Genomic DNA, 55,539 nt, shown 5'->3' on the forward strand with positions numbered 1-55,539 from the left:
CGCGACCGGAGAGGCGAAGAACTTCAAGCCGATCGACTATCCGAAGCCCGATGGCAAGATCAGCTTCGACCGTCTGACCAACGTGGCGTTTTCCTTCACCAACCACGAAGAGCAGCAGCCCTGCCACCTGCAACTCAAGGACGCCTCGGTTCCGATCTCGGTCAACCTGCCGAAATATGCCGAGCCCGCGCAGCGTTACTGCCCGGCGGGCGTCTATGAGGTGCTCGAGGACGAGTCCGGCAACCCGCGCTTCCAGATCAACTTCCAGAACTGCGTCCACTGCAAGACCTGCGACATCAAGGACCCGTCGCAGAACATCAACTGGACCACGCCGCAGGGCGGCGAGGGGCCGAACTATCCGAATATGTGATCTGGTCGGGCCAGCCGTTTTGCTGGCGCAAAACCAGCGCAAAGCTGGCTGAAAACCAGATTTCACTAAGACGTGTTGCGGGGGTGCTTTCGGGCGCCCCCGCATTGCGTTGGGCGGGTGGGGCGGCTACCTTCGCAACAGACGCCATCGAAAGGACTTTCCCTTGCCGCGTATTCGCTCCGGACTTCTCCGCTCCGCCCTTGTCGCAGCCCTTCTGGCGGGGTCTGCCCTGAGCCCGGTTCAGGCCGAGGATGCGGGCGCCTATCTCGCCGCGCGGACCGCTGCGGGAGCCAAGGATTACGCCGCTGCGACCGGGTTTTACCGTCGCTTGCTCGATGCGGGGGAGGCCCCTGCCGAAGCGTTCGAGGCGGGTCTGATTTCTGAACTGGGCGCGGGCTATATGGACGCCGCGCGGGCTCTGGCTGAGCGTATGGGCCTGCCCGAGAACCACTCCCAGATCGCCGCCCTCACGCTTCTTGCTGCGGATGTGCGGGACGGTAACTTCAACGCGGGCTTGAAAAAATTGGCGGCGGGCGCGCAGCCGGGGCCGCTTGTCGGCGGGCTTTACAAAGCATGGGCGCAGGCCGGTGTCGGGCAGATGTCCGAAGCGATGAAAAGCTTTGACGAGATGGTCAAGGAGCCGGGTCTGGAGGGGTTCGCCTCTTATCACAAGGCGCTCGCGCTGGCGGTTGTGGGCGACTATGAGGGCGCGGATGCGATCTTCGGCTCCGAGGCGGGGCAGGTGCTTCATGGCTCGCGGCGCGGGGCGCTCGCCCATGTCGAGATCCTCTCCCAACTGGAGCGCAACACCGATGCCATCGCGCTTCTCGACGAGGCGTTCGGGAGCGGGGCCGATCCCGAGATTCAGGGGCTGCGCGACCGGCTGGAGGCGGGCGAAATGCTGCCCTTCACGCTCATCAATTCTCCCGCCGATGGCGTGGCCGAGGTCTATTTCACCGTCGCCTCCGCCCTCGCCGGCGACGTCCCCGACGGCTACACGCTGATCCATTCGCGCCTCGCCACATGGCTGCGCCCAGACCATACCGATGCGATCCTGCTCTCCGCTTCTTTGCTCGAGGAGCAAGAGCAATATGACCTCGCTATTGCGACCTATGCGCAGATCGCTCCTGACTCCCCCGCCTTTCAAGCTGCAGAGGTCGGGCGCGCGGATGCTCTGCTGCGCGCGGAGAAGGTCGATGCGGCCATTGAGGTTCTTGAAAACCTGACACGTGCCAATGCCGATGTGCCTGGTGTCTGGATTGCGCTCGGCGATACGTTGCGGCGCGAAGAGCGCTATGCCGAAGCTGCGCAAGCCTATGATAAAGCGGTGAATTTGATGGGAGACCCGCAGCCTGCCGACTGGTTCGTCTGGTATGCCCGCGCCATCGCGCAGGAGCGGTCCGACAATTGGGCAGAAGCCGAGGCTGGGTTCCGCAAGGCCCTTGAACTCAGCCCCGACCAACCCTCGGTGCTCAACTATCTTGGCTATTCCTATGTCGAGAAGCACCAGAATCTCGACGAGGCGCTGGACATGATTTCGCGCGCGGTCGCGATGCGTCCTGATGCTGGCTATATTGTCGATAGTCTTGGCTGGGCGTTGTTCAAGCTGGGCCGCTATGACGAGGCGGTGGTTCAGATGGAGCGCGCGGTCGAACTGGAGGCGATCGACCCGGTGGTCAATGACCATCTGGGCGATGTCTACTGGGCGGTCGGGCGCGTCCGTGAGGCCGAATTCCAGTGGAAACGCGCGCTCAGCTTCGAGGCGAGCGAGGATCTCGACAAGGATCGTGTCCGCCTCAAGCTCGAGATCGGCCTCGATCAGGTGCTCGAACGCGAGGGCGCCGAGCCCCTGAAGGCGTCAGAAGATGCAGGTAATTGAGGGGCTTGCCCCTGCCAAGGTCAACCTCTCCCTCTTTGTGACCGGCCTGCGCGCGGACGACTATCACTTGCTCGAAAGTGCGGTCGTCTTTGCGGGGGTGGGTGACAGGCTGCGGGTCGAACGCGCCGATGCGCTGCGCCTGACGGTGAGCGGCCCGCGCGCGGCTGGCGTCCCGACGGATGGCCGCAACCTTGTCCTCAAGGCTGCGGAGCGGCTGCGGTCCCTTCGCAAAATCGAAGCTGGCGCGCATATCTCGCTTGAAAAACACCTGCCGCATGGCGGTGGCATCGGGGGGGGCTCCTCGGATGCCGCAACAGCGATCAAGCTCCTCGCTCAGCTTTGGAATGTCGCACCCCTGAGCGCTGAAGAGGCCTTGCCCCTCGGTGCAGATATCCCGGTCTGTCTTGCCGCGCCCCAACCCAGCCTGATGCGTGGCATAGGCGAAACCGTGGAACCCCTGCCGCCGCTGCCGCCCGCGTGGCTTGTGCTGGTCAATCCCGGCGTCGAAATGCCAACGCCTCGGGTTTTCAAGGCGTTCGACGCGCTCTATGACCCCACGCCGCTTCGCCACGAACCGCTCCGCGACAAAGCGGATTTCGAAGACCTGCTGGTCTGGTCTCTGGGTCAATTCAATGATCTGACAAAGGTCCTCACCGATTCCCATGCGCCCGTCTATGCGCCACAGATCGAAGCAATCCTGACGCAGTTGCGCGCGTCCGCAGGATGCGCGGATGCTGACATGTCGGGTTCGGGCAGCACATGCTGGGGCCTCTATGAGAGTGCGGCCGACGCCCAAAATGCGGCGACGAAGCTTGCCTCCGCCCATCCCGAGTGGTGGGTCGCAGCGGCACCAATCCTTGGCCCGCAAGACGCCGCCGCCTGAAATTCCAATCGCTGAAAATATCCCGGGGGTGAATGCGCGTCAGCGCAGAGGGGGCAGCGCCCCCAGCACGCTTACCGCACCCGGGCCACCACGTAATCCGCCAGATCGTCCAGCATTTCACGCAACGGATGGTTGGGCAGGGCGCTCAGCGCCGTGCGGGCTTTCGCGGCCCAGGCGAGGGCTTCGTCGCGGGTGGCGTTCAGCGTGCCGTGTTTTGCCATAAGGGCCAGAGCTTGCTCCAGATCGCCGTCCTTCTGGTCGCCCTTTTCAATCACGCGACGCCAGAAATCGCGCTCCTCTGCATCTGCTTTGGCGACTGCCTTGATGACCGGCAGGGTCAGTTTGCGTTCGCGGAAATCGTCGCCGACATTTTTGCCGATCGAATCCGCCGCACCGCTGTAATCAAGCAGATCGTCCACCATCTGGAATGCGATTCCAAGCGCATCGCCATAGTCGAAGAGGGCGCGGACCTGCGCCTCAGGAGCACCGGCGATGACGCCGCCCACCTCGGTCGCCGCCGAGAACAGCGCTGCCGTCTTGCCGCGGATGACCTTGAGATAAATCTCTTCCGAGGTGCGCAGATCCTGCGCCGCCGTCAGTTGCAGCACCTCGCCCTCGGCAATCACCGCCGAGGCGTTCGACAGGATCGACAGCACCCGCATGTTGTTGGTTTCGGTCATCAGCTGGAAGCTACGCGCGAATAGGTAATCGCCGACCAGAACGCTGGATTTATTGTCCCACAAGAGGTTAGCGGTGGGCCGTCCACGGCGCTGCGCACTCTCATCGACGACGTCGTCATGCAAGAGCGTCGCCGTGTGAATGAACTCGACCGTCGCGGCCAGATGCACGTGATACGGGCCGTCATAACCGCACAGGCGCGCGGCAGCGAGGGTCAGCATCGGGCGCAGGCGTTTACCGCCTGCTTCGACAAGGTGCGCGGTCACTTCGGGGATGCGCGGCGCATGCTCAGAGGCCATCCGGTCCCGGATCAGACCGTTCACGGCATCCATGTCAGCGGCCAGCGCTTCGGAGAGCCGGTCGTGCGGTTTGGTCGCCTTGTCGTCGAGGCTCATCATCTTTCCTTCCCGATCTCCCTCTTCTCGACAGGCGCGATACTTGCCCGTAAGTGAGGGACTATGAAAGAGCTAATCCGCAGCACCGACCCGGTCAAACTCTCCCTCGCGGCGGCCCTTCTTGAGGGCGAGGGTATAGACGTGTTTCAGATGGACGTCCATATGAGCGTCCTCGAAGGCAGCATTGGCATATTGCCGCGCAGGCTCATGGTGCTCGACCGGGATCTGTTCATGGCGCGGGCGATTCTGACCGACAACGGGATCAGGTCTGACTGATGTTCGCGCCCGAGGATCTGACGCTCGACAAGTTTCTCGATGGCCGGGTGATGATCGCCCAGCCCCGCACTGGCTATCGCGCGGCGATGGACCCTGTGTTGCTGGCGGCGGCGTGCCCGGCGCGGGCGGGTCAATCGGTTCTGGAGCTTGGCTGCGGGGCCGGGGTTGCAAGCTTGTGTCTTGCGTGGCGGGTGCCGGGGTTGCGTCAGGCAGGTCTGGAGTTGCAGCCGGCCTATGCGCAGTTGGCCCGCGACAATGCCGCGCGCAACGCGGCGGCGTTGGAGGTGACCGAGGGTGATCTGACCCGGATGCCTGCTGCGCTTCGGGCGCAGAGCTTCGATCACGTGATTGCTAATCCGCCCTATTTCGCGGCCTCGGACGGGACGGCCGCCCGCGATCCGGGGCGGGAGCGCGCGCAACGCGAAGAGACGCCTTTGGTCGATTGGGTCCGGCACGGGTTTCGGCGCCTGCATCCGGGTGGCTGGCTGACGCTGATCCAGAATGCGGACCGGCTTGCCGATATTCTGACCGCCATCGGGACGCATGGTGGGAGCACGGTCATCCTGCCCATTGCGCCTCGTGTCGGACGTGATGCCGGGCGCGTCATTGTCCAGACCCGCAAGGGCGGGCGCGGGCGGTTGCGGTTGATGGCGCCGCTGATTTTGCACGCGGCGCCGCAGCATGCCGGTGATGCCGAAGATTTGACGGATATTGCGCAATCGGTGCTGCGCGGGGGGGCTGCATTGCCGCTCGCGCATTAAGGCTTTCGCAACATTTCGCTGACCAAGCTGAGTCATGTTTCGGGATCACGACAAACCCGTGACACGACTCAAAGAATGTGCTGCAATCAACTTACACATAACAGGAGAGGAGACTGCCCATGTCGCTGAGTTCGCATATTACCGAACTTCGCAAGAAACATCAGGCTTTGTCTGCGGAGGTAGAGCGCGCGACCCGGAGTCCGGGGATCAGCGACCTCGACATCGCGCAGATGAAGAAGCAGAAACTTCGACTGAAGGAAGAGATCCAGCGCCTCGAACAAGCGTAACAGCATCAAGGCCGGGCCAACTGCCCGGCCTTTTTCTGTGCGCCTTTGCCGGCAAGGGCTGCAAGGGCTGCGCCGGTTGCAATCATGGCGGCGGCGATCAACAGGCGCGGGCTTGCCTCGGCGAATCCGGCAAGGATAAGCGCAAGCGTTGAAAGCAGCGGGGCCGCGTAAGAAGCTGTGCCAAGAAGCTGGATATCCCCGCGCTTGACGCCGATGTCCCAGGTGAAGAACGCCAGCCCGACGGGTCCCAGTCCCAAGGCCAGAACGGAGGCCCAGCCAAGCGTCGAGCTGGGCCAGACCGTCTCTTCCAGTGTGAGATGGGCGATGGTCGACAGAGCTGCACTGGCAAGGCAATAGATCGCCACGGCTCCGGTCGGCACCGTGCCCAGGCGGCGTGAAATCAGCGAATAGCCCGACCATGTCAGCGCGCAGAGAAATGCCAGCCCATATCCGGGCAGAGATGCGCCGGAGAGCGCAAGGCCTGACTGCCCGACGATGAGGGCGGCTCCGCCAAAGGCCACCAATGCCCCGAGAATATGGCCCGGCCGTAGCTTTTCGCCGGGTAGCAGCCCCGAGAACAATACGATCAGCAGGGGCCAGAGATAGGCGATCAGCCCCGCCTCGGCGGGAGGGGCGAGACGCAGGGCCGAGAAATAGAGCAGGTGATAGCCGAACAGTCCCGCCGTGCCGAAAGCATAGACCTTCAGCGGCACGCGACTGAGTTGCGAGAACTCTCCCGTCGCGCCGAGCCAGATCAATCCGATCGCTCCGCCAATGGCAAAACAGATCGCGTTGAGTTGTAGCGGGGGCACCGGTGCGGAGCCAACGGTGAAAAGTGCTAGCAACGCCCAAAGGATGACTGCCGAAAAGCCGATCAGGGTCGCCCGCGCCTTACCAGTCGCTTCTGAAATCACGCCCCGCCTCCTGTGCGCTGATCCGGGCCGCCTCGGCCATGAGCCAATCCAGAAAAGCCCGAACGGGGGCGCGTGCCTCGGCCCCCGGCGCGCAAAGAAATCGGTAGCTTTCTTCCGGCACAAGGGAAAGAGAAAAGGGCGCGACGAGCCGCCCCGCCTCCAGTGCGTCCTGCGCCAATGTTGCGCGCCCGAGCACCACGCCGGCCCCGCTGATCGCGGCGTCCAGCGCATGATCCGCCTGCGAGAATTGCGCGCCACCGGAAGGGGGCGGGCCCAGCCCGGCGGCCCGGAACCATCCGGCCCAGTCCGCCGGGCGCCGCATGAACGCGCGCTCGTCATGGTGCAATAAGGGGGCCTCACGCAACGACTCGGGCGATGTGAATCGCGCGGCGAGCGCAGGGGTCATCATCGGGGTTAACCATTCGCGCAGCAATTGCCCGCTCGACAACCCCTCATGGCGATCGGGGCCAAACCGCAAGGCGAGGTCGACGTCATCGCGGCGCAGATCGAGCAGACGCAGCGTCGCGGTAAACCGCAACTCGATCTCGGGGTGCTCGGCGGCGAACAGAAAGAGCCTCGGGGCCAGCCATTTCGAGGTGAAGGCCGGCCCGGCGGTGATATTCACGATGCGATCAGTGCAATGTCTGTGCGCCGCGCGCCAGGCCGCTCGCAGGCTGTCCATGCCTTCGCGGACACCGGGTAGCAGTCGCAATCCCGCCTCGTTGAGGTGGACCGCGCGATGGCTGCGTTCGAAGAGGGCTTGACCCAGAGCCTCTTCCAGTTGCCGGATCTGGAAGGACAGCGCGGCAGGCGTCACGCCCAGCTCTGCGGCGGCATTCTGAAACGACAGATGACGTGCGGCGGCCTCAAAGGCCCGCAGGGCCGTCAGGGGTAAGTGATCGGATCTTTCTGACATAAGATAATCTTTTGTGAGTCGAGAATAATACTCGTTTGTCAGGTCAATAATGCTTTGCGATGTTCCTTGTGTAAAGATCAACTGATGTGAGGATGTAATGCTCCAGATTCCGACATCCGAGGCTCAGGCGCGCGCGGCGCGCTATGCAATGGCCCTGCGGCGTGCGGCGTTCGCGCAGCTTTGGCGGCGCGTGGCGCGAGCTTTGCCCCATAGAAAAAGGGCTGCCCCTGTAAAGGGGCAGCCCCGTCCCTGCTAAGTGCAGGATCAGACGAAATACTGACCGCCGTTGGCGGTGATCGTCGAGCCGGTGATGAAACCCGCATCATCGGAGGCGAGGAAGACGACGCAACGCGCGATCTCGCCCGGTTCGCCAAGGCGCCCGACCGGGATCTGACCAATAATCGACTCGCGGACCTTTTCCGGGACAGCCATCACCATTTCGGTGGCGATGTAGCCGGGGCAGATCGCGTTCACGGTGATGCCGGCGCGCGCGCCTTCCTGGGCCAATGCCTTGGTGAAGCCGAGATCGCCCGCTTTTGCCGCCGAGTAGTTGGCTTGACCGAATTGACCCTTCTGACCGTTGATCGACGAGATGTTGACGATCCGGCCGAACTTGCGCTCGCGCATGCCGTTCCAGAGCGGGTGGGTCATGTTGAACACGCCCGAGAGGTTGGTGTCCATGACCTGCTGCCACTGCTCACGGGTCATCTTGTGGAAGGGGGCGTCGCGGGTGATCCCTGCATTGTTCACGAGCACGTCGATCGGGCCGAGCTCTGCCTCGACCTTGGCAATGCCTTCGGCGCAAGCGTCATAATCGGCAACCGACCATTTGTAGGTCTTGATGCCGGTCTCTTCCGTGAATTTCGCCGCCGCCTCGTCGTTGCCGGCATAGTTGGCCGCAACGGTGTAGCCTGCGGCTTGCAGGGCCTTCGAGATTTCCGCGCCAATGCCGCGCGAACCGCCGGTGACAAGTGCAACTCGGGACATGATTCCTCCTCCGGGTTAATGCCTTTGAAATCCTGTTACCGAAATTAATAAGGGCGCGCAATAAAGTTGCGCGCCCGATTTTGCATTTGCAGCAAAAAAGTTTGGGTTTTCGGCTCAGAGGCCTTCGATGCACATCGCAACGCCCATGCCGCCGCCGATGCAGAGCGTGGCAAGACCCTTCTTGGCGCCCGAACGTTTCATTTCGAAGACAAGGGTATTGAGGATGCGGCACCCCGAGGCGCCGATCGGATGGCCGATTGCGATCGCGCCGCCGTTCACGTTGACCTTCGAGGTATCCCAGCCCATGTCCTTGTTTACAGCGCAGGCTTGCGCGGCGAAGGCCTCGTTGGCCTCGACCAGATCGAGATCGGCGGCTTTCCAGCCAGCTTTCTCAAGAGCCTTGCGCGACGAGGGGATCGGACCGCAGCCCATGATCGACGGGTCGAGACCGGCAGTCGCGTAAGACGCGATCCGGGCCATTGGGGTCAGACCACGCTTGGCGGCTTCTTCTTCGGTCATCAGCAGCACCACGGCCGCACCGTCATTGATGCCGCTTGCATTGCCGGCGGTCACCGAGCCGTCCTTGGTGAAGGCGGGGCGCAGCTTTTGCATCGACTCGATCGTGGCGCCGTGACGAATATATTCGTCACTATCAACGACGATGTCGCCCTTGCGTGTCTTGACGGTGAAAGCGGCGATCTCATCGGCGAACTTGCCAGCCTTTTGCGCGGCTTCGGCCTTGTTCTGCGATGCGAGCGCGAACTCGTCCTGCATCTCGCGCGAGATTTGCCACTGGTTGGCGACGTTCTCGGCGGTCTGGCCCATGTGGTAGCCGTTGAACGCATCCCACAGGCCATCCTTGATCATCGAGTCGATCATCTTCATGTCGCCCATCTTCTGACCTGCGCGCAGATGCGCGACATGAGGGCTCAGCGACATGTTTTCCTGACCGCCGGCGATGACGATATTCGCGTCACCGAGCATGATGTGTTGTGCGCCAAGGGCGACCGTGCGCAGACCCGAGCCGCACACCTGGTTGATCGACCATGCGGCGGATTCGATCGGTAGACCCGCATTGATATGGGCTTGGCGGGCCGGGTTCTGGCCCTGGCCGGCGGTCAGAACCTGACCCAGGATCGTCTCCGAGACTTCCGCCTTGTCGATCCCCGCGCGGGCGACAACCGCCTCGATCACGCAAGCGCCCAAGTCATGGGCCGGGGTATTGGCGAACGAGCCGTTGAAACTGCCCACAGCTGTCCGAGCTGCAGAAACGATAACGACGTTGGTCATGGGTCCTCTCCTCACAGGTTCTGGCGCCCGCATGGGCGGCGCCCCTAATGCCGCTGCGCAGCATGCCTTATGAGGCCGTTAGGTCAAGCACATTCGCATCGCCGGGGGTGTTTGATGCGCAATTTTATTGCGCGCGCGATCTTCGCGGTTGGGCGCGAGAAGGTGTTTGCGCTCTCAGGCGCGCATCGCGGCCTTCTGCGGCGTTTTCCATGGCGGCATGATCGTTGGCGCGCCGAAATAATAGCCCTGAAGGCAGTCCACACCCAGACTTGTCAGATAGGCGGCATCCTCCGCTGTTTCGACCGACTCGGCGACCGTGAACATGTCGAAATGGCGGGCGACCGAGAGCAATGCCTCTGCCAGAACCTGATTGTCCGGGTTCGAAGCGATCCCACGGATAAACTGTCCGTCGATTTTGAGAATGTCGAAGTAGAATTCGCGCAGGTAGCGAAACGAGGTGTAGCCCGCCCCGAAATCGTCGAGTGCAAAGCTGATGCCGCGGGCCTGCTGATCTTGCATGAAGACGGTCACGAGTTCTGGCATCTGCATGGCCGAGGTTTCGGTGATTTCGAGGATCAACCGCTCGGCCACCGTATCGTCGCGCGCCAGCCCGCGGTTGAGCGTCTTCATCCAGGCTGGGTATCCGATGGAGCGGGCGGACATGTTGACCGACAGACGCAGGGCGTGATCCTCCGAAAGCGCCTGAAGCCCCATTTCCAAGGCGAGACAGTCAATCTGACGTCCGAGTTCGGTTGCCTCGAGGGCGGGAATGAAATCCTTGGCGGGGATCACGCGACCCGTCTGATCGAGCACCCGGATCAATCCTTCATAAAAGGCAGGGCGTTCCGGCCGGGCCGCCTGAACCACGGGTTGAAACGCCATGACCACATCGCGGCATTCCACCGCCCGCCGCACCATGTTGACGGTTTCCCGGTCTCGCTGCACGACCGCGAAGTTGAGCGGGCTCTCCATGCCCTGTTCGATCGGTTCGATTGCGTCGCGGCTGTGATCGGACATGCTAAACTCCATTTCGGACTCAGCGCAGATTCGCGACAATCCTCTAAGAACAGGTAAAACAACGATTTTTAACGAAATGCTGGTTAACCCTGCATTGAGGCTATCCAGCGCGAAAGCCGAACTTGCGTAAGGGGGATTTTAACGAAGCGGTTCTAGTGTCGATGGCGCACGTTCCCATGCGAGGCCAGATGACCATTCATACAGAGATTGCCAAACCGCGAAGCGGAGAGGTTCCTTTCGGCTTCGAGGAGCTGTTCTATTCTCGCACAGATAAGCGCGGGGTGATTCAGGCCGGGAACGATATCTTTCAGCGGATCGCAGGGTTCGATTGGTCCGAAATGCTGGGTGCGCCGCATAAAATCGTCCGTCACCCCGACACGCCGCGTGCGGTGTTCCGGATCTTGTGGGATGCGCTTGCCAAGGGTTACCCGATGGGAGCCTATGTGAAGAACCGCACAAAAAGTGGTGATTTTTACTGGGTATTCGCGGTCGTCATGCCGATTGAGGAAGGGTTTCTTTCGCTGCGGATGAAGCCATCCAGCCCCACTTTCGACGTTGTCCGTGAGTTTTATGAACAATTCAGCGCGATGGAGCGCGAAAAACGACTCGATCCGGAGGACGGTGCCGGCATGTTGCGCGCTATGGCGCGGGACAAAGGGTTTTCGAGCTATAGCAGCTTCATGGCCTTTGCGCTTGGGCAGGAGTTGATGGCGCGCGACAGGAAATTGCTGCGCAGCACCGACCGTCAGACCAATGTGCTGATCGAGATGAACAGCGTTCTGGAGCGGTCGACACAAGAGCAGCGCCGTTTGTTGCGCAGCTTTGAAGCCCTGCAATCCATTCCCAACAACATGCGCATCGTGGCATCTCGGCTGGAGCCATCGGGTGGTCCGATTTCGTCGATTTCGGAGAATTACAAGGCGTCCTCGGCAGGGATTTCCGAACGGCTGCGCAGTTTTGTGGCTGGCGACCAGAATATGTGTGACCGGATGTCACGCGACGTGGCCAAGGCGCTGTTCTTGCTTGGGTGCAGCCGGGTTATCTCGGAGCTGACACAAAACCTCGATGCGGGCGAGCCAGTCGAGGGAATCGACGCACTGGTTGAACTTGCCCTGCTCGAGCGTTTGATGGGGCGCAGCATCGCGGATGCCCGCGAGGCGATGGTCAATGCGGCAGATCTTGCGCGGATGCTGACACGTGCGAGCCGCGACATTCGTCGGCAAATGCTTGGCCTCGATACGATCCGGGTGCTGGGTCGGGTCGAGTGCGGACGTATGCGTGGCAATGGCAGTGCGCTTTCGTCGACAATTGATCAGCTCGACACGTTTCACGCCGATATCAAGGAGCGGCTCGAATCTATCATGCATCTGTCTGAGGTGATCGAGCAGTCGATCTCGGCCTATCTCAGGTCGCAACCGGGATGAGTTAGCCAAGATGGGCTGACGGCAGGTATCACTCCGCAATCAATGCGGCGATTAGCGCCTTGGCGTCAGGACTGTCCCACTCTGCCTCGCCGATCAGGCGAGCGACCTCTTGGCCGTTCTTGTCGATCAGCACCGTGACTGGCAGGCCGACGACGCCCATTGCGCGCGCCAGCTGCTGTTTGGGGTCGCGGAATTTCGGCAGCCGGGCCACACCGGCCTCCTCGAAGAAGCGGTCGATTTTGGGCGGAGGATTGCGCCCGGTAGCAACGGTGACGACCTCGAAGCCATTGCCGCCCAGTTGCGCCTGAAGACGATCCAGCGAGGGCATTTCGGCCCGGCACGGTGCGCACCAGGTCGCCCAGAAGTTCACCAGAACCACCTGTCCACGGTAGGCGGCGAGGCTTGTGGTGCCGCCCATGCCATCCTCAAATGCAAGGTCGGGCACCGGGAGTGGGGCCTCATAGACGACCAGCTTGTTCATCTCGCCCGTCTTCAGCGCCGAGAGATCCGCCGCCGCAGCAGCATTTGCACCGAGCGCGAGGGCCGTATAAAGGACGAGGGACCGCAGCATATTGCCTCCGATGAAGGGCCTGACCATGACCGACACCGCCAAGGATAGCAAAGCCTCCAACGCCATGTGGGGCGGGCGTTTCGCCGCAGGACCGGACGCGATCATGGAGGCGATCAACGCCTCGATCTCGTTCGACCAACGGCTCTACGCGCAAGATATCCGTGGCAGCCGGGCCCATGCCGCGATGCTCGCCGCACAGGGTATCATCAGCAATAAAGACGCAGAGACGATCCGGGAAGGCCTGCTCACGGTCTTGTCAGAGATCGAGGGCGGAAACTTCCCGTTTTCTGCGGCGCTTGAGGACATCCATATGAATGTCGAGGCGCGGCTCAAGGAGATCATTGGCGAACCGGCGGGGCGCCTGCACACGGCGCGCTCGCGCAATGACCAGGTTGCGACCGATTTCCGGCTTTGGGTGCGTGATCAATGCGATGCCGCGATCAAGGGGCTCGATGCGCTGATCCGGGCGCTGCTCGGGCAGGCCGAGGCGGGCGCGGATTGGGTGATGCCGGGCTTTACCCATTTGCAGACGGCGCAGCCGGTCACATGGGGCCACCATATGATGGCCTATGTCGAGATGTTCGCCCGTGACCTGTCGCGTTTTTCGGATGCGCGTAAACGTATGAATGAAAGCCCGCTGGGTGCCGCGGCGCTGGCTGGCACCGGCTTCCCGATTGACCGCCATGCCACGGCGGAGGCGCTGGGCTTCGATCGTCCGATGGCGAATTCGCTCGATGCGGTCTCGGACCGCGATTTCGCGCTGGAGTTCCTGTCCTCGGCGTCGATCTGCGCCGTGCACCTGTCGCGTCTGGCTGAAGAACTGGTGATCTGGTCCTCGGCGCAGTTCCGCTTCGTTGCGATGTCGGACAAATGGTCGACGGGGTCCTCGATCATGCCGCAAAAGCGCAACCCGGATGCGGCAGAGCTGATCCGCGCCAAGATCGGACGGATTCTTGGCGCGACGGTCGCGCTGTTTACCGTGATGAAGGGCCTGCCGCTCGCCTATTCCAAGGACATGCAAGAGGACAAGGAGCAGGTCTTTGACGCCGCCGACCATCTGTTGCTCGCGCTGGCAGCGATGGAGGGCATGATCCGCGACCTGACCGTCAATCGCGACAAGCTGGAAGCGGCGGCGTCCTCGGGCTTCTCGACCGCGACCGATCTGGCCGACTGGCTGGTGCGCGAGGCGGGGCTGCCCTTCCGCGATGCCCACCACGTCACCGGAACCCTCGTTGCCATGGCCGAAGCCAAGGGTTGCGATCTGCCGGACCTGAGCCTGGCCGAGATGCAATCGGTGAACTCTGCGATCACCGAGGATATCTTCGGTGTGCTCGGGGTTCACAACTCGGTCGCTTCGCGGCAGTCTTACGGTGGAACCGCGCCCGATCAGGTGCGCGCCCAGATCGCCCGCTGGAAGGAGCATCTTGCATGAAACCCGCGCTGATCCTTGCATTTCTGACGCTTGCGGCCTGTTCGGACCCGGCGCTCCATGCGGGGATCTCGCTCGATTCGAGCGGGGTGAGCGTTTACCCCGCCGTGTCGGGCCGGGTCGGTGGCGCGACCGTGTCGGTGTCGCCGTGAGGGCCGCGTTGCTGATCCTGTGTCTTGCCGGGCTGGCCGGCTGCGGCGTCGAGGGGCCGCCGATCCCACCCTCGCAGGTCGTGGCACGCTAAGCGCGCTTTCCAACGCGCGGCGCAGCGGGTAAAGCGGGGCAAACCTGCCACTTTGACCGCAAGGGCCTGCGATGGATCATTTTCTTTACCGTGACGGCGTGCTCTGTGCCGAGGACGTTCCGCTGACCGAGATCGCGGCCAGCGTCGGCACCCCGTTCTATGTCTACTCGACCGCCACGCTGACCCGCCATTTCAAGCTGTTCGAAGAGGCGCTGGCGGGGATGGATCATCTCGTATGCTTCGCGATCAAGTCGAACTCGAACCTCGCCGTGCTCAAGACGCTGGGCGAACTGGGGGCGGGGATGGATGTGGTCTCGGGCGGGGAGTATCGCCGGGCCAAGGCGGCGGGCGTGCCCGGTGAGCGCATCGTGTTCTCGGGCGTTGGCAAGACGCGCGAGGAAATCCACCTCGCGCTGACCGGCGGCATCCGGCAATTCAATGTCGAGTCCGAGCCGGAACTGCGCGTGATTTCCGAAGTGGCCTCCGAGCTTGGCGTTGAAGCTCCGATTGCCATTCGGGTGAACCCCGATGTCGACGCCAAGACGCATGAAAAGATCGCGACCGGCAAGTCCGAGAACAAGTTCGGCATCCCGATCGCCAAGGCCCGCGCAGTCTATGCCGAGGCCGCCGCGCTGCCGGGGATCAAAGTGATGGGCGTCGATGTGCATATCGGCTCGCAGCTGACCGATCTGGCACCCTTCGAGGCGGCCTTCCTGAAGGTGCGCGAACTGACCGAGCAACTGCGCGCGGATGGTCATGAGATCGTGCGTCTCGACCTTGGTGGCGGGCTTGGCATTCCCTACGAACGGTCGAACTCTGCGCCGCCCCTACCCATCGAATATGGCGAGGTGATCCGGCGCACGGTGGGCGATCTAGGCTGCGAGATCGAGATCGAGCCGGGGCGGCTGATCTCGGGCAATGCGGGGATTCTCGTGACTTCGGTGATCTATCTGAAGCAAGGCGAGGGCCGCGATTTCCTGATCGTCGATGCGGCGATGAACGATCTGGTGCGCCCGTCGATGTATGGGGCGCATCACGACATCGTCCCGGTGGTCGAGCCTGCGCCCGGCACCGAGGCGGCGGCGTTCGATATCGTCGGGCCGGTTTGCGAGACGGGCGACACCTTCGCCAAGGGCCGCGCGCTGACGCCGGTCGGGCCTGGTGACCTGATCGCGTTCCGTTCGGCGGGCGCTTATGGCGCGGTGATGTCGTCCGAATACAACTCGCGGCCGCTGATTCCGGAGGTTCTGGTGAACGGGGATCAATTCGCTGTCATTCGGGCAAGACCGAGCTTTGAAGAAATGCTCGGGCGCGATACCATTCCTGAATGGCTCTGACGCGGCGCGGGTATTTCGCCGTAGGGGCCGGAAAGGACCGATGCTGATACCGAAGCGCCCCAAACTGCCCGAGACCCTTGCCGATCTGGATCGGCCGATTTCGGCAACGCGGGTCGGACTTGCGGTGGAGCGGGGGCTGCGTGCCTTTTGGCCAGCCCTCACGGTTCTTGCGCTCGCACTCACCGCGCTGATGTTTCGGGTGCAAGATCACCTGTCGCGCGATCTGTTTCTGGCGTTGTTCCTGAGTGTCGGGCTGCTTGCAGCGATATTGATCGCGCTTGGCGTGCGCCGCTTCGTTTGGCCGACGCGCGCCGAGGCGATTGCGCGGCTTGATGCGACGCTGCCGGGGAGGCCTCTTTCTGCCTTGGGCGACCAGATGGCGCTGGGGGGCAATGACCCGGCTGCCAACGCACTTTGGCGTGCGCACTTGGCGCGTATGGCTGAGCGCGCTGCGGGGGCAAAGCCCGTTGGGCCGCGTCCCGATCTGGCGCCGCGAGACCCGTTCGCGCTCCGGATGACGGGGCTGACCGCCCTCGTGATCGCGCTTCTTTTTGGCGCGCCGCAGCGCATGTTCGATCCTGTCGCCAATTCCGGCGCGCCTGCGGGCTCCGCCGAGGCAGCGATGGGGCCAAGCTGGGAGGGATGGGCTGAACCACCGCGCTATACCGGCAAGCCCGGACTCTATCTGAACCGGCTCGACAGCGATCAGATCGCGGTCCCCGAGGGGACGCGGTTCTCGTTCCGCTTTTACGGGGCGGCCGATGCGATTCCCTTCACCGAGAGCATTTCCAGCCCCGCCGCCGCGCCCATCGTTCAGGATGAGACAAGCGATATCCGGCGCGAGGACTTTGAAGCGATGCGCTCGGGCATGGTCGAGCTTGGCGGCCCGAATGCGCGGCGCTTCGAGATCACGGTGCTGGCCGACGACGCGCCCGAGGTGGAGCTTGTCGGGCTGGCCGAGCGGCGGGCCGACGGCAAAATGGCGCAACCTTTCCGCGCGCTCGACGATTACGCGGTGATGGCGGGGCGCGCGCGGATCACGCTTGATCTCGCCTCGGTCACGCGGCGCTACGGGCTCGCGCTGGACCCCGAGGCGCGCGACGATCTGACCTTCGATCTGCCGATGCCGATTTCCGGCTCACGCGCGGATTTCACTGAAACGCTGATCGAGGATGCCTCGAAACATGCTTGGGCCAATTTGCCGGTCAACCTTGAGCTTGAGGTCGAGGATGGGCGCGGGCAGGTCGGTCGCACCGAGATGTCGGCCTTTGAGCTTCCCGGGCGTCGGTTCTTCGACCCGCTCGCCGCCGCGCTGATCGAGGCCCGGCGCGATCTGCTCTGGTCGCGCGAGAACGCGCCGCGCGTGGCGGACTGGCTCCGCGCGATTTCGAACCGGCCCGACGGGTTCATTCGCAAAGACGAAGTCGCGCGGCTGTTACGGCTGACGATCCTGCGGATCGAGGCCGCGGATATAACGCCCGAAACCCGGGACCAGATTGCGGATGTGCTCTGGGAACTGGCGCTGCTGGTCGAAGATGGCGGGCTGGCCGATGCGCTCGAGGCGATGCGTCAGGCGCAAGAACGGCTGTCAGAGGCGATCCGAAACGGCGCGTCCAAGGACGAGATCGCCAAGCTCATGCAGGAACTCAAGGAGGCGACCGACAATTACCTGCGGATGCTGGCAGAGCGCGCGCAACCCGAAGAGGGGCCGCAATTCGGTCAGCAACAGCCGAGCCAGCAGATCACCGGAAACCAGATCCAAGAGATGATGGACGAGATTCAGCGCCTCATGGAAGAGGGCCGGATGGCCGAGGCGCAGGAGTTGCTCGACCAACTCGCGCGGATGATGGAGAACCTCAAGGTCACGCAAGGGCAGGGTGGTCAGGGCGATATGCCGGGCAGTCAGGCGATGCGTGATCTCGGCGAAACCCTGCGCGATCAGCAAGAGTTGTCGGACGACTCCTTCCGCGAGATGCAGGAGGGTTTTGACCCTGAAGACCGTCCGCGCAGTAGTCCTGATCTCGATCAGCTTGGTCAACAAGGGCAGCAGGGAGAGCAAGGTCAGGAACCCGGTCAACAGGGGCAGGCGCCGGGTGAAGGTACGGATCAGGGCACGCCGCGCGACACCCCCGGAGACGGGCGGGAAGGTCAGGGGCAAAGCCAAGGCCAAGAGCAAGGCCTAGCCGACCGTCAACGCGCGCTGCGGCAAGAGTTGAATCGTCAGCAGGGCCTCATGCCGCGTCTCGGGGGCGAGGCGGGTGAAGCCGCGCGCCGGAGCCTTGACGATGCGGGCCGCGCGATGGACGAGGCCGAGCGGGCGCTGCGTGAGGGCGACAATGGCCAAGCGATCGACCGTCAGGCCGATGCCATTCAGGCGCTGCGCGAAGGCATGCGTGCCTTGGGCGAGGCGCTCGCCGAAGAGCAATCGCGTCAGGCCGGAGAGCAACCCGGCCAGCAAGGCGAGGGGCAGGGCGAAGGTTTGGCCCAACAGGGCAACCGCTTGTTGCCGCGTGATCCGCTTGGCCGCCAGCGTGGCGAAGGCGGACGTTTGGGCACCGAGCAAGAGATGCTTCAGGGCGAGGATATCTATCGTCGGGCGCGCGATCTTCTGGAGGAACTGCGGCGCCGCTCGGCAGAGCGGCTGCGTCCCGAGGAGGAGCTGGACTACCTGCGCCGCTTGCTCGATCAATTCTGATCAGGACCGCTCGTCGCGGTTACGTCTCGGTCGTCTTCGCGCTCAAGAGCCGGTTTCGGGTTGAAGCTTGTCGATTACGACCTGCATCTGCTGATCCAGCCAGAGCCGCCCGGCATCCACCGCCGTCACGAACTGGGTCACCGGCTCTTCGAGTGTCGGGATCGCTGTGATCAGCCGCGCGGCGAAGACATAGACCAACAGACCAGCCGCAGCGAGCAGGATAATCATCGAGAAGCCGCGCCCAAAGCCGGAGCGCCGGACGCCGGGTTCTTCTGGAATGTATCCGTCGAAATCGTCATCACGGTCAGAGGTCGCGGTGAGGGTCGAGTTGATCTCTTCGACATCGGGGAGCCGTTCAACCCCGCGTGAGCGCAGTACGCCTTCGTCGTCGAACTCCACCTCATCCTCGGTGAAATCGGCGAAGCGATCCGCGTCCTCGTCCCAGCCGTTCTTTTGTGCGGAGGTCGCGGTGGCGACCGGCGCGGCAAGGCCGAGTTCCGGTTGCGGATCGAGCGAGAGCCCTTCGGCGCGGCGCTGTTCCGCCTCGCGCTCGGCCTCTTCGCGCAGGATCGAGAGCAGCCCGTCATCGACGGGCTTGCGCGGCGTCGCGCCGGCCACGGGGGCGGGTGTCAGCCCCTCCTCGTAGTCGCTGTCCTCGGCATAATCGTTGTCGGCCTGCGCCAGACCCGAGCCGCGCATCATCTCGGCGATGACCGCATCGACGGCATCTGCGGGTTCGGTTGGGACCTCTGGTGGTGCGGTTTCGGCAGGCGGCTCATCCGTTGTGGCGGTTTCGATCTGTTCCGGGGGTGGCTCGGTGATCGTGTGGCCGGTCTCGTCGAGAGGCGCTGCTTCAAGGTCGGCGGTCACTTCCTCCACGACCTGCTCCGCGCTGGCCTCAAGCTCGTTCCAGTCGTCAACCTTGGGAAGCTCGCGCCCGGCGATGGCCGGGTCTTCCTCTTCCCAGCCGATCAGATCGTCCTCGTCGGCGTCCCAGTCGCGCGCGGTTTCCAGAGGCTCGAATTGTGCCGCGGCCAGCGCCGCCTTGCTCACCTGAAACCAGCTATGCCCGCAGCTCGAACACTGCACGTCGCGCCCGCCCTCGGGGATCACACTGTCGTCGACCTCATACTGAGCATCGCAATTCGGACAGATCAGACGCATTCAAACCCCTAACCAGAGCCCTGGCGTATTGCCATTCTGGCGTTTCATTTTGAGATGTTGTAGCAAGCGACAGTCAAATATCCAAGAGTTTGTAAGACTTGTGGCGCTTTGCGCGCCCGGTGGCAGTCAAAGGGTGGGGCCGGGCAGTGATCGAGCTGCAAAATGTGGCGATGAGCTATGGCGGGCGTGAGCTGCTGTCGGAAATGACTTTGCGGCTGATGCCGGGGTCGTTCCACTTCCTGACCGGGCCGTCCGGTGCGGGCAAGACGACCTTTCTCAAGCTATGCTACGCAGAGCTTTCGCCCTCCTCGGGCATGCTGAGCCTGTTTGACCGCGATGTGCGCATGATGACGCGCGATGACGTTGCGGCGATGCGGCAACGGATCGGTGTCGTGCATCAGGATTGCCAGTTTCTCGATCACTTGTCGGTCGCCGAGAATATTGCTCTGCCGTTGAGCGTCTCCCGCCGTGCTGCCGATCCAAAGGAATTGCGGGAATTGCTGAGCTGGGTCGGGCTGCGCGCCCAGGCCGATGCCTTACCGCCGCAGCTTTCAGGCGGGGAGCGTCAGCGCGCGGCACTGGCGCGGGCGGTGATGATGTCACCGGACATCATCCTTGCCGACGAGCCGACGGGAAATCTCGACTGGGAGATGTCGCAACGGCTTTTGAACCTGTTGATCGAGCTGAACCGGATGGGCAAGACGGTGCTGATCGCCACGCATGACCTGAACCTGATCCGCACGGCAAAATCGCAGGTTGCGACGCGCGTATTGCGAATTGCGAATCAGCGCTTGCAACTGGCGGGGGCGGATCTGTGATGCGGCGGCTGTTCGATATGCTGCGCAGCGAAGGGCGCGGGGTGGATCGCGTGGTGCCGCCGACTGGCTTCACCGCGCGGCTCACGCTGTTGACGGCGGCGGCAATGGCCTTTCTCGCGGTCTTTGCGTTGGCTTTGTCGCTGGCAACCGGGCGGCTTGCGGATCGCTGGGCGGATGCTCTGGCGCGCTCGGCCACGATTCGGATTTCCGCACCCGCCGATCAGATTGAGGCGCAGGCCGCTGCCGTTCTGGCAGTTCTGGAAACGACGCCGGGTATCGAGAGTTTCCGCATCCTCGATGATGCAGAGATGAAGGCACTGCTCGATCCGTGGTTCGGTCCCGATCTCCCGGTCGAAAGCTTGCCTTTGCCGAAGCTGATCGAGATCGTCGAGACCGTTGCAGGTGCGGATGCCGAGGGGCTGCGGTTGCGGTTGGCGACCGAGGCGCCTGGGGCGGTGCTGGACGACCATACCCGCTGGCGGCGCCCGCTGGTCGAGGCGGCGGGACGATTGCGGACCTTGGGCCTTGTGTCGCTGGTGCTGATCGGCGCGGCGACGGCAGGCATGATCACGCTGGCCGCGCAGGCGGCGCTCGCCGCGAATGGGCAGGTGATCCGGGTGCTCCGGCTGGTGGGGGCGCGTGATCAGTTCATCGCCCGCGCATTTGTCCGACGCTTCACTTTGCGCGGGCTGTGGGGCGCGCTGGGCGGCACGGCACTGGGCATGATGGCAGTTGCAGTTTTGCCGGAGGCCGATGATGCGGGCGGCTTTCTGACCGGCCTTGGTTTCACCGGGGCTCATTGGCTCTGGCCCTTGATTATTCCGCCGCTGGCGGCTCTGGTGGCCTATGCGGCAACGCGCGCGGCGGCGCTGCGGATGCTCAAGGAGGTAAGATGATGGCGCAATCCCGGAAACCCGGTCCGGTCACTTGGGACGCGTATCCGCGCTCGGTGCTCTACTATGTGCATATCGCGCTGGCGACCTTGGTTCTGGGCCTCTGGGGGGTGTTCTTTCAGGTCTTGCCGCGAGGCCGGGCGGGTGTCCATCGCGTCGCAGATGTCTGGACCACGCATCTTCTTGGCATGGCGCGGTTCTATTGCGGGATCACCTATGAGGTGCGGGGCACGCCGCCCACGATGGATTGCCTGATCGGTGCCAAGCATCAGAGTTTCTTCGATATTCTTATCATTGCCAATCGCGCGCCGCAGCGGTCCTTCATCATGAAGAAACAGATCCTTCATGTGCCGATCCTTGGCTGGTTTGCGCTCAAGGCCGGGTGCATTCCGATTGATCGATCGCGCGGCTCCGAGGCGTTGTCCAAGATGGTCGAGGAGACCAAGATCGCACAGCAGCAGGGGCTCGGGCAGCTCATCGTCTACCCGGAGGGCACCCGCACCCGGCCGGGTGAAAAGCGTCGCTACAAGCAGGGGATCGGAGTGCTTTACGATGCCGCGGGCCTGCCGGTCGCGCCGGTGGCGACGAATGTCGGGCTGTTCTGGTCGAAGCGCGGTTTTCCGATCCTGCCGGGACATGGCGTGGTCGAGTATCTGCCGCTGATCGAGCCGGGCTTGTCGGCGCAGGAACTCGTGCGTACGCTCGAAGAGCGGGTCGAAGCCGCGTCCGATGCGCTGATGGCGGAGGCAGGGTTCACCGCCGGGTGATGGCCGGCGCCTGTCGGATCAGGCGGCGAGGCCTTTCGAGCCCATATCGAGGAACTTCTTGCGCCGTGCCTTGATCAGCTCAGCCGAGGATTTCCCGTCGAGCTCGCCCAGCATGGTGGTGATCGCATCGCCCACGGCAGTGATGGTCGCCTTGCGGTCGCGCTGCGCTCCGCCCATCGGTTCCGCAATGATGCGGTCGATCACGCCCAGCTTGTGCAGGTCCTGCGCCGTGAGCCGCAACGCCTCGGCGGCTTCGCGCATCTTCTCGGCATCCTTCCATAGGATCGAGGCGCAGCCCTCGGGCGAGATCACCGAATAGACCGAGTGTTCGAGCATTGCGACGCGGTCGCCGGTGGCAAAGGCCACCGCGCCCCCCGAGCCGCCTTCGCCGATGATGATCGCGGTGAGCGGCACGCCGATGGTCAGGCATTTCTGGGTCGAGCGGGCAATCGCCTCGGACTGGCCGCGCTCTTCGGCGCCCTTGCCGGGATAAGCGCCGGGCGTGTCGATCAATGTCACCACCGGAAGGCCGAAGCGGTCGGCCATATCCATCAGACGGATCGCCTTGCGGTAGCCCTCGGGGCGGGCCATGCCGAAATTGCGCTCGATCCGGCTGGCGGTGTCGTGGCCCTTCTCATGGCCGATCACCATCACCGGACGGTCGTTGAAACGCGCGATCCCGCCCATGACCGCGTGGTCATCGGCAAAGTTCCGGTCCCCGGCCAGCGGCGTGAACTCGGTAAAGAGCGCGTCGATATAATCCTTGCAATGCGGGCGGCTCGGGTGTCGCGCGACCTGACATTTGCGCCAGGGTGACAGGTCCTTGTAGAGATCCTTGAGCATTTGCGCGGCCTTCTTGTCGAGCGCCGCCGCCTCTTTCTCCACGTCCATCTCTTCGTTCTTGCGGGCGAGCGCGCGCAGCTCTTCAGCCTTGCCTTCGATTTCAGCCAGCGGTTTTTCGAACTCGAGATAGGTCGTCATCGGAACCCTCCGTTGCGGAACCCTTGCTATATGAAGGGCGCGCGCGCGAATTGCAACGGGCCGCGCGGAAGGGAGTGGGCGGGGCCGTTTGCGGCCCCGCGCCTGCGATCACTTGAGCTTGGCCAGTTCCAGCGCCTTGTCGAATTGCTCGGGGCTGAGGACCTTGCGCCAATTGTCGACGCAGTTCGAGCGCATCATCACAAGCTGGGTCTCGTGCGCGCCGATCTGATCGGCCAGCGCCTGACGCTCTTCGGCCGGGGCGTTTGCGATGATGGCTGCACGCAGCTGCGCGCGCAGATCGGCGGTTTCGGCCTCATAGGCCTGACGCTTGCCGGGCATCGTGGCGACCCATTCCTTGACTGCGGCGCGCTGCGTCTCGTCAAGCTCCAGCGCATCGGCATTTTTTGCGATGACGCCGGTCAGCATGACTACGGGGGCCGAGAGCCCAAGCTCCTGCGGGGTGGGCGCGGCCGCGTTTTGGGCCAGCGCGGGGAGAGAGGTCGAGGCGAGCAGGGCCGCTGCGAAAATCAGATGTTTCATCTGCGCATTCCTTGAATTGGTTGTCATGTCATGGCCGCCCTGTGGGCGTTGTTCACGCCCGACCGGGATCAACTATTTCAGGTGCGATCCCCCAAGGCCATGCGGCAGAAATGCGCATGTCGGGCGCAAAAGGAAACGCCCCGATCCGCGATCGGGGCGTCCCTGTTCCCTCATGCAGGCGGGGCCTCCCCTCCCCACCGCTCCGGGATTTCATCTGTGCGGCTGGTGCGCCAGCCTGTCAGCCGGCGATCATCTCTGCCTGGCGGACGATCACTTCTGCCTGACGAATAGACGCGATGTCAACAAGGCGGCCCTTGTAGACGGTCGCGCCAGCGCCCGAGGCCTTGGCTTCTTCCATCGCGGCGAGGATCTCGCGGGCCTCGTTTACGGCCTCCTCGGAGGGGGTGAAAACCTCGTTGGCGAGCGCGATCTGCTTGGGGTGGATCGCCCATTTGCCGACCATGCCGAGCGTGGCCGAGCGCTTCGCCTGTGCGATGAAGCCCGCGTCGTCCGAGAAATCGCCGAAGGGGCCATCGACCGGCAGGATGCCATGGGTCCGGCAGGCGGCGACGATGGCGGCCTGCGCCCAGTGCCACGGGTCCGACCAGTATTGCTGGCCTTCGCGCAGCATGTAGTAGTTTTCCTGCGTGCCGCCGATGCCGGTTGTGGCCATGCCCATCGAGGCGGCGAAGTCCGCGGCGCCAAGGCTCATGGCTTGCAGGCGCGGCGACGAGGCCGCGATTTCCTCGACATGGGCGATGCCGGCGGCGCTTTCGATGATGACCTCGAGCGAGACCTTCTTGGTGCGGCCCTTGGCGGTCTCGATCGCGGTGATCAGCGCGTCCACGGCGTAGACGTCTTCGGCACAGCCGACTTTCGGGATCATGATCTGGTCGATCCGCTCGGAGCCCTCTTCAAGCAGTTCGACGACATCGCGATACCAGTAGGGGGTGTCGAGCGCATTGATCCGCACCGAGAGATATTTGTTACCCCAGTCGATCTCATGCGAGGCCTGAATGATGTTGCGGCGCGCTTGCGGCTTGTCGGCGGGGGCCACCGAGTCTTCGAGATCGAGGTTGATCACATCCGCCGCCGATGCTGCCATTTTCGGGAACAGCTTGGTGTTCGAGCCGGGGCCAAAGAGTTGGCAGCGGTTCGGGCGGGCGGCGGGGGTCGGTTGGACGCGGAAGCTCATCGGTGGGCCTTTCGCAATGATGTTTCACGGTTGGTTGTGGCGGGGATATATTGTTGCGTGTTGCATTTCAAGCGCCCTTTCGCAGGCGCAGAATCGGTGCGCAGATTCGACCTTGGGTGCGCGATTCATTCTGCATCTGCACAATGTTTCGAAGAAGCTTGCGGGCTTTTATCAAATTGAGAGATAAGTTTCGACTAATTCCTGAAAAATCGTCCAAAAGCCCCAAGAAATCCCGCTGCGGCGCGATATTCTGAAAGTGACAAGAATTCACCTACGGGGAGCATACGCGCATGGCACTGATCGAGACGCCTTATCTGTTGTTTCTGGGCGATGCGCCCGATCCGCTGGCGGCCAAGGTGGCGCAGGGAATCAAGGATTGGCGTCCGGAATTCGCGGTTGGCCAATTCCGTATGGAGGGCTGCAAGGCGGATATGGGCATTCCGGATATGACCCTCGAAGACGCGAAAGCGGCGGGCTGCAAGACGTTGGTGATCGGGGTCGCGAACCGGGGCGGCGTAATCAGCCAGGCGTGGAAAAAGGTCCTGATCGCTGCGCTCGAAGAGGGGTTCGATCTGGCTTCGGGGCTGCATAACCTGCTGCGCGAGGAGCCCGATCTGGTCGCCGTGGCCGAGGCGTGCGGGCGCGCCTTGCATGACGTGCGGGTGCCCGAGGTGGATTACCCGATTGCGAACGGCATCAAACGGACCGGCAAGCGCTGCCTTGCTGTCGGAACGGATTGTTCGGTCGGCAAGATGTATACTGCGCTCTGCATGGAGCGCGAGATGCGCGAACGCGGACTCAAGGCCAGCTTCCGCGCGACCGGGCAGACCGGCATCCTGATCACCGGGGATGGGGTGCCGCTCGATGCGGTGATCGCGGATTTCATGGCGGGCTCGGTCGAATGGCTCACGCCGGATAACGATCCGGACCATTGGGACCTGATCGAAGGGCAGGGGAGCCTGTTCCATGTCAGCTATTCGGGCGTCACCATGGCGCTGATCCATGGCGGGCAGCCCGATGCGCTGATCCTGTGCCACGAACCGACGCGGGCGCATATGCGCGGGCTTCCGGGCTATCAACTGCCGGGGCTCGATGCGCTGCGTGACCTGTCGTTGCAAATTGCGAGGGTTGCGAATCCGGGCGTTCAGGTGGTGGGGATTTCGGTCAACACGCAGCATATGCCCGAGGCCGAGGCGCGTGCCTATCTGGCCGCGCTTGAAACCGAGATGGGCCTGCCCGCGACCGACCCCTACCGGTTCGGCGCCGGGAAACTCGTGGACGCGCTGGCCGCGATTTGAGAGGGTGCGCCCGGTGGCCGGGGGCGGATGCCTCCGGCGGGGATATTTGCAGCAGAATGAGGGGCCGCGATGATCGAGGTGAGACCCGAGAGTTTTCGTCTGGCTGAGGCCTTTACCATCAGCCGCGGGAGCCGGACCGAAGCCAAGGTGCTGAGCGTTCTCGTCAAGCGCGGCGGGCATGTCGGGCATGGCGAATGTGTGCCCTACGCGCGTTACGGTGAAAGCCTTGAGAGCGTAACGGGGCAGATCGAGAGCCTGCCCGAGGGGATCACCCGCGCCGAGTTGCAAGAGGCTCTGCCGCCAGGCGCGGCCCGCAATGCGGTCGATTGCGCGCTGTGGGATATTGAAGCCAAGAGCGCGGGCAAACGGGTTTGGGAGCTTGCGGGGATGCCTGCGCCGGGGCCTGAGCTGACGGCCTACACGCTGTCGCTCGACACGCCCGAGCGGATGCGGGCCGCCGCCGAGAAGCATGCGGCGCGCCCGATCCTCAAGATCAAGCTGGGGACGCCCGACGACATGGGGCGTCTGGAAGCCGTGCGGGCGGGTGCGCCCAAGGCGCGGATCATCGTGGATGCGAACGAAGGTTGGACCGCCGAGCAGTTCCTCGACATGCAGGGCGATCTCAAGCGGCTGGGTGTGGCGCTGGTCGAACAGCCCTTGCCCGCGGCTGCCGACGAGGCGCTGATCGGGGTGCAACGGCTGGTGCCGATCTGCGCCGACGAGAGCTGTCATGACCGCGCAAGCCTCGCCAAGTTGCGCGGCAAGTATGACATGGTGAACATCAAGCTCGACAAGACCGGCGGTCTCACCGAGGCGTTGGCGCTGCGCGATCTGGCGCGTGCTGAGGGCTACCGGATCATGGTCGGTTGCATGATCGGGTCGAGCCTTGCGATGGCGCCTGCCATGCTGGTTGCGCAGGGCGCCGATTACGTGGACCTTGACGCGCCGCTGCTTCTGGCCGAAGACCGTGCGGCGCCGCTGCATTACGCGGATGGCAAGGTATTCCCCCCCGAAGCCGCACTTTGGGGTTGAGGCAAGGAGAAAGCGATGAGCCGCACCGTCTATGTGAATGGTCAGTATCTGCCCGAGGAAGAGGCGACCGTGTCGATCTTCGACCGTGGCTTTCTCATGGCTGATGGCGTCTATGAGGTGACCAGCGTGCTGGGCGGCAAGCTGATCGACTTCGCGGGCCACGCGGCACGTCTGGAGCGGTCGCTCAAAGAGCTCGATATGGAGAAGCCCGAGGCCTTCGACGACCTGCTTGAGATTCACCGCGAACTGGTCGCGCGCAACGGCATCGAAGAGGGCATGGTCTATCTTCAGGTCACGCGCGGCAATCCGGGCGACCGCGATTTCGCCTTCCCCGATCCCGCCACCACCAAGCCGACGCTGGTTCTGTTCACCCAGAACAAGCCGGGCCTCGCCGACAATCCGCAGGCGCAGAAGGGCATCAAGGTGATCTCGATCGAGGACATCCGCTGGGGCCGTCGGGACATCAAGACGGTGCAGCTTCTCTACCCGTCGATGGGCAAGATGATGGCCAAGAAGGCGGGCTGCGACGATGCGTGGCTGGTCGAGGACGGGTTTGTCACCGAGGGCACCTCGAACAACACCTATATCGTGAAAGACGGCAAGATCATCACGCGCAACCTCTCGCATGACATTCTGCACGGCATCACCCGCGCCGCCGTTCTGCGCTTTGCCAAAGAGGCGCAGATGGTTGTCGAAGAGCGTCCCTTTACCATCGAAGAGGCGCAAGGCGCGGATGAGGCGTTCTTCACCTCGGCTTCGGCCTTCGTGATGCCGGTGGTGGAGATCGACGGCAACCCGGTCAAGGAGGGCAAGGTCGGCCCGGTCGCGTCGCGCCTGCGCGAGATCTATCTCGATGAGAGCCGTAAGGCGGGCGTCTGAGAGTTCCGAACAGAGTTTGACCCGGCGCGGCCTCCACCGCGCCGGGTTTTCTTATGCCGGATCGGGCAGGCCGAAGGCCGCGTGAAAGCGGATCGTGCCGCTTGGCCGCTCGGGGCCGAAGGGCAGGGCGAGCACATATTCCGGCGGCACCGAAGGGGCGGTGAGCCCATCTTGCGCGGCAAATCCGAAGCGCCGGTAATAGGCAGGTTCGCCGACCAGCACCACACCGTGCAGCCCTTGGCCGCGCAGCCGCCCCAGCGCCATATGCATCAGCGCACCGCCGATCCCCTTGCCTTGCCGCTCGGGCGCGACCGAGATCGGCCCGATCCCGGCCCAGCCAAGCGTATGGCCGACAGAGGTGGGCGAGGCGGCGACATGGCCGAGGATCTGGCCATCCTCTTCCGCGACCAGCGAGAGGATCAAGGCGCCTGCCGCCCGAAGCCGTTCGATGATCGCGGGTTCCGAGCCGTCCGAATGCGGCATGTCCGCGAAGGCCGCAGCCGTCAGGGACGCGATGGCCGCGCTGTCTTCGGGGGTTTCTGGACGAATGAGCATCCAAGCCTCCTTCAGCGATTGTCGGGCTGCGCGCGGACGGACCGTCTGCCGCGCATCGAGATACGATAAGGTGCGCCGTTTCGCGACTCGATCAAGCCCCGCTGGCGCAGACGCTGAAACAGCGGCAGGTCGCAGTCAGAAAAGATCAGCCCGTCGCGGGTAATGCACAGGATTTCAGCGATCTTGCCCGCATGAGAGCGGGTATGACGGATGTGCCCGCCTTGCGCGAGCAGGTGCAGAACGCGTTGTTCCGCCTTCGAGATATTCATGGGATGTCCTGATTGCAGAGAACATGACTACAGGGAGCGCTGTGGCATCCCCGGTTCGATCTGCTGGCCCTCGGATTTCACGAGGACCGGATCATGCAAGCTCTGACATCCAGACTCCATTGAACGCCCGGTCGTGGGCGTGCACATCTGCAAATTAGGCGGTATTGGAGGGATATTCAATGCCACGAGGCCCGAACGTGGTCCGGGCCTCGTGTAATGCGCGGCGTCAGGCCGCGGCGGTCTGGGTCAGGACGATCGACGCGCTGTCCACCTGCGCCGGAGCGACGCCGATCAGGTTGAACACTGCATGCCCGTCGAGGCTCACCAGAGTGCCGGTGCCGGCCGCGTTGGTGCTTAGGTTGATGGCCGGGGTGCCTGTGCCGGTCGTGGCGATATAGTCGATGGCCAGCGTATCGGCCGCCGGGTCGAAATCGGTCACCTCGATGACACCGCCCCCCAGATCGGTCATCCCGAGATCAATGCCCCCGGTCAGGTGATCCGCGCCCGCGCCCAGCGTGACGACATCGCGCAGGTCGGCGACGATCGAGTCGTCGCCTGCGCCACCGTCGATCGTATCGGCGAGCGAAGCCCCGGCGCTGGCCGTAGCGTTCAGATCGCTGGCGACGATCGTGTCGTTGCCTTCACCGCCCACAAGCTGATGCGCGCCCCCATCGGTGAACAGCAGGTCATTCCCGTTACCACCGTCAAGCAAGCCGCCATCCGCCTCGAGCGACAGGCTCAGCAGGTCGTCACCCTCGCCGCCGATGAAACTGTCGGCGCCATAGCTGCCAAGGATCGTGTCGTTCCCATCGAAGCCGAGGATCAGGTCGTCGTCACTGGCTGTGCTTTCCGCCGGTGCGACATCGGTGACGATGTCGTCGCCCGCACCGAGATCTATGACATCGTCGCCATCCCCGTCGCGCACGTGATCGTTGCCGTCACCGGCGTGGATCTCGTCATTGCCCGCGCCGTTGTTGATCAGATCGTTCTGCGCGCCGCCGTCAATGGTATCATTGCCCGCGCCATCGCTGATCGTGTCGGCGCCATAGCCGCCATAGATCACATCGTCGCCATCCATCGCCATGATGTCATCCGCGCCGAGCCAGCCGTAAATGGTGTCCGTCCCGTCCGTCCCGTCGAGGACGTCGTTCTCATTCGTGCCAAGGATCGGCTGCGCGAGGCCCTCGGGGAGTTCCGGCTGATACCACTCGCCCGCGTCGATATCATAGAGAAAGACCGGACGAGACACGAGGTCGGCGGGTGACAGGCCTTCGATCACCGCGAGCGTTTCGCCGCCAAGCTGCACGAGCGAGCCCGCGCTATCCTCGACCAGTTCGAAGCTGGCCCCTTCGGGGATCGAAGGCACGTAGATGTCGAGATATTCCTGCGACGGGGTCGTGAGGTTCTCGTTGATCAGGCCGAAATCGGTGATCGTCACCGGGTCGTCGCCGGGCTGCCAGAAGATCGCGAACCCATCCGCATCGGCCCCGCCTGTCATGGTGTCGCCATCGTCGCCGACCAGTTCATCCTCGCCGGCGCTTCCGTCCAGATGGTCGGCATGATTGCTGTCGGTCTCATCGACCGCGATCAGCAGATCGTCGCCCCATCCGCCATGCATGCTATCCGCGCCACGCGTGTCGATGAGCCAGTCCGCGCCGAGGTTGCCCCGCAGCGTGTCATTGCCTTCGTTGCCGGTGATCGCGTCATTGCCATGCCCGCCGTCGATATAGTCTTCGCCCGTGCCGCCCTGACCGCCATAGATGCCAAGAGCCACCAGATCGTCCTGCATCCCGGCGGCATCGCCACCGAAAAGCCGGCTGATGGCCTCATCCGCCGCCTCGAACGTGGTTCCGGTGATGCCATTGTCATGGCCTTCGCCGAGGAAGATCAGGTCCTCGCCCGCACCGCCATTGACGGTATCGGCCTCGTCGGTGCCGGTGATCGTGTCATAGCCCGAGGTGCCCTCGACTTCGCGAAGGTCGGGGGTGAGGGTGATTTCCTCACCTGCACCGGTTTCATTGTCGGAATCGTGGTCGCTGCTGTCATCGTCGTCGTCATTGCCGAAGATGCCGAAAGCCAACGCCAGAGGAAGAAGGCCCAAGAGCCAAAGTGAAATCATAATCCCGCCCCCACGGTAACAATTAACGATTTGATCAGGGCCGCGATTCTAAAGTTTCGTCAATGGGTTATTGGGATGTTGCGGGAAAATTACTGTTTCAAATTCAAGATATGCACTTGTGGGTTGTGCGCCTCTGGCCCTTCACAACCCGCTCTTGTGCAGCACCGCGTTGAGCACCGGGGCGAGCCGATCCGCCCAGGCGATCTGGCCGTCCTCCTGTGCGATCAGATCGTTGCGCAGCTCGATCAGCACATTGGGCCGACCGGGCGTCAGCGCGTGCCGGTCGATCGCATCCCCGTCGAGATGACCGGAGTAGGGTTCGTTATCGCCGACGCAGAGCCCTTCGGCCTCGAGCGCCGCGATCAGGGGTTTCGCCAGCCGTTCGTCGCGGTGCGAGTAAAGGATACCAACCTGCCACGGTCGGGGCGACCGCCCGCGCAGGCAGGGCGTGAAGGAATGGATCGAGCAGATCACCGTATCGTTGCGCCGCCCCGCGAGATCAGCCAGCGCGCCGTGATAGGGGCGGTAGAGCCGCGCGAGGCGGTGCTCGACCTCCGCCGTGTCGGCCTGGCGGTTCGCGGGAATCAGCGTCCCGTCATAGAGCTTCATCACCAGCGTCGGATCGTCCTCGCCGCGGTTCGGGTCGATCACCAGCCGCGAGAAATCCGAGCCGATCATTGGCGCATCGAGCCGCGCCGCCAGATGCCGCGCCAGTCCGAGCGCGCCCACATCATAAGCGATATGGCGCGCCATATCTTCGGGCGCGACGCCCAGATCGCCGCCGTTAAGCCAGTCCGGCACCGTATTCGTGGCATGGTCGCAGGTCACAAGCCAGCGGGACGGGCGGTCTTGGCCTTCGATGCGATAGGCGGGATGCGGTGTCATGGTCTCGTCGTCCGGTTCTGTCACGACAGATTTAAGCGAGCCGCGCGCGTTGTGCCAGTTGCCCTGTGCGACATTTTGCGCCATAGCTGTGCGCGGCCCACGAGATGAATGCAAAACGAAGGAGAGAGAGCGCATGAGACGCCTCCGCAACGTAAAGATCGTGGCCACGCTGGGCCCGTCCTCGTCCGATTACGAAACCATCCGCGCCCTGTTCGAGGCTGGTGCCGACATGTTCCGGCTCAATATGAGCCACGGCACCCATGATGAGCAGCGCGCGCGCTACGATATCATCCGCCAGATCGAGAAAGATACCGGGCGCCCGATCGCGGTTCTCGCGGATTTGCAGGGGCCGAAACTGCGCGTGGGCGTGTTCGCCGCCGGTGCCGCCGATCTCGAAGAGGGTGAACCCTTCCGCTTCGATCTCGACCCGACCGAGGGCGATGGACACCGCGTCTGCCTGCCCCATCCCGAGATTTTCGAAGCGCTCGAACCCGGCGCGACGCTTCTGGTGAATGACGGCAAGATCGCAATGCGGGTTGAAACCTGCGGAGCCGATTTCGCAAATTGTATCGTGACCACCGGAGGCACGATTTCCAACCGCAAGGGCGTGAACGTGCCCGACGTGGTGTTGCCGCTCGCGGCACTGTCCGAGAAGGACAAGAAAGACCTCGAATTCGCCTGCGAGATGGGCGTTGACTGGCTCGCGCTGAGCTTCGTGCAGCGTCCGGCGGACGTGGACGAGGCGCGTGAGCTTGCGGCGGGTCGTGCCGCGATCATCTCCAAGATCGAGAAGCCCGCCGCCGAGAAGGCGTTCGACGACATTCTCGCCGTGTCCGACGGGATCATGGTGGCGCGGGGCGACCTTGGGGTCGAGCTGCCCGTGCAGGCCGTGCCGCCGATCCAGAAGCGCCTGATCCGCAAGAGCCGGGCGGCCGCCAAGCCGGTGATCGTGGCGACGCAGATGCTCGAGAGCATGATCGAAAGCCCGATGCCGACCCGTGCCGAAGTCTCCGACGTGGCCACCGCGATCTACGAGGGGGCCGATGCGGTGATGCTCTCGGCGGAATCCGCCGCCGGGCGCTACCCGGTCGAGGCGGTCGAGACGATGAACAATGTGGCGATCTCGGTCGAAAGTGATCCGACCTACCGCGAAATCATCGAGGCCTCGCGCGCGGCCAAGCGCAACACGGTTGCGGACGGCATCGTGGCCGCGGCCCGCGAGATTGCCGAAACCACCGATGTCTCTGCGATCTGCTGCTACACGCAATCGGGCAAGACCGTCGCCCTTGTCGCGCGCGAACGTCCGCGTGTGCCGATCATCGCGCTCTCGCCGGTCACCGCGACCCTGCGCAAGATGAGCCTGTTCTGGGGCGTCCATGCAGTCGAATGCGAAGAGGTCGAGCGCTTCAAGATGGCGGTGGTGAACGCCGCCCGCGCGGCGCGTGATTTCGGGTTCGCGGATGAGACCAACCAGATCGTCGTGACTGCGGGTGTGCCGTTCAACGTGCAGGGAACAACCAATATTCTGCGCGTGGCGCCTTGCGACGAGCGATTGATTTTCCGCACCGACCCGGAGTAACGTTAACCAATCCCAGAGGGAAAGGGTAAAGGCGTGACACTGGCCGGTATGGATAGCGATCTGGTGTTGGTGATCGGCATCATCGTCAGCGCTTTTGCCATTCCGGCGGTCATCTCGGCCTTTTCCGACGGTCGGCCGCCGCGCGCCGCCGCGATTGCGGTTCTGGTGGGCGGCGGGCTGGTGCTCATGGCGTTTCTGGTCAAGCCGGGCGGTTATTCTGCCAACCAGATCCCCGAGGTGTTCGTGCGGGTCGTGGCCCGCATGATAAACTGAGCGCGCAGCGCCCGATCCTGCGGATTCTCCCTTGCCAAATGCGCCTGACGCGTCTATCAGGCGCGCTCTATCAACCGCGTGGCCGGCCAAAGTGGCATGCCGAGTCGCGCGAAACCACTCTGACCCAAGGAGATGGAAATGCCCAAGATGAAGACCAAATCCGCTGCGAAAAAGCGGTTCAAGTTCACCGCCACCGGCAAAGTCAAGGTCGGCCCGGCAGGTAAACGCCACGGCATGATCAAACGCACGCCGAAGTTCATCCGCGACACCGCGGGCACGATGGTTCTGGCCGATTGCGACGCCAAAATCGTCAAGAAATACATGCCCTACAACCGCTGATCGGAGGCTTGAACAATGGCACGCGTTAAATCCGGTAAAGTGACCCACGCCGCACACCGCAAGGTGATCAAAAAGGCGAAAGGCTACTACTCCGCCCGCTCGCGCAACTTCCGCACGGCGACTCAGGCCGTCGACAAGGCGAACCAGTACGCAACCCGCGACCGCAAGGCCCGCAAGCGCAATTTCCGCGCGCTGTGGATCCAGCGGATCAACGCGGCTGTGCGCGCATTCGACGCCGACATGACCTATTCGCGCTTCATCAACGGTCTGGCGAAAGCCGGGATCGAGGTGGACCGCAAGGTTCTCGCAGATCTGGCCGTCCACGAGCCGGAAGCCTTTGGTGCCATCGTCGAACAGGCGAAGGCTGCCGCGGCTGCGTAATCTCCCTTAACGGGATTGCATTTCGAACCCCGCGCCGGCGCTTTGCCGTGGCGCGGGGTTTTTCTTTGGCCGGGGTTTTCTGCGGGGCAGGGCCAAGGCGCTTGAAATCGGGCGGACCCAAAGCTAGCACGGGGCCGACCATCTGAGGAGAGACAGGCATGGACGCGCTTGACGTGCTCAAGGCAAAATATCTCGACGGGATCGCAGCGGCGGGCGATGAGGCCGCGCTGGAAGAGATCCGTCTGGCCGCGCTCGGCAAGAAGGGTGAGATTTCGCTCAAGATGCGCGAGCTGGGCAAGATGACCCCGGAAGAGCGTCAGACCGTCGGCAAGGCGCTCAACGTCCTGAAGGATGAGATCGACGCCGCGCTGCGCGCCAAGAAGACCGCGCTGGCCGATGCCGCGCTCGATGCGCGTCTGGCGCAGGAATGGCTCGATGTCACGCTGCCGGGCCGCCCGCGCCGTCAGGGCACGATCCACCCCGTCAGTCAGGTCATGGACGAGGTCACCGCGATCTTCGCGGATATGGGCTTTGCCGTGGCCGAGGGGCCGCAGGTCGAATCCGACTGGTATAACTTCGACGCGCTCAACATCGCGCCCGAGCACCCCGCGCGTCAGGAACACGACACGTTCTTCATGGCCCGCGATCCGGCCGACCCGCGTCCGCCGCATGTGCTGCGCACCCACACCTCGCCGGTGCAGATCCGCGCGATGCAGGCGCAGGGCGCGCCGATCCGCGTGATCGCGCCGGGCCGCGTCTACCGCATGGACATGGACCAGACCCACACGCCGATGTTCCATCAGGTCGAGGGCATGGCCATCGGCAAGGACATCTCGATGGCCAACCTGAAATGGGTGCTCGAAGAGTTCTGCAAGGCGTTTTTCGAGGTCGACAATGTCGAACTGCGCTTCCGCGCCTCGCATTTCCCGTTCACGGAACCCTCCGCCGAGGTCGATATCCGCTGCTCGTGGGAAGGCGGCCAGCTCAAGATCGGTGAGGGCAACGACTGGATGGAAATCCTCGGCTCGGGGATGATGCATCCCAAAGTGCTCGAAGCGGGCGGGATTGATCCGAACGAATGGCAAGGCTTTGCCTTCGGCATGGGGATCGACCGTCTGGCGATGCTGAAATACGGCATCCCCGACTTGCGGGCGTTCTTCGAGTCCGACCTGCGCTGGCTCCGCCACTACGGTTTTGCCGCGCTCGACCTGCCGACGGTGTTCGGGGGGTTGAGTAAGTGAAGCTAAAAGACACCAGAATCCGAATATCGGTGCGCTCCTTAGTTTATCTGCTAAGAAGCTCTGTATTAATCGCAACTGCTGCCGCTTCGTTTCCAGCTTTGGCTCAGGCCCAATGGTTTAATCAATCCTGGGGGGGCGCGTTTGATGGAAAGCCGAATCAAGTCGCCGGCGTTGAATCAGGTGATTATGGGTTTGCCTTGCGGTGCACCGGTCCAGTTGACTTGGTCGCCCTCTACATAACTGCGCAGTCGACGGAAGATTTTGACTTTGATGCTCTTAATGATCTTGGGCCACAGGTGCTGGTCAGAGTCGATGAGGATGCGCCATTATCTCTAAGTGCGGTTCTTCAAGACATTAATGGTTATGTCCGCGCAGAAGCGAGCGCTCCCCCAGAGCTTCTGACACAGGTGATCTCCGCAAAAAGCAGAATTGCTTTGGCGCTTCAACTTGATGGCCAACTCTATCACGAAAAGCACTTCAATGTCGTTCGCTCCACCGTGGTCGGGAATAAACTTGCCGCTTCCTGCGGGCTTAAACTGGCCGATCAATAGTCTCCGGTAAGCAGATGCTCATTGCGCGAACGTCCCTCATAATTCAACACTGGCACAACTAGGAGTCAGAAATGAAATTCACCCTCTCCTGGCTGAAAGACCATCTCGACACCGAGGCGAGCCTCGACGAGATCCTCTATGCGCTGACTGATCTCGGGCTTGAGGTCGAAGAGGCGATCAACCCGCTCGACAAGCTGGGCGCCTTCACGCTGGCCAAGGTTCTCCACGCCGAAAAGCACCCCGACGCCGACAAGCTGCGCGTCTGCACCGTGCTCACCGACGAGGGCGAAAAGACCATCGTCTGCGGGGCGCCCAATGCCCGCGCGGGGATCACGGTCGTGCTCGCCAAGCCCGGCGATTATGTGCCCGGCATCGACGTGACGCTGGGTGTCGGCAAAATTCGCGGCGTCGAGTCCCACGGCATGATGTGTTCCGAGCGCGAGCTGGAGCTGTCGGACGAGCATACCGGCATCATCGAACTCCCCTCGGGCGAGGTCGGCGCGAAATTTACCGACTGGCTGGCCGAGAACCGCCCGGAGACCGTCGATCCGGTGATCGACATCGCCATCACCCCGAACCGCCCTGACGCGCTGGGCGTGCGCGGCATCGCGCGCGATCTGGCCGCGCGCGGCATCGGGCGGCTGAAACCGCTCGCGGTCGAACCCGTGCCGGGTGGGTTTGAAAGCCCGATCAAGGTCGAAGTTGCCCTCGCGCTCAAGGACAAGGGCTGCCCGCTCTTTGCCGGTCGCCTGATCCGTGGCGTCAAGAACGGCCCGAGCCCCGAATGGCTGCAAAAACGCCTTGAGGCGATCGGTCTGCGCCCGATCTCGGCGCTCGTGGACATCACCAACTTCTTCACCTTCGACCTGAACCGCCCGCTGCACGTCTTCGACGCGGCCAAGGTGGCGGGCAACCTGCGGATCGTGCCTGCCGAGGGCGGCGAGGCGTTCCTCGCGCTCGACGACAAGACCTACACGATTGGCGCGGGCCAGATGGTGATCTGCGACGACAATGGCGTCGAGAGCCTTGCCGGCATCATGGGCGGCGAGCATTCCGGCTGCACCGAGGAGACCGTCGATGTCTTCCTTGAAAGCGCCTATTGGGACCCGATCACGATTGCCGCGACGGGGCGTGCGCTCAAGATCAACTCGGATGCGCGCTACCGGTTCGAACGGGGCGTGGACCCGGCCTTCACCCTGCCGGGGCTGGAGCTGGCCACGCAGATGGTGCTGGACCTGTGCGGCGGTGAGGCCTCGGAGGTCGTGATGGACGGTGCCGTGCCGGACACCGCGCGCGCCTACCGTCTGGACCCGGCCCGTGTGAGCAGCCTTGTCGGCATGGACATTCCCGCCGCCGAGCAGCGCGCGACGCTCGAGGCGCTGGGCTTTGTGCTCGACGGGGACATGGCCGCGCCGCCGTCCTGGCGTCCGGACGTTCTGGGTGAGGCGGATCTCGTCGAAGAAGTCGCGCGTGTGGCCTCGCTCACCAAGCTCGTGGGCCAGCCGATGGCGCGCGAGACGACCGGTGTGCCGAAACCCGTGCTGACGCCGATGCAGGTGCGTGAAAAGACCGCGCGCCGGACCATCGCGGCGCTGGGCTACAACGAATGCGTGACCTACAGCTTCATTGATGCGGGCTCTGCCGCGCTGTTCGGTGGCGGTGAGGAACCGACGCGTGTCGATAACCCGATCTCGTCCGAGATGACCCATCTGCGTCCCGACCTGCTGCCGGGCCTGTTGCAGGCCGCAAGCCGCAATCAGGCGCGCGGTTTCGCCGATCTTGCACTGTTCGAGGTCGGTCCTGCCTTCTCGGGCGGTGAGCCGGGGGATCAGCATATTCAGGCGGCGGGCCTTTTGGTCGGTTCGGCGGGTCCGCGCGATCCGTGGGGTTCGCGCCGTCCGGTGGATCTGTATGATGCCAAGGCGGATGCCGAGGCTGTGCTTTCGGCCATCGGTGCGCCCGCGCGCGCCCAGATCAACCGCAAACTCGCGGGCTGGTGGCATCCGGGCCGCTCGGGTCTGATGGCGCTGGGTCCGAACGCGCTTTGCGCCTTTGGTGAGGTGCATCCCAAAGTGCTGCGCGAGATGGGCGTGAAGGGACCGGCGGTCGCCTTCACGATCTGGCTCGAAAACGTGCCCTTCCCGAAGAAGAAGGGGGCGACGCGGCCCGCGCTGGATATCTCCGACCTGCAAGCGGTCGAGCGGGACTTTGCCTTCGTCGTCGATAGCAAGGTCGAGGCGCTGACTGCGGTCAACGCGGCGCTCGGGGCGGACAAGGCGCTCATTGAGGGCGTGTCGGTCTTCGACCAGTTCACCGGCGCCAAGGCCGAAGAGCAGATGGGCGCAGGCAAGAAGTCGATCGCGCTTTCGGTGCGCCTGCAGCCCAAGGACAAGACCCTGACCGATGCCGAGATCGAGGCGGTCTCGAAGAAGGTCATCGAGAAGGTCACCAAGGCCACCGGAGGCACGCTGCGCGGCTGACCAGAGCCATCATGAAACGTGAAACGCCCCCGATTTCGGGGGCGTTTTCATGTCTGATGCGCGGTGCAGATCGGTGCGTTCTCAGAACCTCCTCTTGCGCGGAACGACGGGGATCGTCGTGCGCTGGTAATGGGTTTCGGGGTGGGGTGGGTGACCATGCGTGCGCCCCCAAAACACCGTGCCGCCGCGGCCCATCCAGAACGGCACCATCAGCAAGAGCCCCGCCGCGAACCCGCCCGCATGCGCCCAATAGGCGACACCCGCGCCAAGATCGCTGGTCACCCCGTTGAACAGCTGCAACCCGAACCAGAAGCCCAGCACGACCCATGCCGGGATCGGGATGATCTTGAAGATGATGATGAAGATGAACAGCACATCGACCCGCGCTTTGGGAAACAAGAGCAGATAGCCCCCCATCACCCCCGCAATCGCGCCCGAGGCCCCCACCATCGGGATCATGCTGCCCGGCTCCGAGACGATCTGCGCGCCTGCCGCCGCAAGCCCGCCCGCGAGGTAGAACAGCGCAAAGCCGACATGGCCGAGCTGATCCTCCAGATTGTCGCCAAAGACCCACAGGAACAGCATGTTGCCCGCGATATGCATGAAGCCCGCATGCAGGAACATATGGGTGATCAGCCCGTGCAGATAGGCACCCTCGGTGACCGCGCCGGGATAGAGCGCAAGCCCGCTCCAAAGGTCGGGGTAATAGCCGTTCAGCGGCAAGGTCAGCACGAACATCACAAGGTTCGCCGCAATGATCGCCCATGTCACAAAGGGCGTGCGTTCAGAGGGATTATGGTCACGGATCGGAAACATGGCCCGAGTGTGACGATCCCGCAGGTCCCGTCAAGCGCCTTGGCGGGTGGCGCGCAAGATCACCACGCCTTGCCGGCTGAGTTCCAGCGCATCGCCGCTTCGCGCCACCCGATCCGCGCGCCCGATCTCCGAGTGGAACCGCTGTTCCACCGCCATCGCCTCCGGCGCGCAGGCCATCCGCGTGCCCGCCAGTGCGCCAACTTTCACGATCGCGCCATCGACCTCGATCCGGCCATTGTAGCGATTGCAGCCCGAAGACCCGGCGATCAGCCCCGGCTCGGGGCTCGACAGCGTCACCTCGATGCCCTCCGGCACCGCGATCCCGTCGATCTCTTGGACCTGCCAGATGATGTCAGGCCCCAGCCAGTCCACGGTCTCGGGCGCCGCATCGGGCTTGCATGCCGCAAGGGAGCCAATCAGGCTAAGGGTAAGGATTGCGGTGCGGATCATGGCGGTTCTCCAGTCTGATATCCCCACAGACCACCCGTCCGACGGACGCGCAAGCCCCCTCACGAAAGCCTGAATGCCATGCTGCGCGCTTGGGGAACCCGTAAATGCTGGCCCCCTCTGTGCTCACGACCGCGCGAGGCATTGCGACAATGGCGCGCATCCCGCTTTCCCTACGCGCGCCATGGCTCTATGATCCGCCCCGCGTACAGGAGGAGACCCCCATGATCGTCGAAATCGGCCATTTCGCCCTAATCCTCGCCTTTTGCGTGGCGATCGTGCAGTCCATCGTGCCGCTGATCGGCGCGCATAAAGGCTGGTCCGGCTGGATGGCGGTCGCGGAGCCGGCGGCCTCGGCCCAGTTCCTGCTGATCGCGACCTCCTTCGCGGCCTTGACCTATGCCTTCGTGACTTCGGATTTCTCGCTGCAACTGGTCTATTCCAATTCGCATACCGACAAGCCGATGCTTTACAAGATTTCGGGCGTCTGGGGGAACCATGAGGGCTCGATGCTGCTCTGGGTGCTGATCCTCGCGCTCTTCGGCGCGGCGGCGGCCTGGTTCGGCGCGAATCTGCCGCCGAGCCTGCGTGCGCGCGTGATCTCGGTGCAGGGGCTGGTGGGGCTGGCCTTTCTTGGCTTCATCCTGTTTACCTCGAACCCGTTCACCCGGCTCGCGGACCCGCCCTTCAACGGTCAGGACCTCAACCCGCTGCTGCAAGACCCCGGTCTCGCCTTCCACCCGCCCTTCCTCTATCTGGGCTATGTCGGCCTCTCGATGGCCTTCTCCTTCGCGGTCGCAGCCCTGATTGAGGGCCGTGTGGATGCCGCCTGGGCGCGCTGGGTGCGGCCGTGGACGCTGGCGGCTTGGATCTTCCTGACCATCGGGATCGCGCTTGGCTCGTGGTGGGCTTATTACGAGCTTGGCTGGGGTGGCTTCTGGTTCTGGGACCCGGTCGAGAACGCCTCTTTCATGCCGTGGCTTCTCGCAGCTGCGCTCCTGCACTCGGCCATCGTCGTCGAGAAGCGCGAGGCGCTCAAAAGCTGGACCATCCTGCTCGCCATCATGGCTTTCGGCTTCTCGCTGATCGGCACCTTCATCGTGCGCTCGGGCGTCATCACCTCGGTGCACAGCTTCGCCAATGACCCCGAGCGCGGCATCTTCATCCTTGCCATTCTCGCGGTCTTCGTGGGCGGCGCGCTGACGCTTTACGCGGCGCGTGCGGGCGCGATGCAGGCCAAGGGGGTGTTCTCGATGGTCTCGCGCGAAAGCGCGCTGGTGATGAACAACATTCTTCTCGCCGTGGCCGCGCTTGTGGTCTTTGTCGGCACCATCTGGCCGCTCGTGGCCGAGATGTTCTGGGATCGCAAACTCTCGGTGGGCGCGCCCTTCTTCGAAAAAGCCTTCACCCCCTTCATGGTGATCCTCGCCCTTCTGCTGCCGCTCGGCGCGATGATGCCGTGGAAACGCGCGCGCCTTGACCGTGCGATCCGGCCGATGCTGCCCGCGCTTGTGCTGGCGCTCGCCGTCGCGGGCTTTGCCTGGAGCTTCGAGACCGGGCGCTCGATGCTGGCGCTTGTCGCCTCGTTCCTTGGCGCATGGCTTGTCTTTGGCGCGTTTGCGGAGCTGTGGCAGCGCGCGGGCAAGACGCCTGCGCGCCTCGTACGCCTGCCGCGCGCGGACTGGGGTAAGGCGCTCGCGCATTCCGGCCTTGGTATCGTCTTTGCGGGGATCGGTCTTTTGATGGCTGGCGAGATGGAGGACATCCGCGTTGCCAATGTCGGCGAACCCTTCACCGTGGCGGGCTTCGAGATTACCCTCGACAATGTCGAGCAGGTCGCCGGCCCCAACTTCACCTCGACCACGGCCACGATGAGCGTGCGCCGCAATGGCGAGCTGATCACCGTGCTCCACCCCGAGAAACGGGTCTATCCGGTGCAGGCGATGCCCACCACCGAGGCCGATATCGACAACGGCTTCCTGCGTGACATCTACCTCGTGATCGGAGATCCGCAGGCGGGCGGCGGCTGGGCGGTGCGCACCTATATCAAGCCTTTTGCCAACTGGATCTGGGCGGGCTGCATGCTGATGTCGCTGGGCGGGCTGTTCAGCCTCACCGATCGGCGCTATCGGGTGGCGGCGGGCGCGCGCAAATCGCGCACCGTCCCCTCGGCCACCCCTGCGGAGTGAACCCATGCTGAAACGTCTATTGCTCTGCGCCGCGCTTGCGCTTTCGATGCCGATGGTGGCGCTGGCAGTGCAGCCCGACGAGGTGCTCGACGACCCGGCGCTGGAATCGCGCGCGCGGGAACTGGCCAAGGTGCTGCGTTGCCCCGTCTGTCAGGGCGAAAATATCGACGAATCCAACGCCGAAGTGTCGCGCGACCTCCGCCTTCTGGTGCGCGAGCGGTTGCTTGCGGGCGACACCGATACGCAGGTGCTCGACTATGTGACCGACCGCTACGGCGAATATGTCCTGTTCGAGCCGGAAAAGACCGGGGCGAACCTGATCCTCTACTGGCTTGGGCCGGTGGCGCTTCTGGTGGCACTGGCAGGGGGCGTGGTTTACCTGCGCGGGCGGCGGCGTGCTGCGGAACCCGCCGGTCCCGCGCTGAGCGCCGAGGAAGAGGCGCGCCTCAAGGAACTCCTCAAGGACTGATACGCGCCGGATCGGCGGGTGACGCAGTGTTTTGCTTTCGCTCGCGCGCCTTGGCGTTAATCTGGCGCGCGAAACGCAGGGAGGACTCCGATGCCCTACAAGGCAATCCGTTACGAATTTTCCGAAGGGATGGCAGTGATCACGCTGAACCGTCCCGAGGTGATGAACGCGCTCAACGCGCAGATGCGGGCGGAGCTTCTTGAAGCGCTGCGCCGGGCCGAGGGGGAGGCGCGGGTGATCGTGCTGACCGGCGAGGGGCGGGCATTTTGCTCGGGGCAGGATCTGGGCGACGGTGCGTCTGCGGCGGGGCTTGATCTCGAGCGGGTGCTGCGTGACGAATACGAGCCGATGCTCAAGGCGATCTACGACTGCCCGCTGCCGGTGATTTCGGCGGTGAACGGGGCGGCTGCGGGGGCGGGCGCGAACCTGGCGCTGGCCGCCGATATCGTCATCGCGACCGACTCTGCGGTGTTCATGCAGGCCTTTGCGCGGATCGGGCTGATGCCGGATGCGGGCGGCACCTACTGGCTGCCGCGCCAGGTCGGCTTTGCCCGCGCGATGGGGCTGGCGATGTTCACCGACAAGGTCACCGCGCGACAGGCCGCCGATTGGGGCATGATCTGGGAAGCCGTCGCCGATGTCGATTTCGAGCATCACTGGCGCGCCCGCGCCGCGCATCTGGCCAAAGGCCCGACAGCGGCCTTCGGCGCGATCAAACAGTCCATGCGGGCGTCCTATTCCAACGACCTGACCGCGCAGCTCGAGCTTGAGGCCGGGCTTCAGGGCAAGCTGGGGCGCACGCATGACTTCCGCGAAGGCGTCATGGCCTTTCTCGAAAAACGCGCGGCGAATTTCGAGGGACGCTGATCGGGCCTGTTGCGCGGGGCAAGCCCTCTTGCCCTGCCACGCGCCAGCCTGTAGCCAGAAGCCGTGCGGGCGTGGCGGAATGGTAGACGCATGGGACTTAAACTCCCTGGAGCCTGGCTCGTGCGGGTTCGAGTCCCGCCGCCCGCACCATGGCCCAAGTGCTTTTCCCGTGCCCCGTGTGACCGCTTGCCTCGCGCGCAAACGCCAATCCGCCCTTGCCCCGCGCAATCCCTGCCCCTAAACCCGGTCCCCAAGAGGGAGATACCATGGCTCGCAGACCGCAAAGCCCGATCGAGGATCGGCCGACCACGAAACGCATCGGGGCGCTCAAGGGGCTTGCGCCCTTCGTCGCGCCTTACAAGGGCACGGCGCTGGCGGCGCTGGCGGCACTCACGCTGACCGCCTCGATCTCGCTGATCATGCCGATTGCCGTGCGTCGCGTCGTGGACGGCTTCCAGCAGGGGGCGGAGCTGCTCGATCAGTATTTCACCGCGGCGCTGGCCATCGCGGCGCTGCTCGCGCTTGGAACGGGCGCGCGCTACTGGCTTGTGACCCGCTTCGGCGAGCGTGTCGTCGCCGATATCCGCAAGGCCGTGTTCGACCGCGTCATCGCCATGTCCCCCGCCTTCTACGAGCGCATCCTGACCGGCGAGATCATCAGCCGGATCACCACCGATACCACGCTGATCCTGTCGGTGATCGGCTCCTCGGTTTCGGTTGCTTTGCGCAATTTGCTGATCCTGCTGGGCGGCATGGTCATGCTGCTGTTCACCTCGGTGAAGCTGACCGGCCTCGTGCTGCTTCTGGTGCCTGCCGTGGTCGTGCCGATCGTGGTGCTGGGGCGTCGCCTGCGCGGCCTCTCGCGTGAGAACCAGGACTGGATCGCGAATTCCTCGGGCGCGGCCTCCGAGGCGCTCTTGTCGGCGCAGACGGTGCAGGCCTTCACCCATGAACCGCAGACCCGCGCGCATTTTTCCGACGTCACCGAGAAGAGCTTTGTCTCCGCGCAAAAGCGCATCACCACCCGCGCGGTGATGACCGTGATCGTGATCTTCCTCGTCTTTGCCGGCGTGGTCGGTGTGCTCTGGGTCGGCGCGCGCGACGTGCGGCTGGGCGCCATGTCGGTGGGCGAGTTGGTGCAATTCGTGATTTATGCGGGCATGGTCGCGGGCTCTGTCGGGGCGCTCTCGGAAATCTGGGGCGAGCTGCAACGCGCGGCTGGCGCGACCGAACGTCTGGTCGAGCTTCTGGCCGCCGAGGATAACGTGACCGACCCCGAGCATCCGGTGCCGATGCCGATGCCCGCGCAAGGCGCGATCCAATTCGAGGATGTGACCTTCCATTATCCGTCGCGCCCCGAGGTCTCCGCGCTCGATCATGTCGATCTGCACATCGCGCCGGGCGAGACGGTGGCGCTTGTCGGGCCTTCGGGCGCGGGCAAGACCACGGTCATTCAGCTTATTCAGCGGTTCTGGGACCCGGAGACCGGTCGCGTGACCATCGACGGCTACGATCTCAAGACCATGGCGCGCCACGACTTCCGCCGCGCGATCGCGCTGGTGCCGCAAGACCCGGTGATCTTCGCCGCCTCCGCGCGTGAGAATATCCGCTTTGGTCGACCCGACGCCACCGATGCCGAGGTCGAGGCAGCGGCCCGCGCGGCCCATGCCTATGACTTCCTGACCGCGCTTCCCGACGGGTTCGAGACCTATGTCGGCGAGCGCGGCGTGATGCTTTCGGGCGGCCAGAAACAGCGGATCGCCATCGCCCGCGCGATCCTGCGCGACGCGCCGATCCTGCTTCTGGATGAGGCGACCTCGGCGCTCGATGCCGCGTCCGAGCGTGAGGTGCAGGCCGCTGTCGAGCGTCTGGCCGAGAGCCGGACCACGCTGATCGTCGCGCACCGTCTCGCCACCGTGAAAAAGGCCGACCGGATCGTCGTTTTCGACGAGGGCCGGATCGTTGCGCAGGGCACTCATGACGAGCTCGTCGCGCAGGGCGGGCTCTATGCCGAATTGGCCAAGCTGCAATTCACCGACGGTCAGCTCGCCTGATAGCCGGCTCTGCGGCGCGGTTCTGCGCGCCGCGGGGGCATTTTCCCCCTTCTCCCCACCGCACCCATGGTGCAGTCTCTACCGCGAATGGTGCCGGGCATGCCGTCCGCTGCCGTCTGTTGCGTAAAGGAGAAAGCCATGGGTTTGTGGAATTTCGTTAAAGATGCGGGCAAATCGCTGTTTGGCAGCAAGGCCGAGGCGGCCGAGGCGCCCAAGGAAGACGTGCTCAAGGCCGAGCTCAAGGATCTGGGTCTTGATGCCTCGGGCGTGGAACTCAAGGTCGAGGGCGACAAGGTGATCGTCGGCGGCAAGGCGGTCGATGCCGAAACCAAGGAAAAGATCATCCTCGCGGTCGGCAACGTGGATGGCGTGGCGGCGGTGGAGACCGAAGACGATGCCGATACTGGCGACGCGGTGTTCCACACTGTCGTCAAGGGCGACACGCTCTCGGCCATCGCCAAAAAGACGCTGGGCAATGCCAACCGCTACCCGGAAATCTTCGAGGCGAACAAGCCGATGCTGACCCATCCGGACAAGATCTATCCCGGCCAGGTGCTGCGTATTCCGGGCGGCAAGGCCTGATCGTTTCGCTGGAAGGCGCCCCGCGGGGCGCCTTTTTCGTGCGCCCGCCGCCATATATCGGGCGCATTACCCTTGCGTCACGCCTCGCTATGACGTGACGTTTCGCCCCGCCCGCAGGCTTGCGGGACAGAGGTGTTTTGCCGCATCCTGATCCGAGGAGGCCCGCAGAGGAACGGGTCGGGAGGGAAATATGCAGCAAAGATTTGCGACCATTGCCGACCGCGATGCGGTCGAGGCCGAAAAGCCCTACGAGGCGCGTGACACGGCCACCACGCTCTACGAATTCCTGACCCGTGCGAAGGATGCGCATGGATCGCGTCCCGCACTGTCGTTCCAGATATTCTCCGGTCCCAAGGACAAGGCCGAGACCTTGAGCTGGTCTCAGCTGCACGCCAAGGTCACGCAGGCGGCCAACATGCTGCGTCAGATGGGCGTTCAGGAAGATGACACCGTCGCCTATCTGCTGCCCAACAGCGTCGAGACGTCGGTGGTGTTGCTGGCGGGGGCGACGGCGGGGATTGTGAATCCGATCAACCCTCTCCTCGAACCCGAGCAGATCGCCGCCATCCTGCGCGAGACCAAGGCCAAGGTGCTGGTCACGCTCAAGGCCTTTCCCAAGACCGACATCGCCGAAAAGGCCGCCGAGGCGGTCAAGCACGCGCCCAACGTCAAGGTCGTGCTCGAGATCGACCTGAACCGTTACCTGACCCCGCCCAAAAGCTGGATCGTCCCGCTGGTGCGTCCCAAGGTGCAGCACAAGCACCACGCCGACATTTACGGCTTCAACCGCGAGGCGGCGAAGATGCCGGGCGACCGGCTGCTGTTCGAGGACAGCAAGGGTGACCGTGTCGCGGCCTATTTCCACACCGGCGGCACCACTGGCATGCCCAAGGTCGCGCAACACAAATATTCCGGCATGATCTATAACGGCTGGCTCGGCGGGCGGCTCTTGTTCGACGAAACCGACGTTCTGATCTGCCCGCTGCCGCTGTTCCACGTCTTCGCGGCCTATCCGATCCTGATGTCGGCGATTGCCTCGGGCGCGCATGTGGTGTTCCCGACGCCGGCGGGCTATCGCGGGGATGGCGTGTTCGACAATTTCTGGAAGCTGGTCGAACGCTGGCAGGTGACCTTCCTGATCACCGTGCCTACCGCCATCGCCGCGCTGATGCAGCGCCCGGTCGATGCGGATATCTCCTCGCTCAAGACCGCGATTTCGGGCTCTGCGCCGCTCCCGATCGAGTTGTATAACCGCTTCAAAGCCGCCACCGGCGTAGAGATCGCCGAGGGCTACGGCCTGACCGAGGCAACCTGCCTCGTGTCATGCAACCCTGTCGACGGGATGAAGAAGGTCGGGTCTGTCGGGGTGCCGCTGCCCTATACCCATGTCCGCATCCTGCGCGCGACGCCCGATGGCTTTGTCGAATGCGGCACCGATGAGATCGGCGAGATCTGCGTCGCCAATCCGGGGGTGTTCGAGGGCTCTACCTATACCGAGGCCGACAAGAACCATGACCTGTTCGCCGAGGACCGCTTCCTGCGCACGGGGGATCTCGGGCGGCTCGATCAGGACGGCTATCTGTGGATCACCGGCCGGGCCAAGGACCTCATCATCCGGGGTGGACACAATATCGACCCGGCCGAGATCGAGGACGCGCTACTCAGCCATCCGGCGGTGGCCTTTGCCGGTGCCATCGGTCAGCCCGACAGCTTCGCGGGCGAGTTGCCCTGCGCCTATGTCGAGCTGGTGGCAGGATCGAGCGTGACGGTCGAGGACCTGGCCAAGCATGCCAAGCACCATATCCACGAACGCGCCGCGATCCCGAAACATATCGAGGTGCTCGACGAGCTGCCGAAAACCGCCGTGGGCAAGATTTTCAAGCCTGACCTGCGCAAGAGCGCGATCACCCGTGTGCTCAACGAGACCCTGAGCGAGGCCGGGCTGGCCGCGCATGTGATCTCGGTGACCGAGGACAAGAAGCGTGGTCTCGTGGCGCATATCGCAACGACGGGCGCCGTGGATCAGGACGCGCTTCGGCACAAGCTCGGTGAGTTCACCGTGGCGTGGGACTGGGCGAAGTAAGCTGAACCGGGCAGGAGGGGGCTGTCTGCCCCCTCTTGGCTGACGCCAATTCACCCCCGAGGATATTTTCGGCAGACTGACAGGGCGCCGTCGGGCGGTTGCCTTTGCGTGCGTCGGGGCGTAAGGCCATGGCACCACGAAGGAGGTTCCCATGGCGCTGATTGACGATCTGATGACCCGTTCGGGCGGGGTGTGCGAGCTCTGCGGCAGCGCCGAGGGGCTGGACGCGGTGGCGCTCTCGGGGACCGACGAGTCCGTTCTGCTTTGCGCCACCTGCCAGTCCGAGGACGCCCCCGAGGCGCATTGGCGTTGCCTTGAGGGCGCGGCTTGGTCGCCGGTTGCCGCCGTGCAGGCGATGGCGTGGCGCAAGCTGGCCGAGGTCGGGACTGACTGGGCGCTCGAGGCACGCGCGGCGATGATGATGGAGCCCGAGGCGCAAGCCCTGGCCGAGGCGGGTGCGGGCGGCACCGAACACCGCGACAGCAACGGCGCGGTTCTGGAGCAGGGCGATACGGTCGTCCTCATCAAGGACCTGCCGGTCAAGGGCGCAGGTTTCACCGCCAAACGCGGCACCGCCGTGCGGGGCATCTCGCTTGTCCCCGACAACCCCGAGCATATCGAAGGCCGGGTCGAGGGGCAGCGCATCGTCATCCTCACGAAATTCGTGAAGAAGCGCTGAGCCGCGTCCCTCTCGCGGGCTCTTGACTTGTTTGGACAAGCGCGTAAATGGCGCTTGCGGGGGCGCAGTGGCCCCGTTTTCCTGACATGTGACCCATGAAACCGATTTCGATGTCTTCGGGCGATCTCTTGGCGGATCGCCGTGCCGATTATGCCGAGGCGATGGTGCAGACCGAGCCGGAGGCGGCGGCGGAGCTTTATGAGCAGGCGCTGGAGCGTGTGCCGGATTGGGTCGCGGGTTGGTATCGGCTGGGCGAGATTCGGGCCGGTGCGGGGCTGCCGGGCGCCGCAGCGGCGTTCGAGCGCGCGTTGGCGCTGGACCCCGAGGACCGTCTGGGCGCGGGCCTGCAACGCGATCTTCTGCGCGACACGCCGCTGGCGGATGCGATGCCCTCGGCCTTCGTCGAGACCCTCTTCGACCAATATGCGGGCGGCTTCGACGAGGCTCTTGTCGAGCGTCTCGATTACCGCGCGCCGCAGCTTCTCCGGGCCGGACTGGTCGCGCCTTACGGGCGGGTGCTGGACCTTGGCTGCGGGACCGGGCTGATGGGCGCGGAACTGCGCGCGGGGGCGGATTGGCTCGAAGGCTGGGATATCTCCGCCGAGATGCTGCGCGAAGCCGAGGCCAAGGGGCTTTACGACCGGCTGCTGAAGGCCGACCTCTCGGCGCTCGCGCCCGGCGAGACCGCGTTCGACCTGATCACGGCAGCGGATGTCTTTGCCTATCTCGGTGCGCTTGAGCAGATCGTCGGCTGGGTCGCGGGGGCGCTGGCACCGGGCGGGCGATTTGCCTTCAGCGTTGAGGCCCATCCCGGCCCCGAGCCGCTCATCCTGCGCGAAAGCCGCCGCTATGCCCATTCCGAGGCCTATATCCGGGACCTGATGGCGCAGGCCGGGTTCGAGGTGCAGATCGCGCGCGGCGTGCTGCGGATGGACCGTGGCGCGCCGATCGAGGGGCTGATCGTGCAGGCGCAACTTGCGCATCTGCGGCGCGATCTTCAGGGCGATGGCGAGGATTTCGCGCTGGCCTGAGGGGCGCTGCCCCTCTGGAGCCTCCGGCCCCATTCACCCCGGGATATTTCGGGCAGAATGAGAGGGTCAGGCGGTCTGCGCGGCCACCCAGTCGGCATAGTCCGCATTCACCGTGACCTCGTCAGCGGCGATCATCGGCACGTCATATGGGTGCAGCCGCGCGACTTCCGCCATCACCCGATCGCGCAGATCGGTCCGCGTCTTGAGCCAAAGCTGGGTCTCTGTTTCAACCTCGCGCACGCCCTGCCAAACGTAGTGGGATTGAAAGGCGGGGCCGATATTCGCGCAGGCGATCAGACGCGCGTCGAGAAGGGCCGCCGCGATGGTGCGCGCGACTTCGGGGGAGGGGGTGTAGGTGAGGAGGCGGAGGATGGTCATTCTGCGGCCTCGACTTGCGCGTCTTTCCAAGCTCCATAATTCATTCCCTTGCCATCGACTTGCCAGTCGGTTCGGCCATTCCGGCTAGTCCCAAACAAGAACACGGAGGCCGCGCTTGGGCTAGAGAAAGCCATATCTTCGACGAGGGTAAAGTTCGCGTCACCTGAATGAATGATCTGGCCGCTCTCGAAGGCTCGGTCTCTTTCCCCTTTCAGTTTTTCGAAGAAGGAGGGGCCTTCATGGTTGCTCCCTTGCGCCCCTGCCAAAACGACAAACTCACCGTCTACTTCGACGGCACGTGCTGAAATGCCTTTGTTGGCATGTGCCAAAGAGAAATAGGTTTGAGGACGATGGGGTTCGCCTACTTCGCTCTGTATTTGCGGCTTACGGAAAAAATCGACACCCACAACTGGAAGGACAAGCTGAAGTTCTTCGAGGAAGCTTTCCATGTCCGAGATGTCAGCCTCGGGGAGCTTGTCGAATGTCGGTTCCGTCTTGTTTCGAAGCTCACACTTTTTGGCGTCGCGCAAGAAAGTGATCATCCGGCCTTCGAGATACTTCACGTGAGCCTTCGTCAGGTTCATGTCTTTGTTCGTGATGGCGATGAAACGGTCCCAGTAATCTTTCTGGTCATCCTTCGAATGTGTTTTCAAACGAGCAGAGATGTCATCGCCTTCCCCCACATATACGGCAGGTAGTTCACCCGACAGGCTGTCACCGTATAGAATATAGACGCCAGTGCGTTTGAGCTCCTCGCGTTTCAGGGCCCCTTCAAGCCGTGTGCGTGGTGCAGACAGGACGTGCCCGGTCCAGTTCATAATTTCGGCTGTAAGGATTCCTGTGACGGTTCCTTCGGCTAGAAAAAGTCGGACAGAACGACCTTTACCCATCGGAATATTCCCTGAAATTAACTGCAAAGCCCCGCCAGTGGCGGGGCTTCGTTGTCTTTACCTTGTAAACTTCTTGTACTTCACCCGCTTGGGCTCGACCGCATCCGGGCCGAGGCGGCGGATCTTGTCTTCTTCGTAATCCTCGAAGTTGCCCTCGAAGAACTCGACATGGGCCTCGCCCTCGAAGGCGAGGATGTGCGTGCACAGCCGGTCAAGGAAGAAGCGGTCGTGCGAGATGATGATCGCACAGCCGGCGAAGTCTTCGATCGCCGCTTCCAGCGCCTGCAACGTTTCCACATCAAGGTCGTTGGTCGGTTCGTCGAGCAGCAGCACGTTGCCGCCCTCTTTGAGCAGTTTGGCCATGTGCACGCGGTTGCGCTCACCGCCCGACAGCAGGCCCACTTTCTTCTGCTGATCGCCGCCCTTGAAGTTGAAGCTCGAGCAATAGGCGCGCGAGTTCACCTGCGCGTCGCCCAGCACGATCTGCTCGGCCCCGCCCGAGATTTCCTCCCAGACGGTCTTGTTCGCGTCCAGCGCATCGCGCGACTGGTCGACATAGGACAGTTGCACGGTGTCGCCGATCTCGATCGAGCCGGCATCGGGTTTTTCCTGCCCGGTGATCATGCGGAACAGCGTCGATTTACCGGCGCCGTTCGGGCCGATCACGCCGACGATGGCGCCCGGCGGGATCGAGAAGCTCAGGTCCTCGATCAGTTGCTTGTCGCCCATATGCTTGGCCAGACCCTCGACCTCGATGACCTTGCCGCCAAGGCGCGGGCCGTTCGGGATGATGATCTGCGCGCGGGTGAGTTTCTCGCGCTCGGACTGATCGGCCATCTTTTCATAAGCCTGGATACGCGCCTTGGATTTCGCCTGACGGGCCTTGGCACCGGCGCGAATCCATTCGAGTTCCTTTTCCAGAACCTTCTGCTTGGCCTTGTCCTCGCGGGCCTCCTGCGCCAGCCGCTTGGCCTTTTGCTCGAGCCAGCTCGAATAGTTGCCCTCGTAGGGGATGCCCCGGCCACGGTCGAGTTCGAGAATCCAGCCGGTGATATCGTCGAGGAAGTAGCGGTCGTGGGTCACGCAGAGGATCGTGCCCTTGTAGTCGATCAGGTGCTTTTGCAGCCAGGCGATGGTTTCCGCGTCGAGGTGGTTGGTCGGTTCGTCGAGCAGCAGCATGTCGGGCGCCTCAAGCAGCAGCTTGCACAGCGCCACGCGGCGGCGCTCACCGCCCGACAGCGTCGAGACATCCGCGTCATCGGGGGGGCAGCGCAGGGCCTCCATCGCCACGTCGATCTGGCTGTCGAGATCCCACAGGTTCTCGGCGTCGATCTCGTCTTGCAGCTTGGCCATCTCCTCGGCGGTCTCGTCCGAGTAGTTCATCGCCAGTTCGTTATAGCGGTCGAGCTTGGCTTTCTTCTCGGCCACGCCCAGCATGACATTGTCGCGCACGTTCAGGCTCTCGTCGAGCTGCGGCTCCTGCGGGAGATAGCCGACCTTGGCGCCCTTCGCGGCCCAAGCCTCGCCGGTGAAGTCCTTGTCCCAGCCCGCCATGATACGCAGCAGCGTCGATTTACCCGCGCCGTTGACGCCGACCACGCCGATCTTCACGCCCGGCAGGAAGCTCAGGCGGATATTTTCGAAGCACTTCTTGCCGCCCGGATAGGTCTTGGAGACACCATCCATGTGGTAGACATACTGGTAGGACGCCATCGGATTACCTCTTTCGCGCGGGTGATTTGGGTTTGCGCCTAGATAGGGGAAATGCGCCTCCGGGGGAAGGGGGCGGGGCCCGATCACGGAAATCCCCGCAATGATCACGGGCACTCGCGCAAAGCTGATCGGGCGTGTGCGGCGAATTTCGACGATTTTTGCGGTTTCGCGCTTCGGGCAGGCGATAAAATCAAGTTGAATCAAATGCTTGATCTTCGTGTTGCTTCCGTCGCAATTGTTACCTCGCATTTTCGCACATATCGCGGTCAAATTTTCGGAATTTAAACATCGGCGCACATCGCTTTTCTTCTCCTCATCAACCGCCCGGATCGCAACAGCCCGGGCCAGATCATCAAAGGAGAAGTCCCATGCGTACCACTGCACTCGTTCTCGGCCTTGCCGCAGCCCTCACCGCCGGCGCCGCTTCGGCGCAAAGCTACAGCGCGGGCCATGCCCAGCTTGCCGCGCAACTCGGTGTGGATGCCTCGGCCTATACCACCGGCCAGCTTGCCGCCCTTCTGGCCAATGCCCGCGAGGGCGATGACGCGGCGGCCGTCGGCCTCGGTCTTGGCAATACCGGCGTTGGTGTGAGCCGTGGTCTGAGCCAGATCGCCGCGCAGATCGGTGTCGAGCCGGGTGCCTTTACCCCGGCCGATCTCTCGGTTCTCAAGGATGTGCAGCAGCGTGAGGGGGTAACGACCGATCTCGACATCGCCGCGGCACAACTGGCGCGCGCCGATGAAACCCCCGAGGTCTCGGCCGGTCAGGCCCAGCTTGCCGCCCGTCTTGGCCTCGATCCGAACGACTACACCGTGGCCGAACTGACCGCGCTTTACGTTCAGCGCTTCGACTCGACCGACTAAGCGATCGACCCAAAAACAAAGGCGGCCCAAAAGGCCGCCTTTCTTTCGCGTTCCGATCCGGGGATCAGGCGAGGGCGAGGTTCACCGCCGACTCACGACCGTCACGACCGCTTTCGAGGTCATAGGTCACAGCCTGACCGTCGTTCAGACCTTGCAGGCCCGAGCGTTCCACGGCGGAAATGTGGACGAAGATGTCCTTGCCGCCCGTTGCCGGTGCGATGAAGCCGTAGCCTTTGGTGGTGTTGAACCATTTCACGGTGCCGTTGGCCATCCGTAGTCTCCTTTTGATATGCCGCCCGCAGGATTGCGGCGGCCCGGCTCAGTCACGTCAAAATCGAGAACTGAGCCCCATGAAGGAGCGGATCGTCGAAAGAGATAGCGTCTTGCACGCCCCGTATAGGCGTTCCTGGCCGGATTCGCAACCTGTCTTGGCAAAACGGGTGCAGTCGGGCTGCTTTGCCTTGCGGTCAATCTGCGCTATGGCTCGGACAACAAGAGGCGCAGTCCGATGCTCGACACGATCCGTTCGCTCTACGAATCCCATACGCCGCGCGCGCATGCGTTCCGCTATGCGATCCTGATTTTCGATCTCGTGACGGTGGTTTTCGTGATCGTCACCTCCTTTTTCACCCATACGCTTGCGGTGGAGCTGATCGACGCGGTGATCGGCCTTGTGATCGTCGCGGATTTCACCGCCCGCTTTGCGATCTCCGATCACAAGCTGCGGTTCTGGACCCGTCCCGCCACCGCCGCTGACATCATCGCCATGGTGTCCTTCCTTGCGCCCATCGCGGGCGAGAGCTTTGGTTTTCTGCGCGTGCTGCGCACGTTGCGGCTCTTGCACACCTATCAGCTCTTGTCCCGGCTGCGGCAGGATTTCACCTTCTTTCGCAAGCATCAGGACGTGATCCTCGCCGCGATCAATCTGGGCGTGTTCCTGTTCGTGATGACCGGGCTGATCTACGCCACGCAATACGGTCGCAACGAGGATATCCGCAACTACGCCGACGCGCTCTATTTCACGGTGACGACGCTGACGACCACGGGTTTTGGCGACATCACGCTGCACGGCATGACGGGGCGGCTCCTGTCGGTGGCGATCATGATCTTCGGGGTCACCCTGTTCCTGCGTCTGGCGCAGGTGCTGTTTCGCCCGACCAAGGTCCGTTACGAATGCAAGACCTGCGGGCTGAGCCTGCATGATGCGGACGCGATCCATTGCAAACATTGCGGTGAGACGGTGCATATCGACACCGAAGGGCTTTACTGAGCCGCCTCGAACCGTTTGCGGGTGATGCCGCCCGCAGATCCCGCGATCCGCAAAAGCCGCCGCCGGTCCCCCGCCAACCCCGCTTCCAGCAGCCCCGCCAGCGCGCCCCGCGCCTTCAGATGCGGGACGAGGCCGGAATGGCTCTGATCGGTAAAGATCACCTGATCCACGCGCGGATGCGGGGCAAAGCGGGCCGCCTGCGCCCAGTCATCTTTCGCGCCGTGAAACAGATAGGCGTGACCCGCGCACGGGGCAGGGGCCACCGGCCAGCGCGGCGCGGGCAGCCGCGCGCACCACTCGGCCCAGCGGGTTTCTTCCGGGGCATGTTCGGGCAGCACCGAATATTGCGGCCCGAAGGCCAACACCAGATCGAGCGCCAGCGCATGCGCCGCCACCAGCGCCGAGAACGCCCCCATCGACAGACCGATTGCCGCGATCCGCTCAATCTCTGCGCGTGACGTGACCCATCCGACCGCGCCCGAAAGCGCCGCCTCGAACCCCGGATCGTTCGCCCAGGACCGGCTTTCATCACTCACGAAAAGCGCATGCCGCGCGCCCTGATCCCAAGCCGTGCCGACGAATTCGGGTGAGGGCCGTTGGTGCGGATCATGGCCGA

56 protein-coding genes and 1 tRNA gene (2 of these 57 only partly in view) are annotated in these 55,539 nt (G+C 63.7%); 35 read left to right on the forward strand and 22 right to left on the reverse strand.

Translation table 11 applies throughout. From position 1 onward, the window contains the following. The 3 genes from P0X85_RS10055 to P0X85_RS10065 form a co-directional block, all read left to right on the forward strand. Nucleotides 1–370, forward strand: the 3' end of a protein-coding gene (locus tag P0X85_RS10055; protein ID WP_275812291.1) for an electron transfer flavoprotein-ubiquinone oxidoreductase. It extends 1,280 nt beyond the left edge of the window; 370 of the gene's 1,650 nt are visible here — the last part of the coding sequence; its start codon lies beyond the left edge, outside the window; it ends in the stop codon at nt 368–370. A 163-nt stretch (nt 371–533) separates the two neighbouring features. After that, nucleotides 534–2,249 carry a tetratricopeptide repeat protein gene (locus tag P0X85_RS10060; protein WP_275812294.1) on the forward strand — a complete coding sequence of 572 codons (1,716 nt, stop codon included), beginning with the start codon at nt 534–536 and terminating at the stop codon, nt 2,247–2,249. Continuing rightward, nucleotides 2,236–3,132 carry a 4-(cytidine 5'-diphospho)-2-C-methyl-D-erythritol kinase gene (locus tag P0X85_RS10065; RefSeq protein WP_275812297.1) on the forward strand — a complete coding sequence of 299 codons (897 nt, stop codon included), beginning with the start codon at nt 2,236–2,238 and terminating at the stop codon, nt 3,130–3,132. The genes P0X85_RS10060 and P0X85_RS10065 overlap by 14 nt, the downstream gene beginning before the upstream one ends. 71 nt (nt 3,133–3,203) lie before the next feature. Here P0X85_RS10065 and P0X85_RS10070 read toward each other — a convergent pair whose 3' ends face one another. Then, nucleotides 3,204–4,205 carry a polyprenyl synthetase family protein gene (locus P0X85_RS10070; RefSeq protein ID WP_275812300.1) on the reverse strand — a complete coding sequence of 334 codons (1,002 nt, stop codon included), beginning with the start codon at nt 4,203–4,205 and terminating at the stop codon, nt 3,204–3,206. 63 nt (nt 4,206–4,268) lie between these two features. On the opposite strand from P0X85_RS10070, the gene P0X85_RS10075 reads away from it, so the two are divergent. From P0X85_RS10075 to P0X85_RS10085, 3 genes are all read left to right on the forward strand, one after another. Beyond that, entirely contained in the window at nt 4,269–4,481 is a 213-nt protein-coding gene (locus P0X85_RS10075; RefSeq protein ID WP_275812303.1) for a putative signal transducing protein, read from the forward strand. Then, nucleotides 4,481–5,242, forward strand: coding sequence for a tRNA1(Val) (adenine(37)-N6)-methyltransferase (locus P0X85_RS10080; protein WP_275812306.1), 762 nt, complete (start codon nt 4,481–4,483; stop codon nt 5,240–5,242). The genes P0X85_RS10075 and P0X85_RS10080 overlap by 1 nt, the downstream gene beginning before the upstream one ends. Before the next feature lie 119 nt (nt 5,243–5,361). Then, complete coding sequence (locus P0X85_RS10085; protein ID WP_275812311.1) at nt 5,362–5,529, forward strand: YdcH family protein; 168 nt, start codon at nt 5,362–5,364, stop codon at nt 5,527–5,529. A gap of 5 nt (nt 5,530–5,534) precedes the next feature. On the opposite strand, the gene yddG is transcribed toward P0X85_RS10085, so the two are convergent. From yddG to P0X85_RS10110, 5 genes are all read right to left on the reverse strand, one after another. Beyond that, nucleotides 5,535–6,443: an aromatic amino acid exporter YddG gene (gene yddG / locus P0X85_RS10090; protein WP_275812314.1), complete on the reverse strand. Its 909-nt coding sequence runs from the start codon at nt 6,441–6,443 to the stop codon at nt 5,535–5,537. Next, the gene (gene gcvA, locus P0X85_RS10095; protein WP_275812317.1) at nt 6,421–7,359 is read right to left on the reverse strand and encodes a transcriptional regulator GcvA; all 939 of its coding nucleotides are present in this window, start codon (nt 7,357–7,359) and stop codon (nt 6,421–6,423) included. Before gcvA ends, yddG begins: the two co-directional genes overlap by 23 nt. Nucleotides 7,360–7,623: 264 nt before the next feature. Next, nucleotides 7,624–8,346, reverse strand: coding sequence for a beta-ketoacyl-ACP reductase (gene phbB, locus P0X85_RS10100; protein ID WP_275812320.1), 723 nt, complete (start codon nt 8,344–8,346; stop codon nt 7,624–7,626). Between the two features lie 114 nt (nt 8,347–8,460). Then, entirely contained in the window at nt 8,461–9,636 is a 1,176-nt protein-coding gene (locus P0X85_RS10105) for an acetyl-CoA C-acetyltransferase (RefSeq protein WP_275812324.1), read from the reverse strand. Nucleotides 9,637–9,810: 174 nt separating this feature from the next. Beyond that, nucleotides 9,811–10,653, reverse strand: coding sequence for an EAL domain-containing protein (locus P0X85_RS10110; protein WP_275812326.1), 843 nt, complete (start codon nt 10,651–10,653; stop codon nt 9,811–9,813). Nucleotides 10,654–10,841: 188 nt separating this feature from the next. On the opposite strand from P0X85_RS10110, the gene P0X85_RS10115 reads away from it, so the two are divergent. Continuing rightward, nucleotides 10,842–12,077, forward strand: coding sequence for a PAS domain-containing protein (locus P0X85_RS10115; RefSeq protein WP_275812329.1), 1,236 nt, complete (start codon nt 10,842–10,844; stop codon nt 12,075–12,077). Between the two features lie 28 nt (nt 12,078–12,105). On the opposite strand, the gene P0X85_RS10120 is transcribed toward P0X85_RS10115, so the two are convergent. Continuing rightward, nucleotides 12,106–12,648, reverse strand: a complete 543-nt coding sequence (locus P0X85_RS10120) for a TlpA family protein disulfide reductase (protein ID WP_275812332.1) — start codon at nt 12,646–12,648, stop codon at nt 12,106–12,108. 25 nt (nt 12,649–12,673) lie between these two features. On the opposite strand from P0X85_RS10120, the gene argH reads away from it, so the two are divergent. From argH to P0X85_RS10140, 4 genes are all read left to right on the forward strand, one after another. Then, nucleotides 12,674–14,080 (forward strand): argininosuccinate lyase, encoded by a 1,407-nt coding sequence (gene argH / locus P0X85_RS10125; protein ID WP_275812335.1) that lies wholly within the window; start codon nt 12,674–12,676, stop codon nt 14,078–14,080. Beyond that, nucleotides 14,077–14,229 (forward strand): hypothetical protein, encoded by a 153-nt coding sequence (locus tag P0X85_RS10130; RefSeq protein WP_275812338.1) that lies wholly within the window; start codon nt 14,077–14,079, stop codon nt 14,227–14,229. Before argH ends, P0X85_RS10130 begins: the two co-directional genes overlap by 4 nt. Nucleotides 14,230–14,392: 163 nt before the next feature. Further along, nucleotides 14,393–15,658: a diaminopimelate decarboxylase gene (gene lysA, locus P0X85_RS10135; protein WP_275812341.1), complete on the forward strand. Its 1,266-nt coding sequence runs from the start codon at nt 14,393–14,395 to the stop codon at nt 15,656–15,658. Nucleotides 15,659–15,698: 40 nt separating this feature from the next. Continuing rightward, nucleotides 15,699–18,353, forward strand: a complete 2,655-nt coding sequence (locus tag P0X85_RS10140; RefSeq protein WP_275812345.1) for a DUF4175 domain-containing protein — start codon at nt 15,699–15,701, stop codon at nt 18,351–18,353. A gap of 42 nt (nt 18,354–18,395) precedes the next feature. On the opposite strand, the gene P0X85_RS10145 is transcribed toward P0X85_RS10140, so the two are convergent. Beyond that, nucleotides 18,396–19,517 (reverse strand): zinc-ribbon domain-containing protein, encoded by a 1,122-nt coding sequence (locus P0X85_RS10145; protein ID WP_275812348.1) that lies wholly within the window; start codon nt 19,515–19,517, stop codon nt 18,396–18,398. A gap of 146 nt (nt 19,518–19,663) precedes the next feature. Between P0X85_RS10145 and P0X85_RS10150 the strand changes: the two genes are divergently transcribed. The 3 genes from P0X85_RS10150 to P0X85_RS10160 are packed head-to-tail and all read left to right on the forward strand — an operon-like array spanning nt 19,664 to nt 21,995. Continuing rightward, nucleotides 19,664–20,335, forward strand: coding sequence for a cell division ATP-binding protein FtsE (locus P0X85_RS10150; RefSeq protein WP_275812351.1), 672 nt, complete (start codon nt 19,664–19,666; stop codon nt 20,333–20,335). Beyond that, nucleotides 20,335–21,231 carry a cell division protein FtsX gene (locus P0X85_RS10155; RefSeq protein ID WP_275812354.1) on the forward strand — a complete coding sequence of 299 codons (897 nt, stop codon included), beginning with the start codon at nt 20,335–20,337 and terminating at the stop codon, nt 21,229–21,231. Before P0X85_RS10150 ends, P0X85_RS10155 begins: the two co-directional genes overlap by 1 nt. Next, nucleotides 21,231–21,995 (forward strand): lysophospholipid acyltransferase family protein, encoded by a 765-nt coding sequence (locus P0X85_RS10160; RefSeq protein ID WP_275812357.1) that lies wholly within the window; start codon nt 21,231–21,233, stop codon nt 21,993–21,995. Before P0X85_RS10155 ends, P0X85_RS10160 begins: the two co-directional genes overlap by 1 nt. A gap of 18 nt (nt 21,996–22,013) precedes the next feature. Here P0X85_RS10160 and P0X85_RS10165 read toward each other — a convergent pair whose 3' ends face one another. The 3 genes from P0X85_RS10165 to P0X85_RS10175 all read right to left on the reverse strand — a co-directional run bounded on the left by P0X85_RS10165 (nt 22,014) and on the right by P0X85_RS10175 (nt 24,711). Further along, nucleotides 22,014–22,976, reverse strand: coding sequence for an acetyl-CoA carboxylase carboxyltransferase subunit alpha (locus tag P0X85_RS10165; protein ID WP_275812360.1), 963 nt, complete (start codon nt 22,974–22,976; stop codon nt 22,014–22,016). 108 nt (nt 22,977–23,084) lie between these two features. Further along, nucleotides 23,085–23,516, reverse strand: coding sequence for a Spy/CpxP family protein refolding chaperone (locus P0X85_RS10170; RefSeq protein ID WP_275812363.1), 432 nt, complete (start codon nt 23,514–23,516; stop codon nt 23,085–23,087). 238 nt (nt 23,517–23,754) lie between these two features. Then, nucleotides 23,755–24,711, reverse strand: coding sequence for an L-malyl-CoA/beta-methylmalyl-CoA lyase (locus tag P0X85_RS10175; RefSeq protein WP_275812366.1), 957 nt, complete (start codon nt 24,709–24,711; stop codon nt 23,755–23,757). Between the two features lie 296 nt (nt 24,712–25,007). Between P0X85_RS10175 and dgcN the strand changes: the two genes are divergently transcribed. The 3 genes from dgcN to P0X85_RS10190 all read left to right on the forward strand — a co-directional run bounded on the left by dgcN (nt 25,008) and on the right by P0X85_RS10190 (nt 27,920). Further along, nucleotides 25,008–26,009 carry an N-acetyltransferase DgcN gene (gene dgcN, locus P0X85_RS10180; protein WP_275812538.1) on the forward strand — a complete coding sequence of 334 codons (1,002 nt, stop codon included), beginning with the start codon at nt 25,008–25,010 and terminating at the stop codon, nt 26,007–26,009. A gap of 69 nt (nt 26,010–26,078) precedes the next feature. After that, complete coding sequence (gene dgcA, locus P0X85_RS10185; protein WP_275812369.1) at nt 26,079–27,041, forward strand: N-acetyl-D-Glu racemase DgcA; 963 nt, start codon at nt 26,079–26,081, stop codon at nt 27,039–27,041. A 15-nt stretch (nt 27,042–27,056) separates the two neighbouring features. Continuing rightward, the gene (locus tag P0X85_RS10190) at nt 27,057–27,920 is read left to right on the forward strand and encodes a D-amino-acid transaminase (RefSeq protein ID WP_275812372.1); all 864 of its coding nucleotides are present in this window, start codon (nt 27,057–27,059) and stop codon (nt 27,918–27,920) included. A 51-nt stretch (nt 27,921–27,971) separates the two neighbouring features. On the opposite strand, the gene P0X85_RS10195 is transcribed toward P0X85_RS10190, so the two are convergent. The 4 genes from P0X85_RS10195 to P0X85_RS10210 all read right to left on the reverse strand — a co-directional run bounded on the left by P0X85_RS10195 (nt 27,972) and on the right by P0X85_RS10210 (nt 31,748). Further along, nucleotides 27,972–28,475 (reverse strand): GNAT family N-acetyltransferase, encoded by a 504-nt coding sequence (locus P0X85_RS10195; protein WP_275812375.1) that lies wholly within the window; start codon nt 28,473–28,475, stop codon nt 27,972–27,974. Between the two features lie 11 nt (nt 28,476–28,486). Next, nucleotides 28,487–28,744, reverse strand: a complete 258-nt coding sequence (locus P0X85_RS10200) for a YjhX family toxin (RefSeq protein ID WP_275812378.1) — start codon at nt 28,742–28,744, stop codon at nt 28,487–28,489. A 226-nt stretch (nt 28,745–28,970) separates the two neighbouring features. Further along, a complete protein-coding gene (locus tag P0X85_RS10205; protein WP_275812381.1) occupies nt 28,971–30,863 on the reverse strand; it encodes a calcium-binding protein in 1,893 nt (630 codons plus the stop codon). A gap of 141 nt (nt 30,864–31,004) precedes the next feature. Then, on the reverse strand, nt 31,005–31,748 hold the full coding sequence (locus P0X85_RS10210) for an N-formylglutamate amidohydrolase (RefSeq protein ID WP_275812541.1): 744 nt from the start codon (nt 31,746–31,748) through the stop codon (nt 31,005–31,007). Nucleotides 31,749–31,881: 133 nt separating this feature from the next. Between P0X85_RS10210 and pyk the strand changes: the two genes are divergently transcribed. From pyk to pheT, 7 genes are all read left to right on the forward strand, one after another. Next, the gene (gene pyk / locus P0X85_RS10215) at nt 31,882–33,327 is read left to right on the forward strand and encodes a pyruvate kinase (protein WP_275812385.1); all 1,446 of its coding nucleotides are present in this window, start codon (nt 31,882–31,884) and stop codon (nt 33,325–33,327) included. Nucleotides 33,328–33,360: 33 nt separating this feature from the next. Beyond that, a complete protein-coding gene (locus P0X85_RS10220) occupies nt 33,361–33,600 on the forward strand; it encodes a hypothetical protein (RefSeq protein WP_338030527.1) in 240 nt (79 codons plus the stop codon). A 138-nt stretch (nt 33,601–33,738) separates the two neighbouring features. Continuing rightward, nucleotides 33,739–33,939, forward strand: coding sequence for a 50S ribosomal protein L35 (gene rpmI / locus P0X85_RS10225; protein WP_096434380.1), 201 nt, complete (start codon nt 33,739–33,741; stop codon nt 33,937–33,939). Nucleotides 33,940–33,954: 15 nt separating this feature from the next. After that, nucleotides 33,955–34,320, forward strand: a complete 366-nt coding sequence (gene rplT / locus P0X85_RS10230; protein ID WP_275812389.1) for a 50S ribosomal protein L20 — start codon at nt 33,955–33,957, stop codon at nt 34,318–34,320. A 158-nt stretch (nt 34,321–34,478) separates the two neighbouring features. Continuing rightward, entirely contained in the window at nt 34,479–35,561 is a 1,083-nt protein-coding gene (pheS, locus tag P0X85_RS10235; RefSeq protein WP_275812392.1) for a phenylalanine--tRNA ligase subunit alpha, read from the forward strand. Continuing rightward, nucleotides 35,558–36,112: a hypothetical protein gene (locus tag P0X85_RS10240; protein WP_275812395.1), complete on the forward strand. Its 555-nt coding sequence runs from the start codon at nt 35,558–35,560 to the stop codon at nt 36,110–36,112. Before pheS ends, P0X85_RS10240 begins: the two co-directional genes overlap by 4 nt. A 71-nt stretch (nt 36,113–36,183) precedes the next feature. Further along, nucleotides 36,184–38,592: a phenylalanine--tRNA ligase subunit beta gene (pheT, locus tag P0X85_RS10245; protein WP_275812398.1), complete on the forward strand. Its 2,409-nt coding sequence runs from the start codon at nt 36,184–36,186 to the stop codon at nt 38,590–38,592. 81 nt (nt 38,593–38,673) lie between these two features. On the opposite strand, the gene P0X85_RS10250 is transcribed toward pheT, so the two are convergent. Both P0X85_RS10250 and P0X85_RS10255 read right to left on the reverse strand, forming a co-directional pair. Beyond that, nucleotides 38,674–39,408, reverse strand: coding sequence for a rhomboid family intramembrane serine protease (locus tag P0X85_RS10250; RefSeq protein ID WP_275812401.1), 735 nt, complete (start codon nt 39,406–39,408; stop codon nt 38,674–38,676). Nucleotides 39,409–39,438: 30 nt separating this feature from the next. Beyond that, nucleotides 39,439–39,858, reverse strand: a complete 420-nt coding sequence (locus P0X85_RS10255) for an META domain-containing protein (RefSeq protein ID WP_275812405.1) — start codon at nt 39,856–39,858, stop codon at nt 39,439–39,441. Between the two features lie 221 nt (nt 39,859–40,079). On the opposite strand from P0X85_RS10255, the gene P0X85_RS10260 reads away from it, so the two are divergent. The 9 genes from P0X85_RS10260 to P0X85_RS10300 all read left to right on the forward strand — a co-directional run bounded on the left by P0X85_RS10260 (nt 40,080) and on the right by P0X85_RS10300 (nt 49,809). Beyond that, complete coding sequence (locus P0X85_RS10260; protein WP_275812408.1) at nt 40,080–42,044, forward strand: heme lyase CcmF/NrfE family subunit; 1,965 nt, start codon at nt 40,080–40,082, stop codon at nt 42,042–42,044. A 4-nt stretch (nt 42,045–42,048) separates the two neighbouring features. Continuing rightward, nucleotides 42,049–42,513, forward strand: coding sequence for a cytochrome c-type biogenesis protein (locus tag P0X85_RS10265; RefSeq protein ID WP_275812411.1), 465 nt, complete (start codon nt 42,049–42,051; stop codon nt 42,511–42,513). A gap of 90 nt (nt 42,514–42,603) precedes the next feature. Continuing rightward, nucleotides 42,604–43,380: an enoyl-CoA hydratase-related protein gene (locus P0X85_RS10270; protein ID WP_275812414.1), complete on the forward strand. Its 777-nt coding sequence runs from the start codon at nt 42,604–42,606 to the stop codon at nt 43,378–43,380. 65 nt (nt 43,381–43,445) lie between these two features. Beyond that, nucleotides 43,446–43,530 (forward strand) — tRNA-Leu (locus tag P0X85_RS10275). A 116-nt stretch (nt 43,531–43,646) separates the two neighbouring features. Next, on the forward strand, nt 43,647–45,434 hold the full coding sequence (locus P0X85_RS10280) for an ABC transporter transmembrane domain-containing protein (protein WP_275812415.1): 1,788 nt from the start codon (nt 43,647–43,649) through the stop codon (nt 45,432–45,434). A gap of 138 nt (nt 45,435–45,572) precedes the next feature. Continuing rightward, a complete protein-coding gene (gene lysM, locus P0X85_RS10285) occupies nt 45,573–46,016 on the forward strand; it encodes a peptidoglycan-binding protein LysM (RefSeq protein WP_275812418.1) in 444 nt (147 codons plus the stop codon). A 190-nt stretch (nt 46,017–46,206) separates the two neighbouring features. After that, nucleotides 46,207–48,099, forward strand: coding sequence for an acyl-CoA synthetase (locus P0X85_RS10290; RefSeq protein WP_275812421.1), 1,893 nt, complete (start codon nt 46,207–46,209; stop codon nt 48,097–48,099). Nucleotides 48,100–48,250: 151 nt separating this feature from the next. Next, nucleotides 48,251–48,778 carry a PhnA domain-containing protein gene (locus P0X85_RS10295; RefSeq protein WP_275812424.1) on the forward strand — a complete coding sequence of 176 codons (528 nt, stop codon included), beginning with the start codon at nt 48,251–48,253 and terminating at the stop codon, nt 48,776–48,778. A gap of 95 nt (nt 48,779–48,873) precedes the next feature. Then, nucleotides 48,874–49,809, forward strand: coding sequence for a class I SAM-dependent DNA methyltransferase (locus tag P0X85_RS10300; RefSeq protein ID WP_275812427.1), 936 nt, complete (start codon nt 48,874–48,876; stop codon nt 49,807–49,809). Between the two features lie 66 nt (nt 49,810–49,875). Here the strand turns inward: P0X85_RS10300 and cutA are convergent, their stop codons facing one another. From cutA to ettA, 3 genes are read right to left on the reverse strand one after another with little or no spacing between them, the layout of a single operon-like run. Beyond that, the gene (cutA, locus tag P0X85_RS10305; protein ID WP_275812430.1) at nt 49,876–50,187 is read right to left on the reverse strand and encodes a divalent-cation tolerance protein CutA; all 312 of its coding nucleotides are present in this window, start codon (nt 50,185–50,187) and stop codon (nt 49,876–49,878) included. Beyond that, nucleotides 50,184–51,077 carry a GIY-YIG nuclease family protein gene (locus P0X85_RS10310; protein WP_275812433.1) on the reverse strand — a complete coding sequence of 298 codons (894 nt, stop codon included), beginning with the start codon at nt 51,075–51,077 and terminating at the stop codon, nt 50,184–50,186. Before P0X85_RS10310 ends, cutA begins: the two co-directional genes overlap by 4 nt. Nucleotides 51,078–51,134: 57 nt before the next feature. After that, on the reverse strand, nt 51,135–52,790 hold the full coding sequence (gene ettA / locus P0X85_RS10315; RefSeq protein ID WP_275812436.1) for an energy-dependent translational throttle protein EttA: 1,656 nt from the start codon (nt 52,788–52,790) through the stop codon (nt 51,135–51,137). Nucleotides 52,791–53,158: 368 nt separating this feature from the next. On the opposite strand from ettA, the gene P0X85_RS10320 reads away from it, so the two are divergent. Next, on the forward strand, nt 53,159–53,653 hold the full coding sequence (locus tag P0X85_RS10320; protein WP_275812439.1) for a hypothetical protein: 495 nt from the start codon (nt 53,159–53,161) through the stop codon (nt 53,651–53,653). Between the two features lie 64 nt (nt 53,654–53,717). Here P0X85_RS10320 and P0X85_RS10325 read toward each other — a convergent pair whose 3' ends face one another. Further along, entirely contained in the window at nt 53,718–53,924 is a 207-nt protein-coding gene (locus tag P0X85_RS10325; protein WP_275812442.1) for a cold-shock protein, read from the reverse strand. Nucleotides 53,925–54,161: 237 nt separating this feature from the next. Between P0X85_RS10325 and P0X85_RS10330 the strand changes: the two genes are divergently transcribed. Then, nucleotides 54,162–54,923, forward strand: a complete 762-nt coding sequence (locus tag P0X85_RS10330) for a potassium channel family protein (RefSeq protein WP_275812445.1) — start codon at nt 54,162–54,164, stop codon at nt 54,921–54,923. On the opposite strand, the gene P0X85_RS10335 is transcribed toward P0X85_RS10330, so the two are convergent. After that, nucleotides 54,917–55,539, reverse strand: partial view of a hypothetical protein gene (locus P0X85_RS10335; protein ID WP_275812448.1) — the 3' portion only. Its footprint extends 103 nt past the window's final position; the window shows 623 of its 726 coding nt (coding positions 104–726); the start codon falls outside the window, past its right edge; its stop codon occupies nt 54,917–54,919. The genes P0X85_RS10330 and P0X85_RS10335 overlap by 7 nt on opposite strands.

Source organism: Pseudothioclava nitratireducens (assembly GCF_029210495.1).
Taxonomy (GTDB): Bacteria; Pseudomonadota; Alphaproteobacteria; order Rhodobacterales; family Rhodobacteraceae; genus Pseudothioclava; species Pseudothioclava nitratireducens.

Coding starts and splice junctions, on each gene's coding strand:
- P0X85_RS10065 (WP_275812297.1), top strand. CDS start 2,236: ATGCAGGTAATTGAGGGGCTTGCCCCTGCCAAGGTCAACCTCTCCCTC.
- P0X85_RS10070 (WP_275812300.1), bottom strand. CDS start 4,205: ATGAGCCTCGACGACAAGGCGACCAAACCGCACGACCGGCTCTCCGAA.
- P0X85_RS10075 (WP_275812303.1), top strand. CDS start 4,269: ATGAAAGAGCTAATCCGCAGCACCGACCCGGTCAAACTCTCCCTCGCG.
- P0X85_RS10080 (WP_275812306.1), top strand. CDS start 4,481: ATGTTCGCGCCCGAGGATCTGACGCTCGACAAGTTTCTCGATGGCCGG.
- P0X85_RS10085 (WP_275812311.1), top strand. CDS start 5,362: ATGTCGCTGAGTTCGCATATTACCGAACTTCGCAAGAAACATCAGGCT.
- gcvA (WP_275812317.1), bottom strand. CDS start 7,359: ATGTCAGAAAGATCCGATCACTTACCCCTGACGGCCCTGCGGGCCTTT.
- phbB (WP_275812320.1), bottom strand. CDS start 8,346: ATGTCCCGAGTTGCACTTGTCACCGGCGGTTCGCGCGGCATTGGCGCG.
- P0X85_RS10105 (WP_275812324.1), bottom strand. CDS start 9,636: ATGACCAACGTCGTTATCGTTTCTGCAGCTCGGACAGCTGTGGGCAGT.
- P0X85_RS10110 (WP_275812326.1), bottom strand. CDS start 10,653: ATGTCCGATCACAGCCGCGACGCAATCGAACCGATCGAACAGGGCATG.
- P0X85_RS10115 (WP_275812329.1), top strand. CDS start 10,842: ATGACCATTCATACAGAGATTGCCAAACCGCGAAGCGGAGAGGTTCCT.
- P0X85_RS10120 (WP_275812332.1), bottom strand. CDS start 12,648: ATGCTGCGGTCCCTCGTCCTTTATACGGCCCTCGCGCTCGGTGCAAAT.
- argH (WP_275812335.1), top strand. CDS start 12,674: ATGACCGACACCGCCAAGGATAGCAAAGCCTCCAACGCCATGTGGGGC.
- P0X85_RS10130 (WP_275812338.1), top strand. CDS start 14,077: ATGAAACCCGCGCTGATCCTTGCATTTCTGACGCTTGCGGCCTGTTCG.
- lysA (WP_275812341.1), top strand. CDS start 14,393: ATGGATCATTTTCTTTACCGTGACGGCGTGCTCTGTGCCGAGGACGTT.
- P0X85_RS10140 (WP_275812345.1), top strand. CDS start 15,699: ATGCTGATACCGAAGCGCCCCAAACTGCCCGAGACCCTTGCCGATCTG.
- P0X85_RS10145 (WP_275812348.1), bottom strand. CDS start 19,517: ATGCGTCTGATCTGTCCGAATTGCGATGCTCAGTATGAGGTCGACGAC.
- P0X85_RS10155 (WP_275812354.1), top strand. CDS start 20,335: ATGCGGCGGCTGTTCGATATGCTGCGCAGCGAAGGGCGCGGGGTGGAT.
- P0X85_RS10160 (WP_275812357.1), top strand. CDS start 21,231: ATGGCGCAATCCCGGAAACCCGGTCCGGTCACTTGGGACGCGTATCCG.
- P0X85_RS10165 (WP_275812360.1), bottom strand. CDS start 22,976: ATGACGACCTATCTCGAGTTCGAAAAACCGCTGGCTGAAATCGAAGGC.
- P0X85_RS10170 (WP_275812363.1), bottom strand. CDS start 23,516: ATGAAACATCTGATTTTCGCAGCGGCCCTGCTCGCCTCGACCTCTCTC.
- P0X85_RS10175 (WP_275812366.1), bottom strand. CDS start 24,711: ATGAGCTTCCGCGTCCAACCGACCCCCGCCGCCCGCCCGAACCGCTGC.
- dgcA (WP_275812369.1), top strand. CDS start 26,079: ATGATCGAGGTGAGACCCGAGAGTTTTCGTCTGGCTGAGGCCTTTACC.
- P0X85_RS10190 (WP_275812372.1), top strand. CDS start 27,057: ATGAGCCGCACCGTCTATGTGAATGGTCAGTATCTGCCCGAGGAAGAG.
- P0X85_RS10195 (WP_275812375.1), bottom strand. CDS start 28,475: ATGCTCATTCGTCCAGAAACCCCCGAAGACAGCGCGGCCATCGCGTCC.
- P0X85_RS10200 (WP_275812378.1), bottom strand. CDS start 28,744: ATGAATATCTCGAAGGCGGAACAACGCGTTCTGCACCTGCTCGCGCAA.
- P0X85_RS10205 (WP_275812381.1), bottom strand. CDS start 30,863: ATGATTTCACTTTGGCTCTTGGGCCTTCTTCCTCTGGCGTTGGCTTTC.
- P0X85_RS10210 (WP_275812541.1), bottom strand. CDS start 31,748: ATGACACCGCATCCCGCCTATCGCATCGAAGGCCAAGACCGCCCGTCC.
- pyk (WP_275812385.1), top strand. CDS start 31,882: ATGAGACGCCTCCGCAACGTAAAGATCGTGGCCACGCTGGGCCCGTCC.
- rpmI (WP_096434380.1), top strand. CDS start 33,739: ATGCCCAAGATGAAGACCAAATCCGCTGCGAAAAAGCGGTTCAAGTTC.
- rplT (WP_275812389.1), top strand. CDS start 33,955: ATGGCACGCGTTAAATCCGGTAAAGTGACCCACGCCGCACACCGCAAG.
- pheS (WP_275812392.1), top strand. CDS start 34,479: ATGGACGCGCTTGACGTGCTCAAGGCAAAATATCTCGACGGGATCGCA.
- pheT (WP_275812398.1), top strand. CDS start 36,184: ATGAAATTCACCCTCTCCTGGCTGAAAGACCATCTCGACACCGAGGCG.
- P0X85_RS10250 (WP_275812401.1), bottom strand. CDS start 39,408: ATGTTTCCGATCCGTGACCATAATCCCTCTGAACGCACGCCCTTTGTG.
- P0X85_RS10255 (WP_275812405.1), bottom strand. CDS start 39,858: ATGATCCGCACCGCAATCCTTACCCTTAGCCTGATTGGCTCCCTTGCG.
- P0X85_RS10260 (WP_275812408.1), top strand. CDS start 40,080: ATGATCGTCGAAATCGGCCATTTCGCCCTAATCCTCGCCTTTTGCGTG.
- P0X85_RS10265 (WP_275812411.1), top strand. CDS start 42,049: ATGCTGAAACGTCTATTGCTCTGCGCCGCGCTTGCGCTTTCGATGCCG.
- P0X85_RS10270 (WP_275812414.1), top strand. CDS start 42,604: ATGCCCTACAAGGCAATCCGTTACGAATTTTCCGAAGGGATGGCAGTG.
- P0X85_RS10280 (WP_275812415.1), top strand. CDS start 43,647: ATGGCTCGCAGACCGCAAAGCCCGATCGAGGATCGGCCGACCACGAAA.
- lysM (WP_275812418.1), top strand. CDS start 45,573: ATGGGTTTGTGGAATTTCGTTAAAGATGCGGGCAAATCGCTGTTTGGC.
- P0X85_RS10290 (WP_275812421.1), top strand. CDS start 46,207: ATGCAGCAAAGATTTGCGACCATTGCCGACCGCGATGCGGTCGAGGCC.
- P0X85_RS10295 (WP_275812424.1), top strand. CDS start 48,251: ATGGCGCTGATTGACGATCTGATGACCCGTTCGGGCGGGGTGTGCGAG.
- P0X85_RS10300 (WP_275812427.1), top strand. CDS start 48,874: ATGAAACCGATTTCGATGTCTTCGGGCGATCTCTTGGCGGATCGCCGT.
- cutA (WP_275812430.1), bottom strand. CDS start 50,187: ATGACCATCCTCCGCCTCCTCACCTACACCCCCTCCCCCGAAGTCGCG.
- P0X85_RS10310 (WP_275812433.1), bottom strand. CDS start 51,077: ATGGGTAAAGGTCGTTCTGTCCGACTTTTTCTAGCCGAAGGAACCGTC.
- ettA (WP_275812436.1), bottom strand. CDS start 52,790: ATGGCGTCCTACCAGTATGTCTACCACATGGATGGTGTCTCCAAGACC.
- P0X85_RS10320 (WP_275812439.1), top strand. CDS start 53,159: ATGCGTACCACTGCACTCGTTCTCGGCCTTGCCGCAGCCCTCACCGCC.
- P0X85_RS10325 (WP_275812442.1), bottom strand. CDS start 53,924: ATGGCCAACGGCACCGTGAAATGGTTCAACACCACCAAAGGCTACGGC.
- P0X85_RS10330 (WP_275812445.1), top strand. CDS start 54,162: ATGCTCGACACGATCCGTTCGCTCTACGAATCCCATACGCCGCGCGCG.